Annotated in this window: 41 protein-coding genes and 2 tRNA genes (2 of these 43 only partly in view); 31 read left to right on the top strand and 12 right to left on the bottom strand. The window is 61.1% G+C overall.

Annotated elements, in window-relative coordinates; translation table 11 throughout:
- The 11 genes from CQR48_RS07810 to CQR48_RS07760 all read left to right on the top strand — a co-directional run.
- On the top strand, window positions 1–1,724 hold the 3' portion of the coding sequence (locus CQR48_RS07810; RefSeq protein WP_101452518.1) for a Spy0128 family protein. 1,219 nt of this gene lie to the left of the window's left edge; the window shows 1,724 of its 2,943 coding nt (coding positions 1,220–2,943); its start codon lies off the left edge, out of view; the stop codon is at window positions 1,722–1,724.
- A gap of 80 nt (window positions 1,725–1,804) precedes the next feature.
- Window positions 1,805–3,586 (top strand): SpaA isopeptide-forming pilin-related protein, encoded by a 1,782-nt coding sequence (locus CQR48_RS07805; protein WP_101452517.1) that lies wholly within the window; start codon window positions 1,805–1,807, stop codon window positions 3,584–3,586.
- A gap of 194 nt (window positions 3,587–3,780) precedes the next feature.
- The gene (gene gatC / locus CQR48_RS07800) at window positions 3,781–4,074 is read left to right on the top strand and encodes an Asp-tRNA(Asn)/Glu-tRNA(Gln) amidotransferase subunit GatC (protein ID WP_015451102.1); all 294 of its coding nucleotides are present in this window, start codon (window positions 3,781–3,783) and stop codon (window positions 4,072–4,074) included.
- A complete protein-coding gene (gene gatA, locus CQR48_RS07795; RefSeq protein WP_101452516.1) occupies window positions 4,074–5,606 on the top strand; it encodes an Asp-tRNA(Asn)/Glu-tRNA(Gln) amidotransferase subunit GatA in 1,533 nt (510 codons plus the stop codon). Before gatC ends, gatA begins: the two co-directional genes overlap by 1 nt.
- A gap of 19 nt (window positions 5,607–5,625) precedes the next feature.
- On the top strand, window positions 5,626–7,122 hold the full coding sequence (gene gatB, locus CQR48_RS07790) for an Asp-tRNA(Asn)/Glu-tRNA(Gln) amidotransferase subunit GatB (RefSeq protein ID WP_101452515.1): 1,497 nt from the start codon (window positions 5,626–5,628) through the stop codon (window positions 7,120–7,122).
- 501 nt (window positions 7,123–7,623) lie between these two features.
- The gene (locus CQR48_RS07785; RefSeq protein WP_240932233.1) at window positions 7,624–8,697 is read left to right on the top strand and encodes a GNAT family N-acetyltransferase; all 1,074 of its coding nucleotides are present in this window, start codon (window positions 7,624–7,626) and stop codon (window positions 8,695–8,697) included.
- Window positions 8,694–9,008 carry a DUF2469 domain-containing protein gene (locus CQR48_RS07780; RefSeq protein ID WP_015451098.1) on the top strand — a complete coding sequence of 105 codons (315 nt, stop codon included), beginning with the start codon at window positions 8,694–8,696 and terminating at the stop codon, window positions 9,006–9,008. The genes CQR48_RS07785 and CQR48_RS07780 overlap by 4 nt, the downstream gene beginning before the upstream one ends.
- Before the next feature lie 147 nt (window positions 9,009–9,155).
- Window positions 9,156–10,745, top strand: coding sequence for an NAD(P)/FAD-dependent oxidoreductase (locus tag CQR48_RS07775; protein ID WP_015451097.1), 1,590 nt, complete (start codon window positions 9,156–9,158; stop codon window positions 10,743–10,745).
- 321 nt (window positions 10,746–11,066) lie between these two features.
- Complete coding sequence (gene rho / locus CQR48_RS07770; protein ID WP_101452513.1) at window positions 11,067–13,091, top strand: transcription termination factor Rho; 2,025 nt, start codon at window positions 11,067–11,069, stop codon at window positions 13,089–13,091.
- A 223-nt stretch (window positions 13,092–13,314) separates the two neighbouring features.
- Window positions 13,315–13,707 (top strand): chorismate mutase, encoded by a 393-nt coding sequence (locus CQR48_RS07765; RefSeq protein ID WP_015451095.1) that lies wholly within the window; start codon window positions 13,315–13,317, stop codon window positions 13,705–13,707.
- Window positions 13,708–13,861: 154 nt separating this feature from the next.
- Entirely contained in the window at window positions 13,862–15,811 is a 1,950-nt protein-coding gene (locus tag CQR48_RS07760) for a hypothetical protein (protein WP_143252508.1), read from the top strand.
- Window positions 15,812–15,978: 167 nt separating this feature from the next.
- Here the strand turns inward: CQR48_RS07760 and valS are convergent, their stop codons facing one another.
- The 4 genes from valS to CQR48_RS07740 all read right to left on the bottom strand — a co-directional run bounded on the left by valS (window position 15,979) and on the right by CQR48_RS07740 (window position 22,487).
- Window positions 15,979–18,762, bottom strand: a complete 2,784-nt coding sequence (gene valS, locus CQR48_RS07755) for a valine--tRNA ligase (protein ID WP_101452511.1) — start codon at window positions 18,760–18,762, stop codon at window positions 15,979–15,981.
- 227 nt (window positions 18,763–18,989) lie between these two features.
- A complete protein-coding gene (locus CQR48_RS07750; RefSeq protein WP_101452510.1) occupies window positions 18,990–20,546 on the bottom strand; it encodes an ABC transporter substrate-binding protein in 1,557 nt (518 codons plus the stop codon).
- Window positions 20,547–20,672: 126 nt separating this feature from the next.
- Window positions 20,673–21,341, bottom strand: a complete 669-nt coding sequence (gene nth, locus CQR48_RS07745) for an endonuclease III (RefSeq protein WP_101452509.1) — start codon at window positions 21,339–21,341, stop codon at window positions 20,673–20,675.
- A gap of 405 nt (window positions 21,342–21,746) precedes the next feature.
- Window positions 21,747–22,487, bottom strand: coding sequence for a winged helix-turn-helix transcriptional regulator (locus CQR48_RS07740; protein ID WP_015451090.1), 741 nt, complete (start codon window positions 22,485–22,487; stop codon window positions 21,747–21,749).
- A 251-nt stretch (window positions 22,488–22,738) separates the two neighbouring features.
- Here CQR48_RS07740 and CQR48_RS07735 point away from each other — a divergent pair, with 251 nt between their 5' ends.
- The gene (locus CQR48_RS07735) at window positions 22,739–23,482 is read left to right on the top strand and encodes a hypothetical protein (protein ID WP_101452508.1); all 744 of its coding nucleotides are present in this window, start codon (window positions 22,739–22,741) and stop codon (window positions 23,480–23,482) included.
- Window positions 23,483–23,950: 468 nt separating this feature from the next.
- On the opposite strand, the gene CQR48_RS07730 is transcribed toward CQR48_RS07735, so the two are convergent.
- From CQR48_RS07730 to CQR48_RS07700, 7 genes are all read right to left on the bottom strand, one after another.
- Window positions 23,951–24,535 carry a manganese efflux pump MntP gene (locus CQR48_RS07730; protein ID WP_044091526.1) on the bottom strand — a complete coding sequence of 195 codons (585 nt, stop codon included), beginning with the start codon at window positions 24,533–24,535 and terminating at the stop codon, window positions 23,951–23,953.
- A 410-nt stretch (window positions 24,536–24,945) separates the two neighbouring features.
- Window positions 24,946–25,443 (bottom strand): inorganic diphosphatase, encoded by a 498-nt coding sequence (locus tag CQR48_RS07725; protein ID WP_015451087.1) that lies wholly within the window; start codon window positions 25,441–25,443, stop codon window positions 24,946–24,948.
- 115 nt (window positions 25,444–25,558) lie between these two features.
- Complete coding sequence (locus CQR48_RS07720) at window positions 25,559–27,775, bottom strand: maltotransferase domain-containing protein (protein WP_101452507.1); 2,217 nt, start codon at window positions 27,773–27,775, stop codon at window positions 25,559–25,561.
- A 228-nt stretch (window positions 27,776–28,003) separates the two neighbouring features.
- The gene (locus CQR48_RS07715; protein WP_101452506.1) at window positions 28,004–29,011 is read right to left on the bottom strand and encodes an asparaginase; all 1,008 of its coding nucleotides are present in this window, start codon (window positions 29,009–29,011) and stop codon (window positions 28,004–28,006) included.
- A gap of 87 nt (window positions 29,012–29,098) precedes the next feature.
- Window positions 29,099–30,640, bottom strand: coding sequence for an amino acid permease (locus tag CQR48_RS07710; protein ID WP_101452505.1), 1,542 nt, complete (start codon window positions 30,638–30,640; stop codon window positions 29,099–29,101).
- Between the two features lie 711 nt (window positions 30,641–31,351).
- Entirely contained in the window at window positions 31,352–31,654 is a 303-nt protein-coding gene (locus tag CQR48_RS07705; protein WP_101452504.1) for a hypothetical protein, read from the bottom strand.
- A 235-nt stretch (window positions 31,655–31,889) separates the two neighbouring features.
- Window positions 31,890–31,966: transfer RNA gene (locus CQR48_RS07700), tRNA-Met, on the bottom strand.
- Between the two features lie 1,271 nt (window positions 31,967–33,237).
- Here CQR48_RS07700 and CQR48_RS07695 point away from each other — a divergent pair.
- The 10 genes from CQR48_RS07695 (at window position 33,238) to nucS (ending at window position 42,766) form a co-directional block, all read left to right on the top strand.
- Window positions 33,238–34,350, top strand: coding sequence for a homoserine O-succinyltransferase (locus CQR48_RS07695; protein WP_101452503.1), 1,113 nt, complete (start codon window positions 33,238–33,240; stop codon window positions 34,348–34,350).
- A gap of 292 nt (window positions 34,351–34,642) precedes the next feature.
- Window positions 34,643–35,455 (top strand): F0F1 ATP synthase subunit A, encoded by an 813-nt coding sequence (gene atpB, locus CQR48_RS07690; protein ID WP_015451081.1) that lies wholly within the window; start codon window positions 34,643–34,645, stop codon window positions 35,453–35,455.
- A gap of 221 nt (window positions 35,456–35,676) precedes the next feature.
- Window positions 35,677–35,907: an ATP synthase F0 subunit C gene (gene atpE, locus CQR48_RS07685; protein ID WP_015451080.1), complete on the top strand. Its 231-nt coding sequence runs from the start codon at window positions 35,677–35,679 to the stop codon at window positions 35,905–35,907.
- Between the two features lie 64 nt (window positions 35,908–35,971).
- Entirely contained in the window at window positions 35,972–36,499 is a 528-nt protein-coding gene (locus CQR48_RS07680; protein WP_015451079.1) for a F0F1 ATP synthase subunit B, read from the top strand.
- 19 nt (window positions 36,500–36,518) lie between these two features.
- A complete protein-coding gene (locus tag CQR48_RS07675) occupies window positions 36,519–37,346 on the top strand; it encodes a F0F1 ATP synthase subunit delta (RefSeq protein ID WP_029575746.1) in 828 nt (275 codons plus the stop codon).
- Between the two features lie 78 nt (window positions 37,347–37,424).
- The gene (gene atpA, locus CQR48_RS07670) at window positions 37,425–39,053 is read left to right on the top strand and encodes a F0F1 ATP synthase subunit alpha (protein ID WP_015451077.1); all 1,629 of its coding nucleotides are present in this window, start codon (window positions 37,425–37,427) and stop codon (window positions 39,051–39,053) included.
- 3 nt (window positions 39,054–39,056) lie between these two features.
- The gene (locus CQR48_RS07665; RefSeq protein ID WP_015451076.1) at window positions 39,057–39,977 is read left to right on the top strand and encodes a F0F1 ATP synthase subunit gamma; all 921 of its coding nucleotides are present in this window, start codon (window positions 39,057–39,059) and stop codon (window positions 39,975–39,977) included.
- 8 nt (window positions 39,978–39,985) lie between these two features.
- Window positions 39,986–41,470 (top strand): F0F1 ATP synthase subunit beta, encoded by a 1,485-nt coding sequence (gene atpD, locus CQR48_RS07660; RefSeq protein ID WP_015451075.1) that lies wholly within the window; start codon window positions 39,986–39,988, stop codon window positions 41,468–41,470.
- Entirely contained in the window at window positions 41,470–41,781 is a 312-nt protein-coding gene (locus CQR48_RS07655) for a F0F1 ATP synthase subunit epsilon (RefSeq protein WP_029575750.1), read from the top strand. The genes atpD and CQR48_RS07655 overlap by 1 nt, the downstream gene beginning before the upstream one ends.
- A gap of 280 nt (window positions 41,782–42,061) precedes the next feature.
- Entirely contained in the window at window positions 42,062–42,766 is a 705-nt protein-coding gene (gene nucS / locus CQR48_RS07650) for an endonuclease NucS (RefSeq protein WP_015451073.1), read from the top strand.
- A gap of 138 nt (window positions 42,767–42,904) precedes the next feature.
- Here nucS and CQR48_RS07645 read toward each other — a convergent pair whose 3' ends face one another.
- The gene (locus CQR48_RS07645) at window positions 42,905–43,903 is read right to left on the bottom strand and encodes an FKBP-type peptidyl-prolyl cis-trans isomerase (RefSeq protein ID WP_101452502.1); all 999 of its coding nucleotides are present in this window, start codon (window positions 43,901–43,903) and stop codon (window positions 42,905–42,907) included.
- Between the two features lie 143 nt (window positions 43,904–44,046).
- Here CQR48_RS07645 and CQR48_RS07640 point away from each other — a divergent pair, with 143 nt between their 5' ends.
- The 9 genes from CQR48_RS07640 to CQR48_RS07600 form a co-directional block, all read left to right on the top strand.
- A complete protein-coding gene (locus tag CQR48_RS07640; protein WP_101452501.1) occupies window positions 44,047–45,516 on the top strand; it encodes a hypothetical protein in 1,470 nt (489 codons plus the stop codon).
- Between the two features lies 1 nt (window position 45,517).
- Window positions 45,518–46,519 carry a DUF8094 domain-containing protein gene (locus CQR48_RS07635; RefSeq protein WP_101452500.1) on the top strand — a complete coding sequence of 334 codons (1,002 nt, stop codon included), beginning with the start codon at window positions 45,518–45,520 and terminating at the stop codon, window positions 46,517–46,519.
- A gap of 253 nt (window positions 46,520–46,772) precedes the next feature.
- The gene (locus CQR48_RS07630) at window positions 46,773–47,738 is read left to right on the top strand and encodes a tetratricopeptide repeat protein (RefSeq protein ID WP_101452499.1); all 966 of its coding nucleotides are present in this window, start codon (window positions 46,773–46,775) and stop codon (window positions 47,736–47,738) included.
- A 182-nt stretch (window positions 47,739–47,920) separates the two neighbouring features.
- A tRNA-Arg gene (locus CQR48_RS07625) sits at window positions 47,921–47,993 on the top strand.
- Between the two features lie 1,230 nt (window positions 47,994–49,223).
- Entirely contained in the window at window positions 49,224–53,348 is a 4,125-nt protein-coding gene (locus CQR48_RS07620) for an LPXTG cell wall anchor domain-containing protein (protein WP_180334586.1), read from the top strand.
- A gap of 285 nt (window positions 53,349–53,633) precedes the next feature.
- Entirely contained in the window at window positions 53,634–54,020 is a 387-nt protein-coding gene (locus CQR48_RS07615) for a Rid family detoxifying hydrolase (RefSeq protein WP_015451064.1), read from the top strand.
- 221 nt (window positions 54,021–54,241) lie between these two features.
- Window positions 54,242–55,687: an amino acid permease gene (locus CQR48_RS07610; protein WP_101452497.1), complete on the top strand. Its 1,446-nt coding sequence runs from the start codon at window positions 54,242–54,244 to the stop codon at window positions 55,685–55,687.
- A gap of 98 nt (window positions 55,688–55,785) precedes the next feature.
- Complete coding sequence (argS, locus tag CQR48_RS07605; protein ID WP_101452496.1) at window positions 55,786–57,582, top strand: arginine--tRNA ligase; 1,797 nt, start codon at window positions 55,786–55,788, stop codon at window positions 57,580–57,582.
- 1 nt (window position 57,583) lies between these two features.
- Window positions 57,584–57,671: the 5' portion of a diaminopimelate decarboxylase family protein gene (locus CQR48_RS07600; protein ID WP_101452495.1), read on the top strand. 1,541 nt of this gene lie beyond the right edge of the window; the window shows 88 of its 1,629 coding nt (coding positions 1–88); its start codon is at window positions 57,584–57,586; its stop codon lies off the right edge, out of view.

The raw sequence follows: 57,671 nt of genomic DNA, 5'->3' as shown, positions 1-57,671 counted from the left end.
CGAATATCATGTCGTCCAGCCGACAGTTCGTGGCGCATAAAACCTTGAAACGCGGGTCTTCCGACGCTGTTCAGCCGCTGCACGCCGGCGAGTTCACCTTCCGCTTGACCGGTTGGTACGGCAATTGGGATGCCGACGAGGCGACGACATCCGATTCCTCCGAACCACTGATGCCGACGACTGGTTTCGAAAACGCAAGCACGGTGAACGTGTCATGCGACAGCTCCGCCGGTACCTGTACCGCCGACCAGACCAATATGCTCGACGGCCTGGTGTTGTTCGGCGATGCCGAATTCGATGCAGCCGACGTCCACAAGACCTACCGCTATGCGATCCAGGAACTGCCGATGTTCGATGGGAAAACCGTCGAGGATGACGATAGCAGCACGCCGGGCTTCCAATACCAAGGCATCACCTACGATCTGGACGCGCAGTACTTTACGGCGAGCGTGGAATACCGCGACTACAACACGCAGGACCTCATGCTGAAGATCACCATGTGCGACCGTACATGGAAGCCATTGAAGCAGCAGAGCGGCAGCATCAGCTTCGTCAACCATGTCACCTCGAACGTCGTTTCCTCGCCATTGCTGGGCAAACTCGTCGTCGAGAACCGCAAATGGAAGCAGACGGATCGCTTCCTGTTCTCCATCCACGGGTCCGGCACTACGACAAGCAACGGCACGACATACCAGATCGAAGCACCATTGCCATCGAATGTGGTCAAGGCCTCCGACGGCATCGGACGTTTCTCCATTGGCACCGGTGGCACCGGAGGCATCGAACCATGCACGGCGGCGATGAACGGCTCGCAGAATTATTGTGATTTCTCCTTCGGCACGGCGGCATTCAATACCGCTGGAACCTATACCTACACGATTAAACAGGCATGGGAAAACGGCACAAGCGTTCCGGAAAGTGGTGTTGTCAGCGCCAACGGCCTGACGTATTCGCAGGCGAAATACACGGTGACGGTAACCGTGGCGCAGAACAGTTCCGGCGCGCTTGAAGTCACGAATGTCGAGAAAAGCGTCGATCCGGACAACAGTTCGGATGCGGTGTCCTCGGATGGACGGCTGGTCTGGACGAACCAGTACGAGCCATCCCTGAGCGGGGACACGGCGATCGGCGTGAAATCGACGATCGTAGGGCGTGACTGGCAATCATCCGATTCCTTCACCTACACCCTGACTTCCGTCGATGGAGCGCCGTTGCCGAAAGGCAGTGCCGCCGGAGCGACCTCCGCCACGATCACCTTGGATGGCTCCGACAAGGACCATCAGATGACCTTCCCCGATATCGTCTTCGCCTCGGCCGGAACATACCGGTACACACTCACCCAGGATCATGAGCGGAAGAACGACAACCTGCATCGCTCCGAAGCCGTGTTCGACGTCACGGTGACGGTCGCCGACGATGGCAACGGCACTTTGACTGCGACCGCGAAACTGCTGCGTACCGCAGACGACGATGGCAATGCGTTGGAAGGCGATGCGCAGAACGTATCCGGGACGGTTGCGGAATTCACCAACCAGTTCCTGCGCGTGGCACTGCTGCCATCGGCAGGCGGAACGGGGCAATCGCAGGTTGTGAATGCGTCGGTTCTTACCGCTGGTGCGTTGGCGCTTGTGGCGATCGTCCTGTCTGTGGCAACGGGGATCAGCAGGCACAATCTTCGACGGAAAAATCCGCCGGGAACGGGAGGATCGCCGCCGATGCCCTGAATGAGGCATCGATATCCGAAAGCACAATCAAGAACGTAGTAATCAAGTAATCAAGAGAAATACGGGAGAAAGGAACTACGATGTTCAAGTTCAAGCGTCTGGTCGCGGCCACTGCCGCGGCTGCGATGGCGATCGCGGGATTGGCGCTCGGTACCGCGCCCGCGAACGCACAGGGTACCGTTGTCACCGATAAGGCGCAGTTCGCCTTCATCGGCAATGTCAAGAACCAGCTCAACGGGCACAAGCTGGAGTACTACAAGATCGGCGATTACGTCCTGTACGGGGAGAAAAGCGCTTCGGATGAAAACAAGACCTACGGCGTGCGTGTGGCCTCCGCATTGCAGACCAAGTCGCCGAATCTGATCACCTCGGCACTGAACGATGCACTGAAGGACGAATCCCCGGCCCAGCAGGTGCCGTCCGACGTCGACGATGCCTTGGCTTGGGCGATGTCCGAAGGGCTGCTCAGCCAGGACTCCGTGGCACCATGGGATGGCGTGACACGCAAGTTCGTCACCTATCTGAACGATCATCTCACCGATCTGCCGACGGCCGGTACGGCGACGCTTTCCGGCGCGACCTCGAGGAACGGCGATGATTCCGCTCCATACATGGCATCCATCTCCCTGCCGGCAGGCATCTACATGTTCCGCGACGTCACGGATCCGGTGGTGGAAAACTCCAGCAACGCAGTGCCGATGCTCGTGGCATCCGGCAAGATCGATGGCAACAACGATCTGTCCCAGCCGACATCCGAAGCGCTGATCACGATGAAGGACTATTCCACCGAACTGAGCATCGCGGCCACGGGCGAAGCGAAAACCGACAGCACCGGCCGAACCGCATCGCGTGGCGAAACCCTCACCTACACGATGAACGGCTATGTGCCGAAAACCGATTCCGTCACCTACCCCTTCGACTATGTGACCACACCGCTCAAGGGTCTGAAAGTCGATCTTTCCAGCGTTTCCGCGGTAATCGTCGATAAGGGCGGCAAGACGGTGACCGGCACGGATGGCAAATCCGTCGTATCCGCATCCGATTTCTTCGTCGTCACCTCCGATGACTCGACGGTAACCATCGAACAGGGCAAGAAGTGGTTCGTCGCCGATGGTGTCACCAACAGCGACGACACCGATATCGCCGGCCACACCATCTCCGTGAGGTTTACCAAGGATGCGCTCGCCAAGTGGCAGACCTACATCACCGATGACTATGCGCTGCGCGTGTCCTACAAGGCTCTGGTGACAACCGATGCCGTCAACTGCGTGGACAACGAGTTCTATGTCAGCGCATCGACCGACAAGCTGAAGTTCGTGCGCACGAAGCTTACGACGATTACCTTCAAGAAGGTGGATGCTTCCGGCAAGCCGCTTGCCGGCGCACGCTTCAAGATCGAATCCTCCGTACCGGACAGCTTCGTCCTGCCTTCCGGATACGTCAACGCGAATACCAACCGCGATGCGTCCTGCGACAACGACGAGGCGATTTCCCAGGCGGATGGCACGGTCACATTCGATGGCCTGGCACAATCCGCGGATGCCTCCTATAAGATCACCGAGGTCGCAGCGCCATCCGGCTATCTGAAGCTTCCGCTGTACTTCAACGCCACGGTAAGCTTCGCCGGTGCGAATGTGGTGTTCGACGATGGCAGCGACGGGGCCGATCCCTTCGGACTGGTCACGGTGACCGCCAAAGATGCCGACGGCAACAACCAGCTGACCGTCGAGAACGTGCATAGCGTCGCTCAGCTGCCGTTGACCGGTGGCGCGGGCATCGCATTCATGGTTGTGGTCGCGGCGCTGCTTGGCACTGCGGGCGTCATCGTGGTCGTGCGTTCGCGTCGAAACGCAACCGTGTGAACGCGACCATACGCCGCTCACGAATTGAGTAATCCGTGAGCTGACCTTCAAGGGCCTTGTGCCGGAACCATATCCGGGTTCCGCACAAGGCCCTTGGCATTGGCGAGTTGTGTGTCGCTGCTTGTGTGAGTGGGGAGTATTCTTGCACCGCCTGCGCATTCGGTACGTCACACTCGGCTCATATAGTGGAGGGCATGGCAACATTCACACGTGAAGAAATCGAGCATCTGGCCGATTTGGCCAGAATCGCCCTGACGGATGAGGAAATCACCCGTATGCAGAGCGAACTCAACGCCGTCGCCGACGCGATCGACGAAGTCCAGAAAGTGGCCACGGACGATGTCCAGCCGACCGCCAACCCGGTCCCGCTCGAGGCGTACCTGCGCCCCGATGTCGCAGTGACCCCGCTGACGCAGGAGGAGGCGCTCGCCGGCGCCCCTGCGACCGATCAGGGCATGTTCGTCGCCCCGCAGATCCTGGGAGAGTGATGATGAGCAACGCTGAACTCGTGAAACTGTCCGCCGCACAGATGGCGGAGAAGATCCGTTCCAAAGAAGTCTCCAGTCGCGAATTGACCCAGGCGCACCTCGACGTCATCGAGGCTGCAGAACCCACGGTCAACGCCTTCCTGCACGTCTCCGATAAGGAGGCGCTCGCCCAGGCTGACGCCTTCGACAAGAAGCTCGCCGCGGGAGATACGGAAGGCCTGCCGGAGCTTGCCGGCGTGCCGATTGCAATCAAGGACATGATCGTCACCAAGGGCATTCCCACGACCGCCGCCTCCAAGATTCTCGAAGGCTGGGTGCCGCCGTATGACGCCACGGTTATTGAGAAGATCAAGGCCGCCGGCATGCCGATTCTGGGCAAGACCAACCTTGATGAGTTCGCACAGGGCTCTTCGACCGAGCATTCCGCGTTCGGCAACACCCACAACCCGTGGGATGCGACCCGCGTTCCGGGCGGTTCCGGCGGCGGTTCCGCGTCCGCGGTCGGTTCGTATGAAGCTCCGCTCGCCCTCGGCACCGATACCGGCGGTTCCATCCGCCAGCCGGGCGCGTTCACCGGAACCGTGGGCGTCAAGCCCACGTACGGTGGTGTGAGCCGCTACGGCGCCATCGCCATGGCGTCCTCGCTCGACCAGATCGGCCCGTGCGGCCGTACCGTGCTGGACACCGCTTTGCTGCACGAGGTTATCGGCGGCAATGATCGCCGTGATTCCACGTCCATCCCCGCCCCGGTCCCGCCGGTCGCTGCTGCGGCCCGTGAAGGCTTGAAGCGTGACCTGAAGGGCGTACGCGTCGGCCTGATCAAGGAAATCGGTGGCGAAGGCTTCGAAGCCGGTGTTGCCGCCCGATTCAACGAAGCGGTCAAGCTGCTGGAATCCATGGGCGCAGAAGTCAAGGAGGTTAGCCTCCCGCATCTGCCGTACTCGCTGGGCGCGTACTACATCATCATGCCGTCCGAAGTCAGCTCCAACCTGGCGCGCTACGATGGCATGCGCTACGGCCTGCGCGTCATGCCGCCCGCCGGCGTGCCACAGACCTCCGCCAACATGATGGCCTACACGCGTGAAGCCGGGTTCGGCGACGAGGTCAAGCGCCGTATCATTCTCGGTACGTATGCACTGTCCGCCGGCTACTACGACGCCTGGTACGGTTCCGCGCAGAAGGTGCGCACCTTGGTGATCGACGACTTCAACAAGGCCTTCGAACAGGTTGACGTGCTCGTGTCCCCGACCGCTCCGAGCACCGCGTTCCATTTCGGCGAGAAGACCAGCGACCCGCTGTCCATGTATCTGGGCGACGTGGCGACCATCCCTGCGAACATGGCAGGTGTGCCCGCCATGTCCATCCCGTGCGGCCTGTCGGATAACGGCATGCCGGTCGGCTTCCAGTTCTTTGCGCCGCAGCGTCACGACGAGGCCATGTACAAGCCCGCCGCAGCGCTTGAAGCGGCTTTGGAAGAGCAGTGGGGCGGCAATATCCTCACGAAGATGGCCACGCCGTGGCTGAATGCCTGAAACCGGAGGACGAAGACAAATGGCTGAAAAACTGATGAAATTCTCTGAAGCCGTCAAGCGGTTCGACCCGGTGATCGGCTTGGAGACCCACGTCGAACTGTGCACGAACACCAAACTGTTCTGCCCGGCACACATCGAGTTCGGCGGCGAACCGAACACCCAGCTGACCCCGGTGAGCCTCGGCCTGCCGGGAAGCCTGCCGGTGATCAACGAGACCGCCGTCGATTTCGCCATCAAGCTGGGCCTCGCCCTGCACTGCGAAATCGCCGAATGGAGCCAGTTCGCCCGCAAGAACTACTTCTACCCGGATATGCCGCGTGACTATCAGATCTCGCAGTATGACAAGCCGACCAACGGCAACGGCTACCTGGATGTCGAACTGGATGACGGCTCGATTTTCCGCGTGCCGATCGAACGTGCGCATATTGAAGACGATGCCGGCAAGAACACCCACGTGGGCGGTGCCGATGGCCGCATTGAAGGCGCCGACCATTCGCTGGTCGACTACAATCGTGCCGGCGTCCCGCTCATCGAGATCGTCACCAAGCCGATCGAAGGCGCGGGCGAGCGCGCCGCCGAAATCGCGGGCGCGTATATGCGCACCTTGCGTGATATTGTGCGCGCCCTGGGTATTTCCCACGCTCGTATGGAGCAGGGCAATATGCGTGCCGACGTCAACGTGTCGCTGCGCAACAAGCCCACCGACCCGCTGGGTACGCGTTCGGAAACGAAGAACGTGAACTCCTTCCGTGGCATCGAGAAGACCATCGTCTACGAGATCCGCCGTCAGGCTGCGCTCTTGAGCGACGGCGGCGAGGTACTGCAGGAGACCCGCCACTGGGATGAGGCTTCGCAGACCACCGCCGGCGGCCGTCTCAAGACCGACGCCGACGATTACCGTTACTTCCCGGATCCTGACCTGGTGATGCTGCACATCACCAAGGAGCATATCGAGCGTATCGCCAAGGATATGCCGGAGATGCCGCGTGAGCGTCGCAACCGTTTGCAGGGCGAGTGGAAGTTCTCCGATCTCGAGATGCGTGACGTCATCAACGCCGACGCGCTCGACCTGATCGAGGACACCGTCAAGGCCGGCGCCACCGCTTCCGGCGCGAAGAAGTGGTGGCTCGGCGAGCTGTCGCGTGAGGCGAACGCCAAGGGCGTTTCACTTGAGGAACTGCCGATCACCCCTGCTGATGTCGCTGAAGTCGAGAAGCTCATCGCTTCCGGCAAGCTCAACGACAAACTCGCGAAGAAGACCGTTGCCGGCGTGCTCGCCGGTGAAGGCACTCCGGACGAGGTCGTCAAGAAGCATGGCTATGAGGTCGTCCAGGATACGGGTGCGCTCGAAGCCGCGGTCGACCAGGCGCTCGCCGACAATCCTGACATCGTTGAGAAGCTCAAGAGCGGCAATATGAAGCCGATGGGTGCGATTATCGGCGCCGTGATGCGCGCGACCAAGGGCCAGGCTGACGCCAAGGCGGTCAGCGGATTGGTCATGAAGAAGCTGCACTGAGCGAATCGGGTTGAGTGGCCGCGCTGATTGCGCTGCTGGTTGCGCTCAATGAGTGCGGCCGCTCGACATCACCAACGACAGCCCCACAGAGCCAAACGCCCTGTGGGGCTGTTTCGTACCGCCAAACCCGAACCCTTCTACCGACGCCGGCAGACACGTGAGCGTCGGCAGAAAGTGGAGGATGGCGTTCTCGCGGGGCGTACCGGGACATCCCTAGGTGCGTCGAGGGGATGCCGGGGGTATACCGGGGGCGCGCCGGGGGTACGTATTCGCAAGTTCCGTACAGGTTCGCCCAAAATCCTGCAACTTGTTACCCAACTCGGTAGAATGGGACCGTATTGGTAACGCTTATGAGGATGAAAGCGAATGTCTGAACAAACACAGTCAGTGGCGGACAGCACAGTAAACGGTACGGTCACCAGTGCTGTAAATAGTGCGGTCAGCGGCGAAGATCGCCGCGAACTGCCCGCCCGCATCACCATTCCCGAAATTCGCGGGGAGATGGTTCATCTGCGTCCGGCGAGCATCGAGGATTTGGGGCGTCTCGACCAGCTTGACGCGTTTTACAACGCATCCGGGATCACCGGCAAAGACCGCGAATCTGAACGTGCGGCAGTCAACGCGTGGGTGCGTCGTTCCGTCGCATGGGCAGAGGGCCGCGCGTCCGTGGACAGTGGGGTGGCAGACCCCGAATCGCGTCCCACCATCGCGTGGGCGATTCTGACCGACGCCGACCGTGACGGCGATGGCATCGTTGACGCGGAGGCGACGGACAACGTCATTGGCATGATTTTCCTCATCGATATCGACGGATGGTCGCGTTCTGCCAGAATCCAAGTCGTGCTCGGCAAGGATTACCGTGGCCGCGGCTATTCGCGCGACGCGATGCCTCGTGTCATGACCTTCGGCTTCGCTCCGAGGCCCGTCGGCCTTGGTATGCACCGCATTTGGGTCGCTGTGCCGGAGAAGAACACGCGTTCGCTGTCCGTGTACCAGTCCCTCGGCTTCATTCCCTCGGGCACGTCGCGCGACGCGCTGTGGGACGCCGAGAACAACAAGTATCAGGATTTGATCGTCATGGATATGCTGACCGACGAATACGATCCAATTCACTCGTTGGAGGTCTTCGGCATGCATGTGTTCGAAGACAATCCGGGCGTCAAAGAGGCGCTGTGTGCGCGCGAGCATTCGTTGGCGATCCGCAAGCGCGAACATCCTGCGGATGGCGGCGACCATGCGTCACATGCGAGCGGCGAGGGCGACCAGACCCGTCGCGATGGCGCCGATCAAGCCGGCAACGACACGAACGGCCAGGCAGACGGCACGATTGAAGGGACCAGCACGTCCGCAGACGATGCCGCGCCGGGCATCTCGGGAGACAGCCGGCCTGCTGACGACCATTCCGGGCAAGCCGACGCCGCCCAAAGCCAAGCATCTGCCGGCACCCCCGGCCACCACACGCTGGATGGCGAGGAGAATTGGCCGCACAGCTCGCATGACCGTCAGCCCTCGAAGCAGGCGTGGTGGCGCACCATCGGACGCAGGCGCGAGCGCAGGACGGAGGAGGACGCATGAGCGCGGAAGATCTTGACAATTACGAGACCGACGCCGAACTCGCCCTGTACCGGGAGTACCGGGACGTCATCAAGCTGTTCACCTACGTTGTGGAGACGGAACGTCGTTTCTATCTGGCGAACAAAGTCGATTTCAACGTGCGTTCCGCCGGCCAGGACGTGTATTTCGACGTGCAGCTGACGGATGCGTGGGTGTGGGATGTCTACCGTTCCTCCCGTTTTGTGAAAAGCGTGCGGATTGTCACGTTCAAGGACGTGAATGTCGAGGAGGTCCAGAAAACGGATATCGATATCCCTGATTCGTTGACTTGACACGGTTTGCGAGACTCCCCGCCTTTTGGTGGCGGGGAGTGCTAGCATGGCATACGGTTTATTCGTGTATTTTTTCGGCTTCGGCGTCCATGATGCGCCGAATCATGTAAAGTTTCACTGATTTGTTGTGTTGTTCAGGAGGTCATTGTGGCACAGAAGCAGTCTGTCGTGATTATCGGCGGTGGTCCCGCCGGTCTTACTGCCGCGTGGGAACTGGTGAAGAAGGGCGGCGCCGAGCAGTACGACGTGACAGTGCTCGAGGAGACCGGTGAATTCGGCGGTATTTCACGTACCGTGAAGCATAACGGCAATCGTATGGATATCGGCGGTCACCGCTTCTTCTCGAAGGATGACCGCATCATGGATTGGTGGAAGGAGGTGCTGCCGCTGCAGGGCGCACCTTCCTATGACGACAAGAAGCTCGGTCGCCATCACGATTTGGAGCCGGGCGGCCCGGATCCGGAGAAGGAAGACAAGGTGATGCTCAAGCGCCACCGCGTCTCCCGTATTTTCTGGAACCATCACTTCTTTGATTACCCGATTTCTCTGTCAGCCAATACGCTCAAGGCCATGGGCTTCAAGCTCACCATGGTTGCCGGCTTCAGCTATCTGAAGTCCGTGTTCCACAAGCTGCCGGAAACGAATCTGGAGAACTTCTACATCAACCGTTTCGGCCGCAAGCTCTATTCGATGTTCTTCGAAGGTTACACGGAGAAGCTGTGGGGCCGTCACCCCAGCCAGATTTCCGCGGATTGGGGCTCGCAGCGTGTCAAGGGCCTGAGCATCATGGGCGTGCTGAAGAACGCGTTCCAGAAGCTCTTGCCGAAGAAGCGCGATTCCAAAGAGGTCGAGACCTCGCTGATCGAAGAGTTCTGGTATCCGAAGTATGGTCCGGGCCAGCTGTGGGAGACGGTCGAGCACAATTGTGAGCAGGCCGGCGCCAAAGTCATCACCGGCGCCAAGGTTGTTGAAGTGCGGCAGGAAGGCGGCAAGATCGCCTCGGTCGTATACGTCGACCATGAGGGCAACCGCACCGAGCTCAAGGCTGACCAGTTCATCTCGTCCATGCCGGTCAAGGATCTCATCAACGCGGTGGACGAGTCGGACAAGCCGGCCCCGAAGGACATCACCGAGATCGCCAACGGCCTGCCGTACCGCGATTTCGTGACCGTCGGCCTCTTGGTCAAGCATCTTCGCCTGAAGAACACCACCGACATCCCCACGCTCGGCAACCCGCCTATTGTGCCGGATTGCTGGATTTACGTGCAGGATCCGGGCTACAAGGTCGGCCGCATCCAGGTGTTCAATAACTGGAGCCCGTACCTCGTCAAGGACGTCGATGACACCGTGTGGATCGGTCTTGAATACTTCTGCAAGGAAGGCGACGATTTCTGGAATATGACCGATGAGGAAGCCACCAAGTTCGCCATCGAGGAAATGACTCGCATGCGCGTAATCAACGGCCCTCAGGATGTTCTGGACTCGCATCGCGAGCGCGTCAAGAAGGCCTACCCTGCGTATTTCGACACCTACGCGCAGATGCCGGAACTCGTTGAGTACCTTGATTCCTTCGGCAATCTGTATTGCGTGGGCCGCAACGGCCAGCACCGCTACAACAACATGGACCATTCCATGGCCACGGCGATCGAGGCAGTCAACAACATCAAGACCGGCAAGACCTCGAAAAAGAACGTGTGGTCGGTGAATACCGATAAGTCCTATCACGAGCAGAAGTAGCGACGCGTCGCGAATTTCGCGGTCCGGCCCGTCGTCCCGTCATCGGGGCGGCGGGCTTTGTGTTCTTGGCGTCCCGGTGCCGTACTGCACCTGAAGGGTGAGACATCCGACGGCGGCAAGCTGTCAGGCGAGGCGTGCAAGCGCGACGCGTCACGAGGAAGAGGTGTGTTGCGCCGGTCGCGGCGACGTTGTACAGTAAATGAAGTTCGGTTGGGTCTGAAGACCGTGATAATCGAACGTTTCATCGCGGTTTTTCCGCATCTTGTCATACAGCTCGCCGGCGAAGCGTCGGTAGAAGCCACAGAAAGGCAACATTAGGCAATGAGCCAAAATCTTGAGGATATGAAGCTGCCTGAGCTCAGGGAGCTTGCCAAGCAGATGGGCCTGCGCGGTACGTCGACTATGCGTAAGCCCCAGCTGCTCGCAACGTTGCAGGCGGCTCGTAGTGGAGGGCAAGCCCCGGCCGGCGTCACGGTACGTGTACCGAAGCCGGTGAAGAAGGTCACTTCTGCCCCTGAACAACCGCAATCGCAAACGGAGCCGCAGTCTGTGGCATCTGCGTCTGATTCCGCATCGGCTTCCAAACCAGCATCCGAGCCGCAGTCCGAGCCCGCGGCCGAGTCCGCATCCGAACAGCCGGCCGCCCGCGCCAATCGCAGGCCGTTGCGCGTCCCCCCGATTGCGCATACCGAAGCGATTTCCTCGATGGAAGGCGAGTTGCAGATGCCGCGTGTGCATGAGCGCCGCGCCCATCGTCGTGTTGAAGAAGCAGCGGGATCGTCTCTGCTCGATCAGCTTGATCTAGACAGCAGTGAAGGCATGCGCACGCGTCACCGTGGCAATGAACGCGGCAATGAACGCGGTGAAATCCATCGCCGCGGCGGCCGTGCGGATTCGAGCGTGCAGGAACGCGAAGAAGAGGCCGTTCGCGATCTTGACGATATCCTTGCGAGCCTGCCTGCGCAGAAGAACGAGGAACATGCCGGTGACGACCGTGCATTCGGACATCGTCGCGGATCGGGTCGTAATGATCGCATCGAGCGCAACGACAGAAATGATCGCAATGACCGCTCCGATCGCGGGGACCGTTCTGACCGTAATGATCGTAACGACCGTAATGACCGTAACGACCGCAGGAACGGCAATCGTCGTCTGCGCGGCCGTGATCTTGACGACCGCCGCGGCGAGGAGCAGAATGAGGAGCTCGTCCCGGTCGCCGGTATTGTCGACGTGCTGGATTCGTACGCATTCATCCGCACCTCCGGCTATCTGCCCGGCCCGAACGATGTGTATGTTTCGATGGGCCAGGTCAAGAAGTATGGTCTGCGCAAGGGCGATGCCGTGCAAGGCACCATCCGCACCCCGCGTGAAGGCGACCGTCGCAACCAGCGGCAGAAATTCGTGCCGCTCCAGGCAATCAGCAGTATCAACGGCATGAGCGTCGACGAGGCTGCGAACCGCCCGCAGTTCGCCAAGCTCACCCCGCTGTACCCGCAGGAGAGGCTTCGTCAGGAAACCACGCCGAATAAGCTCATCGGGCGGATCATCGACCTTGTCGCCCCCATTGGCAAGGGCCAGCGTGGTCTGATTGTCTCCCCGCCGAAGGCCGGCAAGACCATCACCTTGCAGGCCATCGCGAACGCGATTACCGTGAACAACCCGGAAGTCCATCTCATGGTCGTGCTCGTGGACGAACGTCCTGAAGAGGTCACGGATATGGAACGTACCGTGCAGGGCGAAGTCATCTCCTCGACCTTCGACCGCCCGGCGACCGACCATACGATGGTTGCCGAACTGGCGATTGAGCGTGCGAAGCGTCTGGTCGAACTCGGCCAGGACGTCGTCGTGCTGCTGGATTCCATGACCCGTCTCGCCCGTGCATACAACATCGCCGCTCCGGCGTCGGGCCGCATTCTGTCCGGCGGCGTGGACGCACAGGCGCTGTACCCGCCGAAGAAGTTCTTCGGCGCCGCACGCAACATCGAAAACGGTGGCTCGCTGACCATCATTTCGACCGCGCTGGTGGAAACCGGCTCGAAGATGGACGAGGTGATTTTCGAGGAGTTCAAGGGCACCGGCAATATGGAGTTGCGTCTGAGCCGCGATCTGGCGGACAAGCGCATGTTCCCGGCCGTGGACATCAACGCGTCCGGCACCCGCCGCGAGGAGCTCATCACTTCGCCGCAGGAACTGCCGATTATCTACCGTCTGCGCCGGCTGTTCGGCGGGCTCGAACCCGAGCAGGCGTATCAGGCGCTGGTGCCGCGTCTCAAGAAGACGCCCAGCAACCATGACTTCCTCAAAGCGCTGGTCCAGCAGTCGGGCGCGGGTTCGTCCTCGAACTGATGCCTTGCCCGTCGCCTTAATCGGCGATAGGGGTGCCAGCACGAAAGGCTGATGTTGTTGGCCGGCGTTATGGCTGACTTTGTTGATGGCGGATCGTCCCATGACGGTCCGCCATCAGCGTAGGGGTAATCGGCGGCTTGTCGCGCCCACCACGCTCGGTTTCGCGTCGGCTTGGCGGCGCCTGCCGGTCCTTGGTATGACAAGGCTGATAATCTTAGACATTATGAACGATTCCGAACATGGTGATTGGCAGGATACGACCATCGATTCCCAGCAGGCGCAGGAGCATCCGGAAGTCGCACAGGCGGTGCGCAAAATCAAGGCGTTGCGCCAGTCGATTGACAATGTAGACACGGCCATCGTCTCGCTGCTCGCGGAACGGTTCAAATTCACGTCCGAAGTGGGCGTGCTCAAGGCGCAGGCGGGATTCGCGCCAGCCGATTGGAAGCGCGAGGATGCCCAAATCAAGCGGCTCCACAGGGTGGCGCAGGAAGCCGGGCTTGATCCTCAAATCGCGGAAATGTATCGGGAATTCGTGGTCACAGAAGCCAAGAAACGTCATCAGCGTATCGCCGACGCTGGAGGGGATCCAGGCGTGCTGGATGTATTCGCATGAGCGTGAGGCCCGGCACGGCCGACGAATCCGGACATAACGGAGGCGTGAATCTGAGTCGATACCACGGAACAAGGAGCAGACGACACTGATGATGGTGACCCGCGGCACAAGGCGTGGCAAGCATCCAGGAAGGATTGCAGGCAGGGTGTGCGGCATGACGGTATCATGCGCGATGACCCTCGCCATAGCAGCCGGGGGAGCGGCACCCGCGCGCGAGGCGGAATATCCCTCCGGCACCGCTGTGGCCACGAAAACGCAAGATGTGTTCGGCATTCTGCACGCGGGAACGATTTCCGGTGAGCTGTATATCGCCAACGATTTCCAGATCGACCAGTCCGGCACGGTCATCGATTACGGGGTCAGCGAGGACGGCGAGCCTGTCGCGCAAACGGTGGGCGGCGAGGAACAGGCTACGGGCGCGGCGGCCAATACTCTGACCCGAGTCAGCAGTGGCCTCAAAGCGATGCCTTGGAGTGTGCATGTGCGCTACAGTCTCAACGGGCCGAATGTCGATTCGTCGGCGGTCAGCGGGGCAAACGGCTTGGTCGGCCTGCACGTGACCGTAGCCCCGAATCCGCTTGCCGACACGGATTACGCCAACACCACGATTCCTGTAATCGCGTTCACGGTACCGACTAAAGTCACGAGCGAGATCACCGGCAGCAGCGGCACGCTCGTGACTCAAAATGGCACGGATATGCTGGTCGTCGCGGTCGGCAGGCCCGCCCGTACCACATCCTTCGACTTTTTCTTCACCGCGAAGCACTGCTCGATGAGCCCGTTGGCGGTCGCTGCGGTCGAAGCTTCCGATACCGCGGAATTCAGCCGATCCATGACCGCGCTCGCCACACGGGCCAGCAATCTGTCGGATATCGCCATCGGCGGCGGCAAACATGATACCAAGCTGCTCAACCGGCTCAAAGCGATGCGTGACGCAGAACGCGACAAGGCGAAGAGCGCTATCGCCGCTGCGGACCCAGCATACCAGCAGGCCTTCCATGATTACATGGCCGCGTATGTGACCTCGTACACCGGGCATTTGAGCGGCTCGATCGGTGACAGTACGCAGATGAGCGCGCTGCTTGGCACGGCGGGCGAGCTGAACAGCGACACCCCGGTTGCGCGGGCTGTCGCTGATATCTCCAATGCGACCAATGATCGTAGCGCCGCGCGGGCACATCAGGGCGCGGCCGACGCGATTGATGCCACCATCCGGCAAATCGAATTGCGTGGAACGACTGGCTTGGCGGCTGATCTCAAACGCCAGGCGGCTTCTCAGACCTCACGCGCGGCCAAGGATTTCAAGACCGGCCAGAAGATGATGCACGATGCGATGATTCCGTTTTCGATGGCCTATACCGACGCGTATACGCGGCATCTGAGCAAGATGACCGGAGGCACGGCGTCGGGTGCATCCACGTATGCGCAGCAGGCGATTAAGCAGACGAACGACGAATTCGCTTCGAACAAGAACCTCAAGGCCGACAATCAGAAAGTTCAGGCCGCACTGGATACGATGGCTGCGGCGAAAGCCCGTGAGGGGCAGGGCAAGATGCTGCTCACGCTGGCTGCGCTGGTCGCCAAATCCGGTACTGGTGATGTGTCCGGTGCGTCCAAAAGCGCGGCGGCGGATTGGAAGACGGTGTCGGCGAACGGTTTGACGGCTTATGCCTTGCAGTCGGGTGCCGGGGTACGTGCTGACGATAAGGCTGCTGATGGTGCCGGCAATGCTGCGCCTGCTGCCCCGCTTGCATCCACGCGTTCGTTGTATGGCCTCGCAGGTCGGCAATCGCATGGTATTGAGGCGGATATGTCGGGGACGGTCAATGATGTGGTGGCCGTGGAAACGGCAGCCGAAATCATCAAGAATGCCGTGGATACGTTGGCGCCGGACGGGGCGTCTGCATCGTCTGCGTTGAAGCGGGCGATTGACGAGGCGCGTGCCGCCAAAGCCAAGGTTGTGGCTCCTGTCGACGCGCAATCTTCAGTCGGGGCTCTTGAGGCCTCACGCATCGGACGTGAAGGGACCTCGCGGGACGTCGTCACCCCGGTCAACACGCACACCGCCGGTGCCCGCTTCCTGATGGTCACCGACGAACTCTGATCCGCCAAACCCCACCGGTAACCGTCACCACCCCGTGATGCTACCCAAACTGGTTACGCTGGGAGGCTTGATTGCGTAGCTGGTTTGGGTAGAAATACAAACTGGTTACGCCGGGCGGGGGCTCAGCGTAACCAGTTTGTGGGCAAGGACGTGGGAAGCGTCAGCGCTTACTTGCGCGGCTTCTTGGCGGGCGGCTCACCGAGCTCGCTGTCCTTGACGATGACGGCGACCGCAGCATCGGCTTCGTTCTTCGCGTCCTCGGCAGCGCTCTTGGCAGCCGCCGCAGCCTGCTTCACGGCCTTGATGGCGGCACCGGCACGTACCAGCGTGATATTGCCGACCACGCGTCCGGCCTCGGCGATGTCGCCCAGCGTGGACTTGATGGAATCGGCTGCATCGTCCACCGCGTCAAGCGTGACAGACAGGATTGGCGTCTTCATCGAGACCTTCGCCTCGGACTTGATTTTGCGCAACGCGGCAAGCGCCTCGCCGGCATAGGTGAGCACGTCCGGGGAGACCTTGAACGCGGCCTGCTCGTACGGCTCCGGCTTCGGCCATGCGGCGCGGTGCACCGAGCCCTCGCCCGCGTGCATCCAGGACCACACCTCTTCGGTCGCGTACGGCAGGTACGGGGCCAGCAGACGGGCGAAGGTGTCCAGGCCCAGGCCCAGCGTGGTGCGCGCGGACTTGACCGCCGTCTCGCTCGGGGTCTTGCCCGTCGAATCAGCAGTGCCGTATGCACGGTTCTTCACCAGCTCGATGTAATCGTCGCAGAACTGCCAGAAGAAGCTTTCGATGACTTCGAGCGCCTTCGAATGCTCGTAGGAGTTCAGCGCGTTCGTTGCCTGGCGGATCACAAGCGCCATCTTGGCCATGACCGCGCGATCCAGCGGCTCGGTCACGTCGGCCGGGTCCCAATGCGCGACGGCAGGGGAGCCGACATGATGGTTCTCGTCCTCGCGGCCGATGGCCAGCGCGAACTTGGTGGCGTTGAGCAGCTTGATGGCCAGACGGCGACCGATCTTCATCTGTCCTTCGTCATACGTGGCGTCCAGGCCGAGGCGCGCGGAAGCGGCCCAGTAGCGCACGGCGTCCGCGCCGAGCTGCTTGATCGGCTTGTTCGGCACGACCACGTTGCCCTTGGACTTCGACATCTTCTTGTGATCCGGGTCGAGAATCCAGCCGGAGAGTGTAGCGTTCGCCCACGGCAGGCAATGGTTCTCAAGATGCGCGCGGTCGATGGAGCTGAACAGCCAGGTGCGGATGATGTCCTGGCCCTGCGGACGCAAATCCATCGGGAACGTGGCCTTGAACAGTGCCTCATTCTCCTCGCCCGGCTCGGCCCAGTGGGTCACAATCTGCGGGGTCAGGGACGAGGTTGCCCACGTGTCCATGATGTCCTTCTCGGCGGTGAAGCCATTCGGCTGGTCACGCTGGGACTCGTCGTATCCTTCCGGCACGTCGTTGGTCGGGTCGATCGGCAGCTGGTCCTCGCGCGGGGTGAGCGGATGCTCGTAATCCGGCTCGCCGTTGGCATCAAGCGGATACCACAGCGGGAACGGCACGCCGAAGAAGCGCTGGCGGGAAATCAGCCAGTCGCCGTTGAGGCCGTTGACCCAGTTGTCGTAGCGCACGTGCATGAAGTCCGGGTGAAAGTTGAGCTCGTTGCCGCGTTCAATGAGTTCGGCGTTGAGCTTCTTGTCGGTGCCGCCGTTCTTCAGGTACCACTGGCGGGAGGTGACGATTTCGAGCGGCTTATCGCCCTTCTCGTAGAAGTTCGTCATACGGGTGGTGGGCTTCGGCTCGCCGTCCATATCGCCGGATTCGCGCAGATGGTCGACGATGATCTTGCGGGCGGAGAACGTGGTCTTGCCCTCGGTCTCCTCGAAGATCGCACGGCCCTGCGGGTCCTCGATCCAATCCGGCACGCTCATAATGATGCGGCCGTTGCGCTGGATAATCGGGCGGGTCGGCAGCTTCAGATCACGCCACCATTCGACGTCGGTCACGTCACCGAAGGTGCAGCACATCGCGATGCCCGCGCCCTTGTCCATCTCCGCCGCCGGATGCGCGAGAATCGGCACCTTGACCTTGAACAGCGGGGAGTAGACGTACTGCCCGAAATACTGCTTGTAGCGGTCGTCTTCCGGGTTGGCGATGAGCGCGCCACAGGCGGCGAGCAGTTCCGGACGGGTGGTCTCGATGTAAATCGGGGTGCCGTCTTCGAAACGGAACGCGATCTTGTGATAGAAGCCGGGGTATTCGCGGCTTTCCAGCTCGGCTTGGGCGACCGCGGTCTGGAAAGTCACATCCCACAGGCCCGGCGCGTCCTTCTGGTAGGCTTCGCCGCGAGCGAGATTGCGCAGGAACGCCTTCTGCGCCACGCGCTGCGGATGCTCGCCGATCGTGTGGTAGGTCTGCGACCAGTCGATTGACAGGCCGAGCGACCGCCACAGCTCCTCGAACTGCTTCTCGTCCTCCTTGGTGAGGCGCTCGCACAGTTCGATGAAGTTCTTGCGGCTGACCGGCACCTGGTCCTTCGCGTTGATCTTCTTGCCGTCGGTGCCTTCGAATGGCGGCTTGAAATCAGGATCGTACTTCAGGGACGTGTCCACGCGCACACCGTAATAGTTCTGCACGCGGCGCTCGGTAGGCAGGCCGTTGTCGTCCCAACCCATCGGATAAAAGACGTCGAAGCCCTGCATGCGCTTGAAGCGGGCGATGATATCGGTGTGCGTGTAGGAAAACACGTGGCCGACATGCAGATGGCCGGACACGGTGGGCGGCGGGGTATCAATCGAATAGACGGCCTTGCGGTCGCGTGTATTGCGGAATTTATAGACGCCGGATTCGTCCCACGTCTTGCGCCACTTGTCTTCGAGCCCGTCGACGCCGACCTTGTCAGGCAGCGGGGTCAGGTTCGCGGTGATGGTATTGTCCTGATCAGTCATAACCGCTAGTTTAGGGAGCGATTATGACAACAGGGGAGCGGGCTTTCGGGCGGGAAGACGGGTTTCGCACCGGTTCCGTTCAGCTCGCGTCGGTTGCGGGCAAACGGCGGCTGATGACGGGTTTCGGTTGATGGCAGATCGCGGTTGATGATGGCGGGCTACGGCTTGTGACAAGCTACGGCTAGCGACGGGTACCGACGCCGACGCTGACAACTGCCGGACGCCGGTCAGTGCTTCTTCAACGCGAGGTCCTCGAGAGGGAGGATTTCGTCGGTCAGATTCACCGGGTATCCGCTCAGCTTCGGGTTGACCGCGATGTTGATACCCCGCTCGTACAGCCACGCCGCGGCAGCGTCCTGGCTGACCGTGCGTGCGAACGTTGCCATATGCGTGGCGTAGTCGGTGGCGTTCGTCGATGCGACCGCCTGCTGGTATTCCTGCTGTGCCTCGCCGTTCTGGTATTGCAGGGTGTTGTCCACGCCGTTGAACAGGTCCACGTTGTCGGTGCCGCCGACCGAAACCAGCGCGATCTTGAAATCGCCGCTCTTTAACCGCTGGCTCAGCGTCGCGTCATCGACCACCTGCATATCAGGATTGATAGCCGTCAGATTCGACGTGCCCTGCTTGAGATAGTCGTTGATTTGCGCGCCGAGCGCCTGATATTCCTGAGGTACGAGGAAGGTCAGATCGCCGAAATACCGGGTTGAATAATAGGTGAGCATCTGCGCGGCCTTCGCTTGGTCATGCGGGTAGACCCCCGTCAGATCCTCATAGCCAGGTTCCAGCGGGCCGATCGGGCCACCGAGCGCCTGTTTCGCGTCTGTCGCCGAGGACGCCACAGCGGCGGTGTCAATCAGATAGCGGAACGATTGGCGGGTGCGCAAATCCGACATCGGTGAGTCCGTGCCGCAATTGAAGACGAGCATCACTTTGGATGTACTGGAACCTTGGACTGCTTTCATTCCGGTGCGTTTGCCGATATCTGCGATGCTGGTATGCTCCAGCGGCAGCGCGAGCTCCACTTTGCCTTCGGCAGCGGCTTCGAGCAGCGAGGATTCGTCGCCATAGTAGTGCAAGGTGACTTGGGCGCTCGCCGCTTTCTTACTGTCCCAATACCGATCGTTGCGTTGCAGGGTGATGATGGAACCCTGCTTGTATGTCCGCCCGACGATGAACGGGCCGGAACCGAGTGCTTGCGTGGTGTAATCGAGATCCGCTGTGCTGTCGTAGACGATGCCGGAGCGTCCCGACAGCGCGCGTAGCAATGTCGCGTCAGGCTCGCGCAGCGTCAACACCACTGTGCTGGAGTCGTCTGCGGACACGGAGGTGACGGACCCAAGGCGCTCGTAGCCTACATATTTCTTGCTGATGATCTGGTTGAACGACCAGACGACATCGTCGGCGTCGAGCGCGTCACCGTTGGAAAATGTCGTGTTGCCGCGCAGATGGAGGGTCACGGTCCGCCCGTCCTTGGATGTGGACCAGCTGTTGGCGAGCGAGGGGATGAGTTTGTTGTTCTCATCGCGTCCGATAAGCGTTTCGTAGACGTTGCCGAGCAAGGCCTGTTCGACGGCGGTGCCTTGTTCGGTGCGGATATCCAATGATTTCGGGGCGTCGATGAGGCCGACGTCGATGGTTGAATCAGAGCCGATCAGCCTGGTGTCGTCAAGAACCCCGCTACGTTCCGCGATGGATTTGCCGAGCATGATCAGCGCGAACAGGGCGATGACGATGGCGCTGAACGCAATCCACCGTCTGAGCTCTCCCTGCTGCTTCTTCGTCATGATTTGAGTCTACCGCGAACTCCGCCGATGCGCGGCCCGTGCATACCCCCTTCGATCAGACGGCGTCGGTTTTCTGGCGGTCTTTCGGTCGTCCCTGTTATGGCCGATCGCCGCTGGTGTTGTGCTTCACCCGAAGATGCCGGCGCTGGGACAGGTGTCGTTGAGGGGACAGGCGGCGCAGTCGGGTTTGCGCGCATGGCATGTCGCCCGTCCGTGCAGGATCAGCCGGTGCGACAGATCGGTCCACTCCTCGGGCGGGAAACACGCGGTGATTTCGCGTTCGATATGCACCGGGTCGGGGTGTGCGCTGCGCCAATCGGTACGCCAGCGCAGGCGGCCGGTCACGCGAATCACATGCGTGTCAACGGGGAAGCCCGGCACGCCGAACGCGTTGCCGAGCACCACATTCGCGGTTTTCCGCCCGACACCGGGCAGTGATGTCAGCTCGTCCATGGTGTGCGGGACGGTGTCACCGAACCGTTCGTGCACGTCATGCGCCATCGCGACGATATTGCGAGATTTGGCGTGGTAGAAGCCCAATGGCCGGATGATATCCTCGACATCCTCCACCCGTGCGGCGGCAAGTTCGGCCGGTCCGGGGTAGCGCGAGAACAGCGCGGGTGTGACTGTATTCACCCGTTTGTCGGTGGTCTGGGCGCTCAGAATCGTCGCGGTCAGCAGCTCGAAAGGGTTTGTGAAATGCAGCGCGCACGCCGGGGCGGGGAACTCCTCGCATAGGATTCGGTACTCGTCATGCATGCGCTCGATGCGGTGTCGTTTGCTTTCGCTGGCCATACCCGCATGATAAGGCACAGTGGGCATTCGCCCAACCGCGGGTTGTATGCCAATGGCGAATTGCTGATGCGGCGGACGTTGATGAGGTGGCGGTGACGGCATTGTGTGAGGATTGGCTCGCACAAGGGCGGTTCGGGTGGCTGGAACGAACTAGTTGGGCGGCCCACACGGTCGTGATGTGAGGATTGGCTCGCACGATGGCGGTTTGGGTGGTTGGGTTTGGCTGGCTGACCTGTTTCGGGTGGCATTGTGTGAGGATTGGCTCACAGGATGGCGGTTTGGAGTGACTGGAATCGGTTGATTGGGGTGCGTCGGGGGTTCTGTGTGAGGATTGGCTCGCACGATGGGCACTTGAATCAACCCGAAGAGTCAGAATCAGCCTGAATCGCCCGAACCAACCCGAAATCAGCCCTGGGCAGCGTTCGCGCGGGCGGCGCTGTCGTCCTTGTCGTCTTCCGGCGGGTCGAAACGGTAGCCGACGTTGCGCACCGTACCGATGACATGCTCGTATTCGCCGCCGAGCTTGGCACGCAGACGTCGCACGTGAACATCCACGGTTCGCGTGCCGCCGTAGTAGTCGTACCCCCACACTTCCTGCAACAGCTGCGCGCGGGTGAACACGCGTCCGGGGTGCTGGACCAGATATTTGAGCAGTTCGAATTCCTTGTAGGCCAAATCAATCGGGTGTCCGTGCAGACTTGCCGTATATCCATTGGTGTCGACGACCAAGTCGCCGCAACGGATCAGCCCGTCGGTGTCCTGTGCCCCGACCGTATTTGACTGGACGCCAGACGGCATGTTGCCACGTTCCGTGACCAGCCGCAAACGACCTTCGACCTCGGCGGGGGAGGCGTTGGCAACGACGACGTCGGCGATGCCCCACTGCGAGTTAACAACCGTGAATCCGCCCTCGGTGAGAATCAGCACGATCGGCGTGGACAGGCCGGAGGCATGAATCAGCCGGCACAGGGTCTTTGCGGTGGCGAGATCGTCCCTCGCGTCGAGGAACAAGACGGTGCTTTCCGGCATCTTCACCAGACTCGCTGCATCCATCGGCAGCACGCGCACCCTGTGAGAAAGCAGCGCGAGCGACGGCAACACGGATGCGGGGTCACTGGCAGAGGTCATCAACGTCAAATCAGTCATGTTGCAGCCCTCCGGTCGAATTACGGTTTTCACACAGTTTACAGCTGTAATGTTATGGCAATCAGGACATTCAAGGGCGGTGCTTCCATATGGCGGAGAATGGGCAAGCGCGCGGCTACAATGAGTAAGGAACTCCGTCATGACGTCACATGCCGGTAACATGCCCATAACATTGTGGACCACCCGGTTGCATGACGATGACACATGACGCCGTGCCACGGCAGGAACATCCGTCGGCGGAAGGAATAGATATGGTAGAGCAGACACAACCCGACAGCACCCTCCCGCACCGTCCGTACCGTGGCGTACTCGCCGTGCAGGTTATCGCACTTGTGCTGCTTGTCGGTGCCAGCCTGCTCGGCCAGTTTGCCCTGTTCCTCGAAGTGCCGCTGTGCGTTGCGGCGATGGCGGCGTTCACGATTTTCTGGCCGTTCCGCGGCACTTGGACTGATCGTGTGCTTGGCGTGCTCGCAGGTCTGATTTCGCTGGTGTTTGCGCTCAACGCGCTTGGCAGCGGGACACTGTACCCGTCGTTGAACGCGAATGACGCGCTGACGATTGCCGCGACTCCGCTGATTCACTGGGCGTGCGTGTATGTCATGCTGCTTGCACTGTTCACGGTTATCGGTTTCGCCCGCCAGATGGCACGCAAAGAGCGTACCAATCTGCTGCGCTCGCTCTCGCAGAGTCTGACCGGCGTGGTGGCGATGGCGAGTATGCCCGGCTGGCTGTTCGTGGTGGTCTCGGCGTCCTGCGTGGCGTTCACAGGGCCGGGAACCTGGACTGCCATTGTGGTGAGTGTGATTGCGTTGGCGCTCATGGTGCTGATGGTGATCGCCTCGCGGTTCTGGCTCAAGGATTTCGATCCGGATCCGGACGTACCGGCCCCGTGGGTCGGGATTGCCCTGCTGCCGGTGATGCTGCTTGGGCTGGTGGCGTTCGCCGCGACGCTGGCATTGCTGCTGTGCCAGTATGGTCCGATATTTGTGGACTGACTTTCGCGCTGAATTGCTGCGGGAACCCAATGATACGAGGGGATTTGGGGGTTCCTGTGTGCGGCGGTTGTGGCTAGCCTGAGATGGGTTCGCAATTCGCCGTCGCCGGGATATCCTCGGGGCGGATTCCCGTAGTTGCAGTGCTATTTCGGGCGGGATTACGTAGATTCGGCCCTATATGCCGGAGGCTGCGCGGTCGCTGCCCCGGCGTACGGGCGATGTGATGGTTTCTTGGATATCCCGGGTGGAGTGTGCCGCAGCGTCGTGCGATTGGGGGTGTAGTTGCGGCAACCTGTGGCAGGAAGCGTGCGATCTCGGATATGCTGTGCGCGGTGTCGGTCGGGAACTCTGAGATGGTGCGCTATCGGTCGATGCCCGTTGGGAATGCCGCCGGTCGCGCCGTCCGCCCGGCCCATGCCGCCGGTCGCTGCCCGCCCTACCAGGCGATGACGCCGGTCGCTGCCCGCCCTACCAGGCGATGACGCCGAGATGCTCGAGCAACACCTTGATGCCAATAAGGATGAGGATTACGCCGCCCGCAATCTGCGCGGGTTTCTGCCATCGGGCGCCGAACGCGTGTCCGATATGCAGGCCGGCGGCGGAGAACGCGCCGGTCACCACACCGATGATCAGCACCGACCACAGGATGTTCACCTTCATGAATGCGAAACTCACCCCGATCGCGAACGCGTCGATACTGCACGCCACGGCGAGCGGTAGCATGTGCCGCCAGTCGAACTGCGGTGTTTCGCGCGCGTTCTCGTCATCTTCCTCGAACGCCTCGCGGACCATGTTGCCGCCAATCAGCGCGAGCAAGCCGAAAATAATCCAGTGATCCACGGCCGTCACATACCCGCTGAAGGTGTCGGCAACCAGGTAGCCGAGCAGCGGGAACAGTGCCTGGAACCCGCCGAACCACAGGGCGGTTTTGAAGGCGTCCAACGGGCGTACCCGGCGCACGGTCAGGCCCTTGCCGATGGACACGGCAAACGCATCCATCGAAACGGAAAGCGCGATGAGAAGAATACCAACCAAAGAGGTGCTTGATGTCATAGTCAGTGCATGGTTCATCCGCAGTGCGGATGGGCCTCGACGGCTAACCGCCTACGCCTTACGGTCCGACACGGCGACTGCCGGCGTAGGGCGGCTTTGAATTCCCATGAATCTGTTCGCATGTCGAAATTACCCGCCCAAGTATAGTCGCTCGCTGCTGAAAGACAAGCCGCGGATTATGCGGACTAGGCCTGACACGTGAACTACGATGACCACTCCGACCGTGCGATTACGTCGATTACGTGACCACGCGACTACGCAGCCCGTGCAACCCGCCCAAACGAAAGGAGCCGCCCCAATCGGGACGGCCCCTTTCGTATCCGATATGTGCACAGCTCGGTTCGGCGGATGCCTAGGCGATCGCTATCAATCCCATAGCTTCAAGCCGAAAGCCGAACCATACATATGCCTCACTTGGCTTCGGAAGCGGCGAGACGTTCGCGCGCGGCCTTGATCTCGGCCTCGGCCTTGTCCACGCCGGCCCAGAAATCGCCCGGCTTGACTTCCTTGCCCGGCTCCAGAGCCTTGTACTGCTCGAAGAAGTGCTTGATTTCCGCCTTGTGATACTCATTGACATCGTCGATGTCCTTGATGTCGTCGAAACGCACGTCGGCAGGCACGCACAGCACCTTGTCGTCGCCGCCTGCCTCGTCGACCATGTGGTACAGGCCGACAGCGCGGCACTCGACCACGCAGCCCGGGAACACGGAATTCGGGATCATCACGAGCGCGTCGAGCGGATCGCCGTCCTCGCCCAGCGTGCCGTCGATGTAGCCGTAGTCATCCGGGTAGCCCATGGCGGTGAACAGCGTACGGTCCAGGAAGACGCGACCGGTCTCATGGTCCACTTCATACTTGTTCTTGGAACCGCGCGGAATCTCCACGACGACATTGAAGGTTTCTGCCATTTCGAATCTCCTTGATAGACAACAGGATTTCCGTTATTCAGGATACTCGGTACCCGGCACGTATGCCACGTGATGTGGATTGTGCAGGGTACCGAGTATCGGGATTCGGGAAAAACTACCGCTTGACGCTCAGCACGTGCGCGACATCGGCCCACGGGGCGAGCGAGACATAGTTGTCGTTCGTCCAGGTGAAGGTACGGCCGGTCAGCTCGTCGGCCACGGTGAACGGCTCGCCGGCGGGCAGGCCGAACGCGGCTGGGTTGAGGCGAATCATGGACTGGTGAGCCTCATGGCCGTCGAGGTTCACGACCACAATCAGCGTGTCCGGCTTGCCGTCTGCGGTCAGCTCGGCGGGCGTGTGGCGGGCGAACGCGAGGATGTTCGCGTCCGAGCTGTCCAGGATCGTCAGATTGTGGTAGCTGCGGGCCGCCGGGTGGCGCCTGCGAATCGCGTTGAGTGAGGTGAGCAGCTTGGCGGTGCCGTACTTGTCGGCCTCGCTCCAGTCGCGCACGCGGATTTCGTATTCCTCGGGATTCTCAGGGGCCTGTGTGCCTGGCTGCTGCTTGTTTTCCACCAGTTCGTAGCCGCTGGCGATACCCCAGCTCGGCACGCCCATTGCTGCGAGCACTGCGCGGATCGCGTAGCCGGCGATGCCGTTGTCGCGCAGATAATCGGTAAGAATGCGGTGCGTGGACGGCCAGAACGTGTCATGCTGCGTGTATGCGGCGTCGCTGTTCGCCTCGAACAGGTACTCTTCAAGCTCGCGCTTGGTGTTGCGCCATGGGAAGTAGCAGTCCGACTGGGTGAAGCCGGCGCGGCTCAGCGCGCCCATCATCGCGGGCGCGGTGAAGGATTCAGCGAGGAACAGCACTTCCGGGTGCGCGTGCCGGGTCTGTTCGATGATCCGCTGCCACGCCTGCGCCGGCCAACGGTACGGTTCGACCGCGCGGAACACCGTCACTCCGGCTTTCACCCACACGTCCAAGGTGTGGACGATCGCCTTGACGATACCGTCCGGATCGGCATCGAAGTCCAGCGGGATCATATCCTCGCGCTCCGATTGCGGGTCGAAGGAATCGAGCGGATCGGCCGGTGTGCCGTCAGCCTTGCGGCGCACCCACTGCGGGTGTTCGGCGATCCAGGGATTATCCGGCGACACGAACAACGACACGTCAAGCGCTACTTCAAGACCCAGGTCATGGGCTTTCGCGGTGAACGCGCGGACATCATCCATCGTGCCGAGCGACGGATCCACACTGTCTGCGGCGCCGTCAGCCGAGCCGACAGCGTATGGGGAGCCTGGGTCATGGGCACCGGCATGGGCGACGCCGTTGCGGCCGCGACGTCCGGTCACGCCGATCGGGCTGATCGGCGGCAGACACACCGTATCAAAACCTTCGGCAGCGGCGCGTTCAAGGCCGGATACGGCAGTGGCGAGCGTGCCGGGGCGTGTGAAACCGGCCGCGTCATCATCCGCGGCACCTTCGGAACGGGGGAAGAAATCATACCAAGCGGTGAAACTGGACCCCGGACGTTCCACGTGAAACATCTGCGGGGCGCTTTCCGATACGCCATCGCGCAGCGGCTTGGCCTCATGCAGGGCGGTGACGTCGTCATTTGTGGCGGCGGCGAAGCGCTCGGCAACCGACAGTTTGCGGTCACCCAGCGTATCGGCAGCTTTCTTCAGCGTGCTGCGCTCGCCGGCGGTCAGGTGCGCGTCACGGGTCGAAGCCCAGCGGCGCAACAGGGCGGCGCCTGCGTCGAGTGCGTTCTCTACGTCTTCTCGGGCGTCGACGGCCTTGCGTGCCTGCTCGAGCCATGCGGCATACGGGTCGAGCCACGCCTCGATGCTGACCGTCCAATCGCCCAGCTGGCGTTTGACCGCCGACCAGCCGGACTGCCACGGGCGGGCGTCGCTCGGCTCGCCGGCCTGCACATCGACTTCCCAACGGCTCAAGCCGGGGTTGGTGCGGATCATGGTGCGGCGCTGGGTTTCCTTGCCGCGCGGATTGCGCACGATTGCAGCGGCGGAGAGCACGAGCCCTTGTTCGGCGGCGAGTTGTGCGCTGACATGGAATTGTTCGCCGAGTTCGACGCGTGGGGTCGTTTCGCCGTGCGGGGTGGTGTCATAGATTGCGACGCGGCCGAATCCGGCGGCGGCGGTGCGTGCCGAGGTCACCGCGGAGGTCTTGGCGGTGGCGGCTGCGGTTTTGCGTCGTGTCGTGCGCTTGCGTGTCGCGGCGGTTCGGGTGCTTGATGCTGTTTTGGTTGTTGTTGCTGTTGTCGCTGTCGTCGTTGCAGCGGTCTTTCTTGTCTTTGTATCTTCGCTCATACCGCCATTGTATGAGCGAAATCGTTACCAGTGCATGATTGACAAGCGGGGAATATTGGAATTTCCCTGAAGTTCAGCCGTCGTTCCGTCCGCCTTGCTGATTTCCGTCGTGCTTGCTGTGCGCCCCTGCTCCTGCCGACGCTGAGCGTGTGGTGAGCGTCGGCAGAAGGGTCTGACGACACTGAGTGACACGTCAGTGTCGTCAGAAACAGGAGTGAGGGAGGGTGCTCAGTTGCTTTCCAGGGTGATTTCGCCGGCGATGGAGCGGCCCATCCATGCGGACAGCTCGGCACCGCCCAATCCTTGGGACAGCAGGAAGATGATCTTCGCGTATGCGGCTTCGAGCGTCATATCGCCGGTGCCGACCGCGCCGGCTTTCGCGATGGCGTCCCCGGTCTCATACCGTCCGAGTAGCACATTCGCCTGTTCGCATTGCGAGGCGACAATCACCGGGACTCCAGCGTCGAGCGTGCCCGCGATGACGTCCGCGAATCCCGGCTCGAGGCTGGGGATGTTCCCGACGCCGTATGCGCGCAGCAATACAGCTTCAGGCAGGGGGTCGAGCATGGTGGCAAGCCGCTTGGCGCTCATGCCGGGGACCGTGTCGATAACCGCCACATCATGCCGTGCATACGGTTTCGGGTTCGTCCAACCCTCGCCCGGATTGTCGAAAGGCTCCCATTGCCAGGGCGTGCCTGTGCAGGCGAGCGTGCCGGTGGACGGCGAGCAGAAGCCTTCGAACGCCCAGCTCGAGGCTTTCGTCACGCGGTTGCCGGCGAACAGGTGATGCCCGAAGAACAGTGAGACGCCTTTCGCGTGGCCGCTCAACGCCGCGTTGAGCGCGCCAGTCACGTTCGCAGTCGCGTCGGATTCGATCTTGCCGAGCGGATGCTGGGAACCCGTGAAAATCACCGGCTTGCCGAAAGCGGTGAGCGCGTAGGACAGTGCTGCGGCGGAGTAGCTCATCGTGTCGGTACCGTGCAGCACGACGAACGCGTCGGCCTCGTCGCGGTGGGCCCACAGGTCGTCGATCATCGTCTGCCAGTTGTCGGGGGTCGCGTTCGACGAGTCAATCAGCGGGTCAAGTTCGGTGAAGGTGACATCCCCGTCGTGCAACTCGTCGCTTTCCCCAAGCAGGCGGCGCAGCCATCCGCGCATGTCGGCGCCGGGAACGAGCCCGTGGTCGGATTCGATCATGCCGATGGTGCCGCCAGTGTACGTGATATGAATGCGCATCCTGTCTCCTTGTGCTTGTTGCTTGGCCGTTGCCGATTCCAGTATCGCGAGTGCTGTGAATATCGTGAATATCGCGGATTCGCTGTGTCAGGCGGCGGCGAAATCGTCGCTGAGCTCCTCGATGGAATCCTCATCCTCGTCATTGTCGAGAATCTCGTCCATCAGGCTGCCGTCAATCCGCCCGCGCACCGCGTACCAGCCGATAATCATCGCAACCACGACGACGGCGAACAGCGCAAGTGTCCACCTGCCGGACGCGCTCGTGAGATTCGAGATGACCACGATGGCGAAGAACGCCAGTGCCAGATAATCCGTGAACGGTGCTCCCGGCATCCGGTAGGCGGGGCGTTGCTCCTTGCCCGCCTTGACGCGTTTGAGGAACGCGAGATGAGTGACGAGGATTGACGACCACGTGCCGGCGATGCCGATGCCGGCGAGATTCATAATGATATCGAAGGCGTTGGCGGGCAGCACTGCGTTGAGGACCACGCCAATCAGGCCGAGTGCCGACGTGATGATGATGCCGCCGTACGGGATATGGTTCTTGTTCATGCGGGCTGCGAATTTCGGGCCGGAACCCGCGATTGCCAGCGAACGCAGCGTGCGGCCGGTCGCGTACAGACCGGCGTTGAGCGACGACAGCGCGGCGGTCAACACCACGACTTGGATCACGTCGCCGGCGTGGGGAATGCCGATGCCGGAGAAGAAAGTGACGAACGGTGATTCGTTCGACGAATACGCGGTATACGGCAGCACGAGGGCCATGAGAATGACCGAGCCTACGTAGAAGCCGAAAATGCGCACAATCATCGAATTGATGGCCTTCGGAAGCACCTGCTGGGCTTCTTTCGCTTCGCCTGCCGCGACGCCCACCATCTCGGTGCCGCCGAATGCGAAGACCACGCCGAGAGTCAGCGCGAACACCGGGGCGATGCCTTCGGGGAAGAATCCGCCGTGGTCGGTGATGTTGTGCATGCCGGCGTGGTATTGCCCGACCGGGGCTCCGGTGATGATCGCCCAAATCGCGATAGCCATGAACGCGAGGATTGTGAACACCTTGATGGCGGCGAACCAGAATTCGGCCTCGCCGAAGGCCTTGACGCTCAGCATGTTCAGCGCGAACACCGCGGCGAGCGCGCACAGGGCAAGCACCCATTGCGGCACGGCCTTGAACGCCTGCCAGTAGTGGAAGTAGAGCGCGACCGCGGTGATATCGGCCATGACGGTAGTGGACCAGTCGAGGAAGAACAACCAGCCGGTGATATATGCGCCTTTTTCGCCGAGGAATTCGCGTGCGTAGGACACGAACGCACCGGAGGACGGGCGGCGGATTGCCAGTTCGCCGAGCGCACGGACCATGAGGAACGCGAAGATGCCGCACACCGCATATGCGATGGTCAGGCCGGCGCCGCCTTGAGCGAGACGTCCGCCCGCGCCGAGGAACAGGCCGGTGCCAATCGAGCCGCCGATGGCGATCATCTGGATGTGGCGCGGTTTGAGGTCTTTCGCGTAACCGGCGTCGCTTTTGTCGACCGCTTGGGTGACCGGAGCTGCTGATGCGGATTCGGTCGCGGATGCAGGCGGCCTGCTGCCGGACGCGCTCTGCTCTTGGTGTTGTTGTGATGCCATCTGGGTCGGATTCCTGGTTTCTGGTGTGATTGCTGGTTTGCCGCAGGCTTGGGCGTTTGCGGTTTTCGCGCCGGTATGGGCGGAAAGTGTGTGAAGGGATGCCTCAGGGCCGATGCCGCGGTACTCCTTCGCGCATGGCGTGAACGGGTGCCTTGAAATGTGCCCGACCCCCGATTACGTCAAACGTTTGACGTCAATGATAACGCAGGCTGTGACGCTGGCGTCGCGGCGTCTTGAATCGGCCAGTTCAATCGTCGGCGCTCGCGCAGCGGGTTGGCACCGCCGCATCGGCAGCCCTATGGGCGGGCGCGTCGGGTCGTCGGTAGGTCCAAGTCCAGTGCCCCCGACTCGTTTACGGATACGACCGTCACCCGCGCAGTCCGCTCGTCCAGAACAGAACACCCCGGCACACCTACGGGTGCAGCCATCATCTGCGCAGTCCACTTCGGCTTGAGCGGAACGCCCGGACACGCCTGTGGGCGCAATCGGCAATCCGACTGGCGTGGCGATTTCGCAATGGACGCCCCGTCGCGTTGACGGATGCAACCGACAATCCAACTGCGTGGCGATTCCGCCATGAACGCCCCGTCACGCCTGCTGGTGCAACGTCTGCCGGGATTGGCGGCGATGTCTTCGGCTTAATCCGCTTTCGATGCAGTGGCAATGCCCTTGGATTTGAAAGGCCTTTGAAGTAATCGATAGTCGCGATGATTATTCGACGACTCGTGAATCGGCACCGCTGCTCTGAAGGTTTCTGCCGTTGATCTCCTCGGATTCGTCGTCCTTATAATCCTCGTCGTCTTCTTCGTCTTGAGCACGCGTCGCCCGCATCGCGGCGATGATCCACACGCTCAGCGCGATGCCGATCAGACCGGCGATGACTTCCGTGATGCTTGGGATGTTCGCGCCTGAAGTCAAGGAAACGATGCCTTGCGCGAGCGATACGATCGACAGCGACCCGAGTGCGAGCACAATCAGCGGTGCCATGGGCTGCAACGGTTGCGAGATGCGCATTGATATCCCCTCTTCGTATTGCTTCTCTTTGCTGTGTTGTCTCTTTGTCTGTTTGTCGGTTTGTCTGAGGTGTCTTCCCATGACGAGCCGGTAACATCCGTACTCGGCGGTTCGCGTTGCCGGTGTGTCGGTCTGGCGTCGCGGATGAGCGCTGACTGAATGCCTCGGACGGTGAGAATGGCCGGGTACACAAAAACCGTGACCGACGAATGTCGAATCACGGTTTTCATTGATGTGGTAGCGGGGCATGGATTTGAACCATGGACCTCTGGGTTATGAGCCCAGCGAGCTACCGAGCTGCTCCACCCCGCGTCGGCTGCTTCAAGCAGCAGTCATCTACTTTATAGGACGACAGGGAATTGTCAAATCGGCGTGCCGTTCAGCCCACAGCGGATTGCGGGGGAGCTGCTTGGCGGCGACGGTCGGGTATTTGCATGGTTGCGCGCTGGGTGGTTACTGGTTGCATGGTCGTGTGTTCTCGCGTTGGCGGCGTTGGTTGGCGTATGTTGCGGCATGCTTGCTCAGCCGTACGCGTGTGGAAGCATCGTTTTATCAAGGGTATTGCGCAAGAATCGTATGTCGCGGTATGCGTGGCCGGTTGGATGTTGGTGGTCTTGCGTTACTGCCGGTTGTATCTGGCGGGTTGTGTATGTCGTGACATACGCTGCCGGCTGTATCCGGAGAGTTCCGGATGGTGACCGTGGGTCTGCCGCACGTTGCGTATGTATCGGTATACGTGAGTCGCCGCTTGTCGGATGGTTGGGGTTGTGCCCGATGGTGTTCCGCCAGTTGTGTATGTACCGGTATGCGTATCGCAGCAGATGCTGGTGGATTTGGGAGAGGACGTGGGGGATTTGCAGGTTGGGTATGCGCGGGCATGCGTGTTCGGCTGGATGTCGGTGGTCTTGCGTTACTGCCGGTTTGTATCTGGCGAGTTGCGTATGTCGTGGCGTACACAACTCGCCAGATGCCGGCGGGCTTGGGCTTTTTGCGGTGATGTTCCGCAGGTTGTGTGTGTCGTAGGATACGTGCCACGCGACTCATATGACTTGACGTGGGCGGGTCGGCCATCCGCCACCGTGCAATGGTGCCAGTGTGAGGAGTGGCGCCGGCGTTGTGTGAGGATTGGCTCGCACGGTGGCGGGTTGGGTGGTTGGATTTGGTTGGTGTGCTTGCGTTGGGGCCCGTTGTGTGAGGATTCGCTCGCACAATGACCGATGCGGTGGTCAGGGCCGGTTATCTGGGTGGCCCTAGGGGTCGTTGTGTGAGGATGGGCTCGCACGGTGGGCCTGCGATGGCGGGAATCGGTGCGTGGGGAGGGTGCGGGGTGCGTTGTGTGAGGATCGGCTCGCACTCTGACTGGGTACATGATCTGCCGCTTGCAGTCAGCGGTCGTGCCGCCTGCCCCGTCCGCCGACAATCGCGTGCCTTGCCAGTCTCGTCCGCCAGTAACCCCACCCCGCCCTGCCGCACTCCGCCCTACCGCACACCGCCCTACCGCGCCTCGCTCTACCAAACCCCGCCATCCGGTCACATTTCAGCCGACGTCAAACACATATCAGCCCAGCGGCGATAATGGAATCATGCCTATCAAGATTCCAAGCGGCCTGCCCGCACGTGCCATCCTCGACTCCGAGCGCATTTTCGCGCTGGAGAAACCTGAAGCTGAGCGCCAGCGTGTGCGCCCGCTGCGCCTGGTGATCTTGAATCTCATGCCGAAGAAAATCGAGACCGAAACCCAGTTGCTACGGCTGATTTCGAAGTCCCCGCTGCAGGTCGAGGTCGATTTCATGAAGACCTCGACCCACGAGTCCAAGCACGTCAGCGCCGACCATCTGGTCAAGTTCTACGAGAACCTTGATGCGTTCCGCGACAACTATTACGACGGCTTCGTCGTCACGGGCGCGCCGGTGGAGCACCTGGAATTCGACCAGGTCGATTACTGGGACGAGTTCAAGGAGATTCTTGACTGGGCAGGTTCGCACGTGTTCTCGACGATGTATCTGTGCTGGGGTGCGATGGGCGCCCTGCACTACCGGTACGGCGTACGCAAGCATCTGTTGCCGCAGAAGCTGTTCGGCGTCTATCCGCAGTATTTGCAGGACGAATATTGCTTCTTGACCAACGGTTTCGATGAAATCGCGCTGCAACCGCATTCCCGGCTCGCCGGTGTGGACGAGGGCGATATCGCGGCGAATCCCGACCTCCAGGTGCTCACGTGGGGTCCGGAGTCCGGCCCCGGACTGATTGCGACACGCGACTTCTCGGAGGTGTTCGCGCTCGGCCACTGGGAGTACGGCAAGATGACACTCGCCGAGGAATACGAGCGCGATATGGCCAAGGGCCTGACCAACGTGCCGTTCCCGGAGAACTATTTCCCGCACGACGACCCCAAGATTGAGCCCTTGTTCAGCTGGCGCGCCCACGCGAACTTGTTGTGGCGCAACTGGCTGAACTGGGTCTACCAGACCACGCCGTACGACCTGCGTGAGGTCCCGCAATTGCGTGCGGAGAAGCGTTTGGGTACGGACCGTTCGATCCGTCATGCGCCGGGTGCGCCGCGAGGTGACGGGTACGCCCCGCTGATCAAGGACGGTTATGGCCTGATTGGGGACGATTATGCTCAGGACGAACGCGTGCGTTCTGCGACACCGCCCGCTCCCGCCGGCCCGGTGGCCGATGGCGCCGATGCCTGACTGCTGACCTGTGCGCGCTGTCCGGATATCGGACAGCAACGTCCTGCGTAGCGTTCGGCAATTCGGGTCGTTTTATCTAAAAACGGTTTGAGATTGTGAAAGAATTGTTACCAAGCCGCAGGAAAACGTCGTACAATCTCCACGTAGCCGTTCGGAGTTGAAGGCAGGTGCCGGCCCCGTCGGCGCCCGACCTACTCGCCACGCCATGTGAGTTTGCGCCGAAATCTTCCGGTCACATTCGCTCAGGGCGTTGGGCTAAACTGACAGCTGTTACGAGAAGTAGGAGGCGTAGATGGTGTCACAAGTCAGCGCGCAGCTCGTGCTCGCGGCCAAGACGGGTCCTGAACTGCCCTCGATCGACGATTTTCTTCCCGATCCGATTCTGTTCCAGGGCACGCCGTTCGCCATTAATCGCATCATTCTTATTCGAATCGTTGCCACTATCGTGCTGCTGCTGGTGATGTGCATCACGGCGAAACGTGCCAAGCTCGTTCCGGGTCGTTGGCAGGGACTGATCGAGACGCTGCTCGAATTCGTCCGCGACAATATCGTCTATCAGGTGATGGGCGAGGAACGTGGACGCCGATATGTGCCGATGATTACCACACTGTTCTTCACGATTTTCGCGTTCAACCTGTGCGGCGTCATCCCCGGCATGAATATGGCGGCCACCGCAACGGTGACGATGCCACTCGTGTTCGCACTGTGGACTTTCGTGCAGTATTGGATTGCCGCTTGCAGAGAGAAGGGATTCTTCAAGTACCTGCGCGGCGAGCTTATGCCTCCCGGGGTTCCGCTGCCGATTGATATCATCCTCGGCCCGATCAACCTGCTCGAGGTACTGATCATTCGCCCGTTCTCGCTGACCGTCCGACTCTTCGCCAACATGATCGCAGGCCATCTTCTGGTCGCGACCTGTCTGGCGTTCACCCAGTTCTATCTCATTGAGTCGCCGAATTGGGGCATCAAGCCTGTCGGCGCACTGTGGCTGCTGGGCGGTTTCGCGTTCGTATGCTTCGAGATGTTCGTCGCGGCGCTTCAGGCGTACGTGTTCGCGATCCTCTCGACGGTGTACATCAACCAGAGCTATCCGGAGGTCGAGTAATTCGACCGTGCTTGGCGCGCCATACGCGCTGTGCAAAGGATCGCAACGGTGCCAGGCGCGGTCGCCCATAGCGGCCGTGTCCTGCCCGGCATCGTGACAACGATGCGCAATAATTGAATCAAGCGAATGCACCGGTGTCTTGGGGCGCCGTGCAGAACACACTTCGGTCCCGTGCCGCGGGGCCGTGTACCATGTCAGATTTCGGTAAGAAAGGACAACACATGGATATCATCACTCTCGCCGAGGTTGCAGGCAACATCAGCGTTCTGGGCTACGGCGTCGCCGCCATCGGCCCTGGCATCGGCATGGGCATCCTGGTCGGCAAGGCCCTGGAGAGCACCGCTCGCCAGCCTGAGGTCTCCGGCCGCATCCAGACCCTCATGTTCATCGGTCTGGCAATGATCGAGCTGCTCGGCCTGCTCGGCTTCGTCGCCTTCGTCATGGCCAAGTGAGCATCTGCGAACGCAAGCTTCACCAATAGTCAAGTAGAAACCCGAGCAAGAAAGGAGAACACCCATGCCACTGGCAGAGAAAAGCGGTATTTCGCTGTTTTTGCCTGAAACGTATGACATCGTGTGGTCATTGGTCATTCTCGTTGTCATCGCGGTCTGCTTCTACAAGTACGTCATGCCGAAGTTCCAGGCTGTCTTCGACGCCCGTGCGGCCAAGATCGAAGGCCGTATGGCTCAGGCCGAGAAAGCGCAGAAAGACGCTGACGAGGCCAAGAAGAAGTATGAGGACCAGCTCAGCCAGGCTCGTGTCGAGGCATCGAAGATCCGCGACGACGCCCGTGCCGAAGCGTCCCATATCATCGCCGATGCGCGTTCGCGCGCTGAATCCGATGCGGCCCAGATCACTGAGAACGCCCAGCGTTCGATCGAATCCCAGCAGAAGCAGGCTCTGGTGAGCTTGAAGGGTGAGGTCGGCACGTTGGCCACGGCTCTGGCAGGCAAGATTCTCGGATCCGAGTTGAGCTCGAGCGCCACCCAGACGCAGATGCTCGACAAGATGATCGACGAGATGGATGCAGACAGCAACAAGTAAGCGAAGGAAGTGAGATTACATGCGAGGAGAGGCATCACGCATCGCAGACCGCGTCTCGCGTGACTCACTGGCGCCGAAACTCAAGGCGACTGGTGAGGATGCCTGGCGCGTAGGCAACGAGCTGTTCGCCGTCACCGATCTGCTCGACCACAATGTCCAGGTCGAACGGGCGCTGACCGACCCCGCACGTCCCGCTGCCGACAAGACCACCATGGTGCACACGCTGCTTGAAGGCAAAGCGCATCCGATGACCGTTGAGATCCTTGACGATCTAGTGCAGCGCCGCTGGAGCAAGCCGCATGATATCGCGAACGCGGTCGAGGATTTCGGCGTGGACGCGATGATGTACTACGCGGATGCGACCGGAACCACCATGAAGGTGTCCGTCGAGCTGGCCGAGCTCCATTCGGCCTTGCTCAACATGCCGGTGGTCCGCACCCGCCTGTACGACGAGCATTCCTCGGCTGAGGCGCGCGTCGCGTTGCTGCACAACGTGTTGTCCGGCAATGAGATCAGCAAAGTCACCATGCGCCTTGCCGAGCACGCCACGGCTAATCCGCGCCACCGTCGTTACCTTGCCACCATCCAGTGGCTGATCAACAAGCTGTCACGGCATATGGGCGAATCGATGGTCACCGTGACCACCGCAGCTCCGCTGTCTGGCGAGCAGATTGACCGGCTGACCAAGATTTACACCAAGCGCACCGGCCATGCCGTGCACATCAACTCGGTTGTAGATCCGACGGTGTTGGGCGGCATGCGCGTGCAGATCGGCCACGAGGTCAACGACAATACGGTGATTGCCCAGCTGAACAAGCTCAAGCGCAGCGTGCAGGTCACCGCCTGAACAGGCGTGTGACACAGACGAGTCAGTACGCGTGCAAACGCGAAAGACTTACATGAACAAGAACAATAAGGAGTGATCATGGCAGAACTTACCATTGATCCCGCCGCGGTACGCAAGGCTCTCGACGATTTCGTCGAGTCCTACAAGCCGTCTGACAACCCGACCCAGGAGGTCGGCTATGTCGCGACTTGCGGTGACGGCATTGCGCATGTGACGGGACTGCCTGGTTGCATGGCCAATGAGCTGCTGACCTTCGAGGACGGCACGCTTGGTCTGGCGTTCAACCTTGACGCCCGCGAGATCGGTGTGGTCATCCTCGGTGACTTCGCCGGCATCGAGGAGGGCCAGGAAGTCCGCCGAACCGGCGAAGTGCTGTCCGTGCCGGTCGGCGACGGATACCTCGGCCGTGTAGTCAACCCGCTGGGCCAGCCAATCGACGGCCTCGGCGAGATCAAGAGCGAAGGCCGTCGTATTCTCGAGGCGCAGGCCCCCGACGTGATGCATCGTCATCCGGTCGATGAGCCGTTGTCCACCGGCCTCAAGGCCATCGATGCGATGACCCCGATCGGTCGTGGCCAGCGTCAGCTGATCATTGGCGACCGCCAGACCGGCAAGACCGCCATCGCGATCGATACCATCATCAACCAGAAGGACAACTGGAAGTCCGGAGATCCGAAGAAGCAGGTGCGCTGCATCTACGTGGCTGTCGGCCAGAAGGGTTCCACCATCGCCTCCGTGCGTCAGAGCCTCGAAGAGGCCGGCGCTATGGAGTACACGACGATTGTGGCTTCCCCGGCATCGGATTCCGCAGGCTTCAAGTACATCGCCCCGTACACCGGTTCGGCGATCGGCCAGCACTGGATGTATCACGGCAAGCACGTGCTCATCGTGTTTGATGATCTGTCCAAGCAGGCTGAAGCCTACCGAGCGATTTCGCTGCTGCTTCGCCGCCCGCCGGGGCGCGAGGCGTACCCGGGCGATGTGTTCTACCTGCACTCCCGTCTGCTGGAACGTTGCGCAAAGCTGTCCGACGATTTGGGTGGCGGCTCGATGACCGGTCTGCCGATCGTCGAAACCAAGGCGAACGACGTGTCTGCGTATATTCCGACCAATGTGATTTCCATTACGGATGGTCAGATCTTCCTGCAGTCCGACCTGTTCAACGCAGGCCAGCGTCCGGCCGTCGACGTCGGCATTTCGGTGTCCCGCGTCGGTGGTGCGGCCCAGACCAAGGCGTTGAAGAAGGTTTCCGGCACGCTGAAGATTTCGCTCGCGCAGTACAAGTCGCTTGAATCCTTCGCGATGTTCGCCTCCGATCTGGATGCCGCATCCAAGGCGCAGCTGACTCGTGGCGCTCGTCTGACCGAGCTGCTCAAGCAGCCGCAGATGTCCCCGTACTCGATGGAGCAGGAAGTCGTCTCGATTTGGGCCGGCACGCATGGCAAGCTCGACGATCTCGAGCTCGCGGACGTGCTGCCGTTCGAGAAGGGCATGCTGGACTACGTGGCGCATAACACGGATATTCTCACGACGATTCGTGACACCGGCGATTTCACCGCCGACACGGAGAAGGCCCTTGAACAGGCCGTCGAAGATTTCCGTGCCACGTATGTGACCAAGGCCGGCAAGCCGCTTATCGAGAAGAAGCCCGTCGCCAAGACCGACACCCCGGTCGAGCAGGAAAAGATCGTCGCAGGGGAGAAGTGACCCATGGGCTCGCAACTCGCATTGAAATCAAGAATCGCCTCAACCCAGTCGTTGGAGAAGATCTTCAACGCCCAGGAGATGATCGCGTCCTCGCACATCGCGAGGGCGCGTGAGGTGGCGCTCAACGCCAAGCCTTACAGCGATGCGATTTTCGATGCCGTGCAAGCGTTGGCGGAGCACACCCATATCGACCATCCGATCGTGAAGTCCGACGAGAAGAACCCGCGCGTCGCCGTGCTGGCTCTGACGTCGGACCGCGGTATGGCCGGTGCGTACACCTCGTCGATTATCAAGGAAACGGAATCCCTGCTCGCCCGCCTTATGGACAAGGGCAAGGAGCCGCAGCTGTATGTGTACGGCCGTCGCGGCGTCACCTACTACAAGTACCGCAACCGCAAGGTGGCGGCCTCGTGGGAGGGTGACAGCGATAAGCCGGGTGTGGAAGTCGCCGAGTCGATTTCCAAGACCCTGCTGGACGCGTACATGTTGCCTGCGGACAAGGGCGGCGTCTCCGAACTGTATATCGTGTTCACCGAATTCGTGAACATGGTCGTGCAGAAGGTTCGCGTCCTGCGCATGCTGCCGGTCGAAGTCGTGCCGGAAGCAAGGCAGGACTCCGGTCCGATTCCCGAGTCCACCGCGGCTCAGGCGACCCCGCTGTACACCTTCGAACCGAGTCTGGAAAAGGTGCTCAACGCGATCATGCCGAAGTACATCCAGTCACGCATCCATGAGTGCCTGCTGACTTCGGCCGCATCGGAGACGGCATCCCGCCAGAACGCCATGCACACGGCAACGGATAACGCACGCAACCTTGTCGACGAGCTGACGCGCAAGCTCAACGCCTCGCGCCAGGCATCGATCACCCAAGAACTTACCGAAATCATCGGCAGCGCCGACGCGCTGAACAAAGAGGAAGAGTAGGAACGCATATGGCTGAGAACCAGACCACAGCGGCTTCCGAAACCGACGTCGAAGCGACGAACGTCGGACGCGTGACGCGCGTCCAGGGCTCCGTCATCGACGTCGAGTTCCCGGTAGGCCACCTGCCCGACATCTACAACGCCTTGACCGTGAAGCTCAACAGTGTGGGCAACACCGAGGGCGAGACGCTTCACCAGATCACCATGGAGGTCGAACAGCACCTCGGTGATTCCACCGTGCGCGCGGTCGCGCTCAAGCCTACCGACGGCTTGGTGCGTGGCGCCGAAGTGACCGATACCGGCGGCCCGATTGAGGTTCCTGTCGGCGATGTCACCAAAGGGCACGTGTTCGATGTCTCGGGCAACATCCTCAACAAGAAGCCTGACGAGCATATCGAGGTCAAGGAACGCTGGCCCATCCACCGCAATCCGCCGGCATTCGACCAGCTGGAGTCCAAGACCCAGATGTTCGAAACCGGCATCAAGGTCATCGATTTGCTGACCCCGTACGTGCAGGGCGGCAAAATCGGCCTGTTCGGCGGCGCAGGTGTCGGCAAGACGGTCCTGATCCAGGAAATGATTCAGCGCGTGGCACAGAACCACGGCGGTGTGTCCGTGTTCGCCGGCGTCGGTGAGCGTACCCGTGAGGGCAACGATCTGATCGGCGAAATGGCGGAGGCAGGCGTGCTCAGCAAGACCGCGCTGGTCTTCGGCCAGATGGATGAGCCCCCGGGGACTCGTCTGCGTGTCCCGCTGACCGCACTGACCATGGCTGAGTACTTCCGCGACGTGCAGAACCAGGACGTGTTGCTGTTCATCGACAACATCTTCCGCTTCACGCAGGCCGGTTCCGAGGTTTCCACGCTGCTGGGCCGTATGCCTTCCGCAGTGGGTTACCAGCCGAACCTCGCCGATGAGATGGGCGCGCTCCAGGAGCGCATCACCTCGACCCGCGGCCACTCGATCACTTCGCTGCAGGCCATTTACGTGCCTGCGGATGATTACACCGACCCGGCCCCGGCGACGACCTTCGCCCATTTGGACGCAACGACCGAGCTTTCGCGTGATATCGCGGCCAAGGGCATCTACCCGGCTGTCGATCCGCTGGCTTCCACGTCGCGAATCCTCGACCCGCGCTATGTCGGCCAGGCACACTACGAGTGCGCCAACCGCGTCAAGGCGATTCTGCAGCGTAACAAGGAGCTGCAGGACATCATCGCCCTGATCGGTATCGACGAGCTCGGCGAAGAGGATAAGACTATCGTCAACCGCGCCCGCAAGATAGAGCAGTTCCTCGGCCAGAACTTCTACGTGGCCGAGAAGTTCACCGGTCGCCCGGGCTCCTACGTGCCGGCCGACGAGACCATCGAGGCCTTCACCCGCATCTGCGACGGCGTGTATGACGACGTCCCGGAGCAGGCGTTCTCCGGCATCGGCGGCATCGACGACCTCGAGAAGAAGTGGCACGACATGCAGAAGGAATACGGCGACTGATGGCGGGCGCGACCATGCAGGTGAACATCGTCGCGGCGGACCGCCCATTGTGGTCCGGCACGGCGAAGTCCGTCACCATCCCCGCTTCCGAGGGCGGGATGGGCATCCTGCCTAACCACGAGCCGGTGCTGACCGTCATCAAGGACGGCACGATCGCGGTGGTGGACCCTGATGGTGTACGGCATTCCTTCGATGTCACCGACGGATTCATTTCCTTCGATTCGAACAAACTCACCGTTGCGGTTGAGCGCGGACATGACGTGGTCCAGACTTCCGGTTCCGCAGTCGTAGGCGACGGACAGGAAGCCTGATTAGGCCTCGTTTCGGCTTCGGGCCGGCCTTGTCACATTGGTGACGGGCCGGCCTTTTGCATGCTGTGGACTGGGGCATGTGGACTGGGGCGTGTGGACTGGGGTTGTTGAAGATGTTGGGGTTGCGTGGATTTGGGGGGGGGCCGAGTGCCGGATTTTCTGGGGTTCGGGGATTGCCGGGTGCCACTGTCGGGTTGGATTGCGTGTCACCGGGACGCGTATCACCTGGACTGACAGCGTTTGCGGCTGTGACGGCGGTGGTGCTGTTAGGCTGTCGGATGTGAGAATCATTGTTGCGGATTGCAGTGCACAGTATTCGGGACGGCTCAACGCGTCACTCCCGTTGGCCAAGCGCGTGCTGCTGGTGAAAGCGGATAACAGCGTCCTGATATTTTCAGAACTCGGATCGTACAAACCATTGAATTGGATGGCAGCCCCGTGCACGATTCGGCAGATTGACCCGCCGGACGCCGACGATGACCCTGATACGCCAGTTCCTGAGCGGGTGTTGCGCGTATGCGCCGAGAAAAGCGATGACGTGCTGGAAATCACCTTGCAGCATGTCTACGCTGACGATACTTACGATTTGGGTGAGGATCCGGGACTGGTCAAGGATGGTGTCGAGGACCATCTACAGCGGTATCTCGCCGAGCAGATTGAGCGGATTGGCGAAGGCGCCAAGCTGGTCAGACGAGAGTATCCGACGGCGATTGGCCCAGTCGATATCATGGCGGTCGACGGCGATGGTATGCATGTGGCTATAGAAATCAAGCGGCATGGCGGAATCGACGGAGTGGAGCAGTTGACCCGGTATTGCAAGCTGCTCAACCGCGATCCGCTCATCGCGCCCGTCCGCGGTATCTTCGCCGCGCAGACCATCACCCCGCAGGCCAGAACACTCGCCCATGAGCGTGGATTCGAGTGCATGATTCTGGATTATGACGATATGAAGGGCCAGGAAGACGGGACGTTGCGCCTCTTCTAAGCCCCAAATACACAAACTGGTTACGCTAAGCGCGCGCTTAGCGTAACCAGTTTGTGTAAGCGTGTGGCGGTGGCGCAAAATGGTGTCACCGCCACCGACCCCGCGGATTGCGGACAATCGCCGGGAATCCACCGACAATCAGTAGGCGTAGAGGATATCGACCACGAAATACAGCGTGGAATTGGCCGGGATGGTCACCTTTCCGGTGGTGCTGTCCGTCTGGTCTGTCGATCCGTAGCCCTGATCCGGTGGAATGACCAGCAGCACCTGCGAACCGATGGTCTGCCCGGTCAAGCCGTTCTTCCATCCGGTGATGACCTGGGAGAGCGAGAACTGCGCGGATGACCCGCGGCTCCAAGAGGAATCGAACTGGTGAAGCGTGCCGTTGCTGTCCGCGTACCAGCCAGAATACTGGGCATCCACGGTCTGAGTGGCTTTCACCGCGGCTCCATCGCCCTTGATCAGGGTCTGGGCGACCAGTTTGCCATCGGGCTTATACCCGTTGAGATCGAGCGACGGCTTGCCGTTGCTGGCGAGCGTAACCTTCGGCAAGTTAGCTGGAATGTCCGTGACGGCTTTGCCTTCCGCACGGGTCAGGGCCTTCGCGCGGGAGATGATGGTCAGCACCATGAGATACGACGTGCCGGACGAGTTCTGGTCATTGACGCCGAATGCGATGGTCGTGTTGACTTTCTGACCTTTGAGAATATCGTAATAGGCGGTGTTCGTGGAGGATTTGTTCACGACGATCGAGCAGTCGGGTGTGTTCTTCTCCCACGTGCTCATGATCTGCGAGCCGTCCTTGGCGTTGAGCGCGATGCCCTGGGCGCACAGACGGTCGCCTTCTTTGATCGTCGCGCCGTTGCCCTGCTGAAGCACGGCGTAGGTGTTGTCCTGGACGGTCATGGGGGTGTGGAATTTCACGGTCGGCTTCTTGCCGGGATCGCCGGTCGCCGTGACTCCAGCGATTTTGTTGAGCTTCGTGCTTGACGCACTGGAACTTGCGGACGCCGATGAAGACGCTGAAGACGAGGAGTTGCCTGAACCGCATGCCGCGATGCCAAGGCACATGCCGGCGGCGCACAGCGCGGTAACAAGGCTGGCGGCGGCGTGATGGAGTCTGGGGGAAATACGCATAATCACCACACTAGCGGCCGACCATGATATCGCCGGGACGTCTTTGCCGCCTGCCACCGCCTGCGGGGGACTGTGCGACGGTAGGGTGGAGGTATCGCGCGCAACCCGGTGAAGTGAGGTGGTGCCTGTAGAATAGTGGCGTTATGACGAAGACACATGAATCACACGAAGAGCATGCCGTATTCGAGCGGCCGTCTCATCATGCCAGAATCATGCGTGGCATCGTCGCACCGGTGTTCGGTCTACTCGCCGTCGCATGTGTGGTGTTCGGCGCGCTGAACGCAACGATTTGGCGTCCGTCAAGTGAGATCGCGGCATCGGCAAAAGTTTCCGGCAGATACGCGATGACGGATCCGGGCGTCCTGTCCATGGTTGCAGAACGCTCCACATTGGTTGTCCATACCAATTCGTCGAAAACGCGTGTGTGCATCGCATTGTCCACACGAAAAGATGCCGCCGGATGGCTGGCTGGGAGCAAATACACGCGTATCACCGGCATGTCGGACTGGCAGACCCTGACCACGTCCACGCAGAAAGCCTCGGGGAGTTCCGCCGCGCAGGACTCGGCGGTCGAATTCGAATCATCGGATATGTGGCGGTCGGTCAAATGCGGCACAGGCAACGTTTCCCTGACATCGCGCACAACGTCTTCAGACGTCATCGCGCTGATCGACACCGGCTCGAATTCTGCCCGCACCTCGGTGACTGTCCATTGGGTGCGTGTGAAGCTTCCCGATTTCGCGACGCCGTTCTACTTCATCGCGGCCCTCCTCGCGTTGATGACCGTCCTGTCCGCATCCGTATTCGCGATGCCGGACACCAAGCGCCGCAAGGTTCCCGGTGAACCCAAGCCGAAAGACCCCGATGAAATCAGCTTCTCGGAGGCGCTCGCAGGAAGCTTGAGCATAATCAAACGTACGTTTGCACCTCGTAAGAGCAATAAGCCCAGGAAGCGCCATGCCCCGGGGGCGTCGGTGCAATCCGTCGTCGAATCCTCAGACCAAGAGGAGCATCAGGCAACGGATGCCTCGCCGGCTGAGGGGAGCGGGCAGGCTGCTGCCGAACCGGTAGTGGTCGATCCGATGTCGCGCAATCTTGTGGCGGACATGCAACAGCGGGTCCAACCGACTCAGACGGATTCCGCGCCCGTCGCCTTCCAGCCGCATCAGCATTCACGCCACGCCAGGCATGGCGGACAGCAGCAGCCTGTGCAGGAGCAACCGCAACAAGCCGCGCATTCGTATGCTTCATTGCATAATGACACCGTCTGGTATCCGGATGGGGACATCGATTTCGGCAGCGCCGGGCAATTTGACCACAACGCATCTCCCTCACAACCGGGGGCGGAGGAATCGCAAGCATCAGCTGCTTCGCAACAGGACGAGGCAGAGAATCATGCCGCCGACGGCACTGCTCCGGAAGCGGACGAATCCCACCCGGCAGTACTCCGGCATGCACGTACCCATGCCCCGGCACCGGTGAACGCCGAAGCCACATCGGTCATCGATCCGAAGGAATTGCAGGCATATTTCGCACGGTGGGCGTCGCAGCAGGAGGAAACGGATGGGGGTTCCGCTGACGGCGACGATAATGACGAAGAATCCAAGGAGTAGCATGACCTCACGTATCACCAAAGCAGTGACGGCAGTGCTCGCCGCGGCATGCCTGATGACGTTCGCCGGCTGCGAGGGGCAGGTTCCCCACCCGGCGGCCAGCGCCGAGCATACGGACAAGCCGGATGTGACCGAAGCCCAGGAGAAGCAGATCCGCGCGAACATCCTGAAAGTCGTGAACGCGGCGAATGAGGCGAAAAGCGTGGACGGGCTCGACGCTCGCATGTCTGGGCCCGAACTCGCCATCCGCACCAGCGAAATCACCATCGCCCAATCCACGGGGTCGCTAGACGCGAAAACCAACATCCCCTCCAAGATGACGCAGGCGGTCATTCCTACGGATTCCGGATGGCCCCGTTCGATTTTCACCATTACTACCACCACGTCCGACCAGCAGTCCCAGCGTCTGCTCGTGATGGTCCAGGACAGTGCGCGTAGCAATTACAAGCTGTGGGGCGTCGCCCGACTTTTCCAGGGGGCGAAGTTGCCGAAGTTCGCCATTCCTTCAATTGGGGCCCAGATGGGCACGGCGAAAGACACCGGTCTGGTGACAACGCCTGAAAAGGCGGTCGCCGAGTATGCTGATGTGCTCCAGAACGGTTCGGCGAGCAAATACGCTTCGAAGTTCGCCGACGATTACTTCCGTCAAGAGCTTGCCAAGCTGTCCCAGACAGTTCAGGAGGGCATGGAACGCAACGCTGGCACGCAGCAGCAGACCTTCCAGGCGGCTGCCGGGCAGATCAAGGTCATGCGCTCGAGCGACGGCGGCGATCTCGTGGTCGCGCAGATTAATTCGGAATGGACCCGTCAGGCGGGCGAGGGACGCGAATCCCAGCCGGCGTCGGACTCCGAAAAGGCGCTGTTTGGGAACGGCACCGCCACCAGCACGATGAAAGTCACGTATGTGAATGTTGTCGCCATGTATGTGCCGTCGGCCGGGTCCCATCAGAAGATTACCGCGGTGGGCGCGGAGCGTCAGCCGGTCAAGGTGGAGGCGCTGTAACCGTATCGTCTGCCGGTGGACTGTCTGGCGGGTTGTTGGGCTGCGGCGCGGACTGCATGGCAGGCGCACCAGGATGCGGGGAAGTCACGCGTATCCCGGTGTCAGGGATAGCATGCTTCGGTAGAATGCGGGCTTTAGCTTCGCGAAGAAGGCGACGCGTACGACGTGGCGTCACGGTATCTTGAATGGTATCGAAGGATTGCCAGTCGACGCTGCCGGTCGGCGTCGCTAGGCAAAGAATCATGGAGGCGACATGGCAGACCAGAAGTTCAACCCGGGTATTTCGCTCGCCGGGGCGGTTAATCTTGAATCGATGCAGCATCAGGTGGCCGCGGAACCGGGGCAGGCAGGCGGGGCTCCCTCCGCCGGGGGGTATGTGATTGACGTCACCGAGAACACCTTCGAGGCGATGGTACAGACGTCGGCGACATTCCCGATTCTCATGCTGCTGTGGACTCCCAGCGACGATCGGCTCTTCCCGATGGCCAAGGCGCTCGGCGACGCCGTCAACAAACTCAATGGCCAGATTCAGCTCGCGCGTATCGATGTGTCGAAGGCGCAGAGCATTGCGCAGGCGTTGCAAGTGCGCGGTGTGCCTGCGCTGTTCGGGCTGATCGGAGGGCGGCCGATGCCTCTGCTGCAGGGTCTGCCCAGCGCTGAAGAACAGCAGCAGCTCGTCGACCAGGTCATACCGAAAATCATAGATGTCGCGCATCAGGCGGGTGTCGCCGGCTCGGCACCGTATTCCGGTGATCCGGATGCCGATGGCGATCAGGCGGCTGATGGACAGACCGAGACTGAGAGTGTGCCACCGCAGCATGCCGAGGCGCACCGGCTGGCACAGGAAGGTGATTATGCCGGTGCCGCAGCGGCGTACGAGCGGGTGTTGGAATCTGACCCGCAGGATACGGTCGCTGCGCGTGAGCGGTCGAAGGCCCTGCTGCTGGCCCGTTCCGGAGCGGCTGATGTGCGCGCGGTCCGGGCCGCCGCGGCGGAGCATCCTGATGATGTTGACGCCCAGTTGGCGGTCGCTGATATCGACATGATCGGCGGGCAAATTGAGGACGCGTTCGGGCGGCTGCTGGATTATCTGGCTGCCGGTCACCGCGACCAGATTGAGCCGGTACGCAAGCGTCTGCTCGAGTATTTCGCTATCCCCGAGCCGGGCGATGAGCGGCTGAAGCGCGCGCGTCGTCGGCTGGCAACGCTGATGTACTGAGTGTCCGCGTGCTGCGGCGCGGGGTGCTGCGGTGCGGAGGCTGACACGTCGGTGCGCTAACGAGGCGGCGAATTGATGTGTCGTAATGCCTTCGCATGAGGCGCGGGTCCATGAGGCGCGTGCGTCTGCGTATGCTGTTTGCGCATGTCGTCTGCACATGTCGGTATAGTGGAGGGCCGCACGGGTTTGTAGCTCAGTGGATAGAGCGTCTGTCTCCGGAACAGAAGGTCGTGGGTTCGAATCCCATCAAGCCCACAGAACAAGCCGTCGCGCCAGTGTTGCGCGGCGGCTTTACTCGTTTCTGGGTTCTGGGTTCTGGGTTCTGGGTTATCGGCCAGAATGTGTGTCCGGTGGCGGGCAAGTCGGGGGTGCCGTGGCATTGGGGGCATCGTAGAGTGTTCATTCCGCCAACCTGGCACATTCGAGCCGCCCGTATGCCTTGGGCTGCAACGGGTCCGCGCTGATTTCGGACACATATTTTGGCCAATAACCCTCATTCATGCTTGATATATCGAGCATCGCCTAATCCAGGCAGATAGGAACTCAAGCGGGCGTATAGGAACGGGCGTTCTTGCTCGAGATGCGTCCCGTCTGGTTGTGTATGCGGTGACATACGCAACAAGACGCAACGCGCGGAAAATCGGCGGCGTCTTTTGGTATCTGCCGGCTTACGCATGCCGGGTCATGCGCGGTGCCACGATACCGGTATGTGGAGGCTTCCGGGTGCATACTTCCGGCGTGCGGCGCATGTCTGGGCATACATGCGATCGGCAACGTCCTGGTCACGCGGTGGGCTCAGTTGCGTTTCCGGCAGCCAGCGAAGACATGAGGGCAAGCTCACCATGCCCTACCACGCCCACGCATGGCAGGTCTGTCGATTGGACTTGCGGGAGAATTCGGCGGATGCCGGGACCTGTGTCTGAACTCCCACGCGAGGTGCGGGAATCCAGTGCGATTCGGTTTCTTACGAGATGATCTCCCATGGGAATGGTTGGAATTCCGCGATTTTTGATAACCGGCGTTGGAGCCGATATCGGGAGAATTCGCCGGATTCGAAAATCTCTGCGATCCCGTGGAATTGCAGAGATATTGAGATTTGACGGGGTGCGGCGGGGCGTGCCGGAGCGTGCGATGGGGGGTGAGCACCGGGTTGTGTCTGGCGGGCGGCTGTATTCCGGCGGGTGTCGTGTCCGGCGTGTGGATATGCTAGGCTGGCGATTGAAGGGTTTTGGCGGCAATGGGGATTGCCGTCCGATTCGCGAATCCGAGCGCCTGCCGGCATATGAGGCTTGAGGGGAGCCAAGTGCGGTTGACGCAGTTCGCGGCGGGCCATGACCGTTCATCTGGTATACGGCGGGGAGCGTGCCGGCACCGGAGAATGCAAGCCCATTGGGGGAATAGTGAAAGCGGCGGCGTTCCGGCGTTGTGCTTTCTGTTGTTTTGGGGGGAATGATGAACCGATTTCGATTCGTCACGATAACAGCGGTGACGTTGGTCATCGCATTGATGACACTTGCCATCTCGCCTGGCATCGCCATGGCGGGCATAGGCTCGCAGGGCGCGGGAATATCCGGATCAGGAGGTCCGCTGCCTGACAATGACGCGTTGTTCCTATTCGATAACAAACAGTATGGTTCCACGCCGGCGCAGGGGTGGGGTGAAGCGTCAATCGACCATGCGTACCAGTCCTTGGTACGCAGTGGGGTGCTGTCCACGTGGGCAGGCAACAAGCCGAAATTCTACGGGTCATGCCGTGATGCGGTGTCGCATGCCATCGCGGATCGCAGCGATGGCGAAGCGACGCAAGCGCGTGTAGTGGGAGTCGCGCTGTCATTGAAGAACAAGAGCCTGTATGGCACCAATCCACGCGATTTCCGCGTGCGTTTCGATAGGAATTGGGGCAGGCTCGCAGCCGACGGTTTGGACAACGACCTCATCGGCTGGGACGGTGGCTGGATCAACCGGCTGCGATACCAGTTCAACGAGCAGATTGAAACGACTGGTCGCGCGTATCCGGCTGGAGTCCAGGTGGTGTGTGTTGCGGCCAACGAATTGCAGCCGACAACACAGTACCCGCTTTCGGTCACTACGCAGCAGCAGGCTCCGGAGGGCATGAGCGTCGGTGACACTGCGCCGGTTCACGACGCCATCGTCACCAATGCAGGCGGTTCGCCAGTCAACGAACAGCTGGATGCACAGATTTTCCTGAATTATGACGGGCATCCCGCTGGCATCCATGCCGCCCGTGCCATCGGCAAAACCATGCGAGTACCGAATGCGGGAACCGGGAAGTCACCGCAGTTCGTGCCTGCTGATTTCGGATGGGACGGCTGGCAGGAAGGCAATTACTGGTTCGACGTCGTCGTGCCGAAGCAAGGATGGATGGCCGCGGGGGTGAATACTGAAGACCGGCAGGCATCCGAAAGCTTCCGCGTCGGGTCGCGAGCCCCGGGTGTCCCAACCAAGAGCATCGACGACGGAGTAAGCGCCGACGGCATGACCAACCGCACGAATATCGTGACGGGAACCGGACGGGGAGGCTATCGCCTTGGCATCGTCGATACGATCACGCCCAGTGACACGTCGTATCAGGTAGGTGGCTATCAGGTTTCCGATATGACGGACGGAACCGATCGCACCGCCGAATTCACCTTCGACTGGAACAGGGACGCCCACACCGTCAGCGCGCAATGGTCCGCAGAGGCGGGCATGCTGCCGCAGGACCATGCCTTCCGTTTCTCATTCGATGTCACGGTCAGCACACCGGGGCACGGATTGGTCAAAGACACCGCCACCGTGCATTGGAATGATGAGCCGGGGCAGAATACTGAGGATCGGCAGTTCCCCACGTGGAAGCCGCAACCGGATACGGTATGGGCGTTGCGCGGTGATGACGGCGAATGGGATGCGGTCATCGACCCCGACCATGGCAATGCGGTCGGAGCCGCCGGACGCTCGCTGCTGGACGGTGACGCCGTGGCAGCCGCCACCAATGCCGTAATCCCGGCTCATCTGGTTGAATCCCCGCAACGTCTGGAGCTGACAACCGGCTGGTCGCAGGCAGATTACCTGTTCGACGCGGACGGTGAATCAGCGGTCCGCGTGTATCAGGCGGATACGGCACACGAGCGGGCGTCTGGCGTGTTCGATATCGCGCGCACGGGCAAGGACGTGACAGGCGAATTCACCATCAGTATCAAAGACGGCACTGCGAGTGCGGTTGCCTCGCAGTCCTACCTCAAATCAGTCCAAGGGCTGGGCTCTCATCGCCAACTCACCTTATTAGTGCCGGGACGAATCAATCTGGCGCACGGCAAGGGCGCGGTCCAGGTGCGTAAGGATTACCAAGCGAAAGACGGGCAGCCCGTGCAATTGTGCTCGCAGACGCAGGGAGCAGCGTTCAGTGCCGATGGATCGCACACGGTTAACGCACATCGTGTCGAGGCGAATAAACCGCCGTTGTGTGCGTACGTGCCTCCCGCGAACAAGCAAGTGCTCGCCCACGCGGTGCACGGCGGAGATCGCGCATCCATCGATCAGACCAAGACGATGCCGGGGCAGCGCGTCACCTATGCGCTCAGTGCAGACATTACTCCGGAAACGGGGCTCGGATATCGGCTCGAGCATGTCGAAGTCGTGGACGAATATGACCAGTACCTCGAACCGGACGAATACAGCGTCATTGTTCGTGACAAGGCGACCGGCACTGTGTTCGGACGGCAGCATTACACCGTGGATTGGGATCGGGGCAATCACAGGTTCCGCATCGTGTTCAACCGTGCCACCATCGATAAAACCTGGAACAACACTCAGACGGCACCCAGATTGCTGGTCGAGTTCGATGGTGTCGTGTCTGAGCATGCCCCGGCGAATCGGCTTATCGGCAACCAGTGGACGCTTGGGCTCAACAACAGTGTGACCCCGTCGAATCGAGTTGTGATCGAGCCGCCGCGCATCACTCCGGAGAAAACCGTGACCCAGGCTGACGCGAGCATCGTCATTGACGGGCGGACCGCCTTGCTGGGGGACACCATCTACTACCGGGTCATGCTTGACGCGTCCGATCTGCAATCCGGCGCCTATGCTGTCCAGCGTCTGGGTGTCATCGACGATTACGACGAACGCTATCTCACCCTTGACACAGACCGTATCAGCATCACAGACGAACAAGGCAACGATTGCACGAAAGCCTTCAACATCCAAGACGTGGGAGGCGTACTCTACGCGTTCTTCGCGACCGTGGACACGGTGGACCGTACGACGGGGCGGGTCATTGCCGCCCGGCAGCCGGATGATCTGAAGGCCTACGCAGCCGCTTCGCTCGACCCGCATGCCGACCCGTTAATCGACCAGCAGGTGCTCGGGCAACGGTACGAGCTCGTGCTGCCGATGACCGTCACCGCGGTTGGCGACGGCGTCACAGTGCGCAACACCGCCACCCAAGTCACCGGAAGCATCCGCACGGATACGCGGACGGTCGTCACGCCATTGCAACCGGTGAATCCGTCGAAAGACGTGGTCATCGCCATGCGTGGGGAGAGCGTCAATGGCGCTGATGTGCCGTTGCACACCACATTCCTGTACCGGCTGGATTCTTCGGACCTACCTGCCAATCGGGCATATGACATCACTTCGTGGAGCATCGATGACGATTATGATGAGCTGCACGACGTGTATCTCGGCCAGTGGGCGGTCGTCGCGCGGCATGACATGGTCATTGACGGCGAGATGATTCCGGCAGGCGATATCATCGAACGGCATCTGGATGGCGAGCTGTCTGGCGGTTCACCGATCGATGCGGTATCTGGCGGGGACGCTACCGACGGCAAGAGCGAACCGCTATTTGACGTCCGTGAGCAATCCGGTACCATGCGCATCGCATTGACGGGGCGGGGCGCACGCGTGCTAGGCGGCCGGGACCATGCAGCGGGATGGACGATGTTCATCCAGATGCAGCGCGTCCTGCCGGGAGAGCGCATCACCAACGGATTCACGGAAACCGTTAATGGGGTCGAACGGACATCCAACGAGGTGTGGACGCGCACCATCCATGAACGTGGGGCGATCGAGCTGGTGAAATTCGATGAGGCCTCAGGCGAGCAGAATGGTGACCGCGACACCGCCGAGCAGGCGCTTGCGATCACCGGGGAGGAAACGACGCTGGTGTTCCGCATTCGCAATGTGGGAGACATTCCGGTGACCGGATTACAGCTGAACGATACCGTCACGACCGGCAAAGCGTCAGTCGGAACATGGCGATATCCGACGGAATGGGACGAATTGGTACTCGAACCCGGGCAATCCGTCGATGTGACCGGCGTGCTCACGGGCGTGGATGGTGACCATGCGGACCATGCCACAGTCACCGCGTCAACGGTGGTGACCTGCCCGTTGGTGGACGACAACCCCTTTGACAATCAACCGGCGGTCAAGCAGGAAGGCATATGCCGGGGCGATACGGTACGCGCCGAGGATTTCTGGTACGGCAGACGAACCGTGCTGGCCAATACCGGCGCGGGATTTGTTCCCGTGGCGGTATTGGGTTCGCTCGCGGCGGCGTCCGCAGCGGGAATGTTTGCCTTGACGGTGATTCGCCGCAGACGCCGGTGACGCCGGTGATGTAGGTGGCGCCGGTGGCACCCGAAACGCCGGGCATTGGCGATTTGCAGTCCGTGCCGGTCCGTCATACGGCGGATCGGCGGGGCGGGCGGAATCGGGATATCAGGGGGTGAAACGGTGACGCTCCCGGCGATCGCGCCGGGAGTACACTGAGCGCCAACGGTCCGGTTCTGCCATGGAACACCCGTGGTCAGGCTGTGTGACAACGCAACCAGACCGTGCCGCCCGGCAATCGCCCGGCGCGCTTCACGACATGTCACAGGGAAGGCAATCCACATGAGCGAACTGATTAAGGTCACATCCGAACATGCTCCGGCCGCGCTTGGTGCATACAGCCAAGCCGTCAAGGCGAACGGCTTCGTCTTCGCCTCCGGGCAGCTTGGGCTCGATCCGGCCACTGGGAAACTTGCGGGTGAAACGGCGGGCGAACAGGCCGCACAGGCGTTGAAGAACATTGTCAATGTGCTTGAAGCCGCGGGAACCGATACTGCGCATGTGGTGCGTGCCACCATCTATATGAAGCATGTCGAGGATTTCCATGAGATCGATGCCGCCTACGCCGCGGTGTTCAACGGCGACATCAAGCCGGCGCGTGTGGCGTTCGGCGGCAATGATCTGCCTGCCGGTGCGCTGGTGGAAATCGACGCCATCGCCGCGCTGTAACACGTCGCGGTCATCACACGCCGTTGAGGTGTTCGGGCGTTCTCCCGCCCGGACGCTACGGTGGTGACGTAGAGCACCCGGACATGATAGGGGATGGCGGACGAGTATGGATATCGCCCGCTGTATTCGCCAGAACACCGTAAACAGGAGCATCAGGCAGAACCGTGACAACCAAACGTGAACCCGCATTGCGACACACCGTAGACGAATCTGTCCATACGATGGATGCGCCGGAGCATGCCGGTCGGAGCGGTTCTCCCGCCCAAGACACCCAGCTTGAACGCAATATGGAATCACGCCATCTGACGATGATTTCGCTCGGTGGGGTTATCGGCACCGGCCTGTTCCTCAGCTCCGGGTACACAATCCACCAGGCGGGGCCGCTTGGTGCCATCCTCGCGTACCTCATCGGTTCGGTGTTGGTCTACTGCGTGATGCTTTCACTGGGTGAACTTTCGGTCGCCATGCCATACGCCGGCAGCTTCCACTTGTACGCACGCCGGTTCATCGGGCCGGGCACCGCGTTCACCATCGCTATCCTGTACTGGCTCAACTGGGCGGTGGCGCTCGCCTCGGAATTCACGGCGGCCGGACTGCTCATGCAGCGGTGGTTCCCGCACTCGCCCGCATGGGTGTGGAGCGCCCTGTTCATCCTTGTGGTGTTCACACTGAATATTCTGTCCGTGAGACTCTACGGCGAATCGGAATTCTGGTTTGCCAGCATCAAGGTGTTCGCCATCGTTGCGTTCATCGTCATCGGATTGCTGGCGATATTCGGCATCATCCCGATCACGGGGTACAGCCATGCCCCATTGTTCTCGAACTATTACCGTTCCGGTTGGTTCCCCAACGGGGTCCTGCCGGTGTTCTCCACGCTGCTGACCGTCGTGTTCGCTTTCTCTGGCACTGAAGTCGTCGGCGTCGCCGCGGGGGAGACCAAAGACCCTGATACGGCGATTCCGAAAGCCGTGCACACCACGGTGTTGCGCCTGACGATTTTCTTTATCGGTTCAATCGCCGTGATGGCGGCGCTCATCCCGTGGAAACAGTCGGGCGTGGATACCAGCCCGTTCGTGTTGGTGTTCCAGAGCATCGGCATGCCATTCGCCGGCGACGTCATGAACTTCGTCGTGTTGACCGCGGTGCTGTCCGCCGCGAACTCCGGACTGTACGTCTGCTCGCGCATGGTGTGGTCGCTGGCCAAGGAACGGATGATTCCGCAGGTCCTCGCGAAAACGAATTTCCATGGGGTCCCGGTTTTCGCCGTCTTGGTCAGTCTCGCAGGTGGTCTGCTTGCCCTGCTGTCTAGCGTGGTCGCCGCCTCGACGGTCTATCTTGCCCTCGTGGCGATTTCCGGTTTGGCGACTTTAGCCGTCTGGATGTCGGTGGCGGTGTGCCATATCCTCTTTCGCCGCGAACTCAAGCGTTCCGGCAAAACCGTGGATTCGCTCGCCTACCATGCCCCCGGCTACCCGGCAGTGCCGATCATCGCGATAGTCATGTGCCTGTTCGCGTTGGTCCTGGTGGTCGCCGACCCGTCGCAACGCTCCACGCTGCTGTACATGATTCCCTTCGTCGCCCTGTGCTATGGCGTGTACTATCTGCGGGCGCGCCTGACGCGCGGTAGCGACCGGCATGACGAGGAAAACATCCCGGACGTCGTCTGAGGGCCCGGCCTGTCGATTGTCCGCGATGGCCACGCTCACATGCGCGATGACGACGGTTGCGGCGGCACTTGGCCAACGCCCTCGCTAGACTTTGAAGAATGAATCCAGAAGCGCTCAGTGAACTCATTTCCCATATTGCCCATGATCTGGTCGCCGCCGGTGAAGCTGGCAGCTTGACCGAAGATCTCATCCCGCCGGTCGAGAAATTCGCGGTCATGCGCCCCAAGGACCGCAGCCACGGCGACTGGGCGTCGAACGCCGCCATGCAACTGGCCAAGAAGGCGGGTATGAAGCCGCGCGATCTGGCCCAGCTGTTCGCCGCGCGCCTGCAATCGGCAGACGGCATTGCCGCCGTCGAGGTCGCCGGCCCCGGCTTCATCAACATCACGCTTGACTCCGCATCAGCCGCGGCGATCGTGGACGCCGTCCTCGCGCAGGGCGCGCAGTTCGGACGCAACAATCACCTGTCTGGCCAGACGCTCAACCTTGAATTCGTCTCTGCGAACCCCACCGGCCCGATCCATATCGGCGGCACCCGTTGGGCGGCAGTCGGCGACTCTATGGCCCGCGTGCTCGAAGCTAACGGAGCCAAAGTCATTCGTGAATACTATTTCAACGACCACGGTGAGCAGATCAACCGCTTCGCCAAGTCCCTGGTCGCCGCGGCCCACGGCGAACAAACCCCGGCAGACGGCTACAAGGGCGCCTATATCGACGAAATCGCCCAGCGTGTGATCGAAGAGGCGAAAGCCGATGGCGTGGATATCCTGGCCCTGCCGCGTGTCGACGGCGGCAAGAACGAAGACGGCGAGCCGCTCGGCGAAGGCGATTCCGAACAGCGCGAGGAGTTCCGCAAGCGTGCGGTCCCGATGATGTTCGCTGAAATCCAGGAATCCATGAAGAACTTCCGCGTGCATTTCGACGTGTGGTTCCACGAAAACAGCTTGTATCAGGACGGCGAGGTCGAGCGTGCGATCGCCAAGCTGCGCGAACAGGGCGACATCTTCGAAAAAGATGGCGCAACCTGGTTCGCCTCCACCAAGCACGGCGATGACAAGGATCGCGTCATCATCAAATCCGACGGCAACTACGCGTATTTCGCAGCCGACATCGCCTACTACTACAACAAGCGTCACCGCAAGACCGACCCGGCTGACGTGGCCATCTACATGCTGGGCGCCGACCATCACGGCTATATTGGCCGTATGATGGCCATGTGCGCGGCTTTCGGTGACAAGCCGGGCGTCAACATGCAGATCCTCATCGGTCAGCTGGTCAACGTGATGAAGGATGGCAAGGCCGTGCGCATGTCCAAGCGCGCCGGCAACGTCGTCACCATCGACGATCTGGTCGATGCAATCGGCGTGGACGCCTCCCGTTATTCGCTCGCCCGCACCGATTACAACACGAGCGTGGACATCGACCTCAACCTCCTGGCCTCCCACAGCAACGACAACCCGGTGTACTACGTGCAGTACGCGCATGCCCGCAGCTGCAATGTGGACCGTAATGCGGCCGAGGCACGGATCGACCCGACCACCGCCGACCTCGCTCTGCTGGACACCGAAACCGACGGCGAAGTGCTCGCCGCGCTCGCCCAGTGGCCTGCCGCGCTCGCCCAGGCCGGCGATTTGCGTGCCCCGCACCGCATCGCCCACTATCTCGAGGAACTCGCCGCCGCATACCACAAGTGGTACAACATCGAACGCGTCGTACCGATGCCGCTGACCGACCTCGAAGAGCGCAAACCCGAAGCTGAACGCGAAGCGCTGCGTATTGCCAAGAACCCCGAACCGGCACGCGCCGCCGCGCGTCTGAAGCTCAATGACGCTGTCCGTACCGTCATCGCCGCAGGCCTTGATCTGCTGGGTGTCAGCGCACCGGAGAAGATGTGATATGACTGAATCCAACACGCCAACCACGCCAACTGCAGGACTGGGCCAGGTATGGCCGGCAGGCTGCTCAATCGACGGTGACGGCGCCC

The organism is Bifidobacterium thermophilum (assembly GCF_002846655.1).
GTDB classification, from domain to species: Bacteria; Actinomycetota; Actinomycetes; order Actinomycetales; family Bifidobacteriaceae; genus Bifidobacterium; species Bifidobacterium thermophilum.
Note: the sequence above shows the minus strand (reverse complement) of the source record. Positions and strands in the feature narration are given on the sequence as shown.

Coding starts and splice junctions, on each gene's coding strand:
- atpB (WP_015451081.1), top strand. CDS start 34,643: ATGGTGTCACAAGTCAGCGCGCAGCTCGTGCTCGCGGCCAAGACGGGT.
- CQR48_RS07715 (WP_101452506.1), bottom strand. CDS start 29,011: ATGCGCATTCATATCACGTACACTGGCGGCACCATCGGCATGATCGAA.
- gatB (WP_101452515.1), top strand. CDS start 5,626: ATGGCTGAAAAACTGATGAAATTCTCTGAAGCCGTCAAGCGGTTCGAC.
- CQR48_RS07785 (WP_240932233.1), top strand. CDS start 7,624: ATGGTTCATCTGCGTCCGGCGAGCATCGAGGATTTGGGGCGTCTCGAC.
- CQR48_RS07615 (WP_015451064.1), top strand. CDS start 53,634: ATGAGCGAACTGATTAAGGTCACATCCGAACATGCTCCGGCCGCGCTT.
- CQR48_RS07695 (WP_101452503.1), top strand. CDS start 33,238: ATGCCTATCAAGATTCCAAGCGGCCTGCCCGCACGTGCCATCCTCGAC.
- CQR48_RS07805 (WP_101452517.1), top strand. CDS start 1,805: ATGTTCAAGTTCAAGCGTCTGGTCGCGGCCACTGCCGCGGCTGCGATG.
- CQR48_RS07635 (WP_101452500.1), top strand. CDS start 45,518: ATGACCTCACGTATCACCAAAGCAGTGACGGCAGTGCTCGCCGCGGCA.
- CQR48_RS07725 (WP_015451087.1), bottom strand. CDS start 25,443: ATGGCAGAAACCTTCAATGTCGTCGTGGAGATTCCGCGCGGTTCCAAG.
- CQR48_RS07760 (WP_143252508.1), top strand. CDS start 13,862: ATGACGGTATCATGCGCGATGACCCTCGCCATAGCAGCCGGGGGAGCG.
- CQR48_RS07780 (WP_015451098.1), top strand. CDS start 8,694: ATGAGCGCGGAAGATCTTGACAATTACGAGACCGACGCCGAACTCGCC.
- argS (WP_101452496.1), top strand. CDS start 55,786: ATGAATCCAGAAGCGCTCAGTGAACTCATTTCCCATATTGCCCATGAT.
- CQR48_RS07665 (WP_015451076.1), top strand. CDS start 39,057: ATGGGCTCGCAACTCGCATTGAAATCAAGAATCGCCTCAACCCAGTCG.
- CQR48_RS07710 (WP_101452505.1), bottom strand. CDS start 30,640: ATGGCATCACAACAACACCAAGAGCAGAGCGCGTCCGGCAGCAGGCCG.
- valS (WP_101452511.1), bottom strand. CDS start 18,762: ATGACTGATCAGGACAATACCATCACCGCGAACCTGACCCCGCTGCCT.
- CQR48_RS07645 (WP_101452502.1), bottom strand. CDS start 43,903: ATGCGTATTTCCCCCAGACTCCATCACGCCGCCGCCAGCCTTGTTACC.
- CQR48_RS07720 (WP_101452507.1), bottom strand. CDS start 27,775: ATGAGCGAAGATACAAAGACAAGAAAGACCGCTGCAACGACGACAGCG.
- gatA (WP_101452516.1), top strand. CDS start 4,074: ATGATGAGCAACGCTGAACTCGTGAAACTGTCCGCCGCACAGATGGCG.
- CQR48_RS07630 (WP_101452499.1), top strand. CDS start 46,773: ATGGCAGACCAGAAGTTCAACCCGGGTATTTCGCTCGCCGGGGCGGTT.
- CQR48_RS07610 (WP_101452497.1), top strand. CDS start 54,242: ATGGATGCGCCGGAGCATGCCGGTCGGAGCGGTTCTCCCGCCCAAGAC.
- CQR48_RS07655 (WP_029575750.1), top strand. CDS start 41,470: ATGGCGGGCGCGACCATGCAGGTGAACATCGTCGCGGCGGACCGCCCA.
- nth (WP_101452509.1), bottom strand. CDS start 21,341: ATGGCCAGCGAAAGCAAACGACACCGCATCGAGCGCATGCATGACGAG.
- gatC (WP_015451102.1), top strand. CDS start 3,781: ATGGCAACATTCACACGTGAAGAAATCGAGCATCTGGCCGATTTGGCC.
- atpD (WP_015451075.1), top strand. CDS start 39,986: ATGGCTGAGAACCAGACCACAGCGGCTTCCGAAACCGACGTCGAAGCG.
- CQR48_RS07640 (WP_101452501.1), top strand. CDS start 44,047: ATGACGAAGACACATGAATCACACGAAGAGCATGCCGTATTCGAGCGG.
- CQR48_RS07750 (WP_101452510.1), bottom strand. CDS start 20,546: ATGACGAAGAAGCAGCAGGGAGAGCTCAGACGGTGGATTGCGTTCAGC.
- CQR48_RS07675 (WP_029575746.1), top strand. CDS start 36,519: ATGCGAGGAGAGGCATCACGCATCGCAGACCGCGTCTCGCGTGACTCA.
- CQR48_RS07730 (WP_044091526.1), bottom strand. CDS start 24,535: ATGACATCAAGCACCTCTTTGGTTGGTATTCTTCTCATCGCGCTTTCC.
- CQR48_RS07680 (WP_015451079.1), top strand. CDS start 35,972: ATGCCACTGGCAGAGAAAAGCGGTATTTCGCTGTTTTTGCCTGAAACG.
- atpE (WP_015451080.1), top strand. CDS start 35,677: ATGGATATCATCACTCTCGCCGAGGTTGCAGGCAACATCAGCGTTCTG.
- CQR48_RS07740 (WP_015451090.1), bottom strand. CDS start 22,487: ATGACTGATTTGACGTTGATGACCTCTGCCAGTGACCCCGCATCCGTG.
- CQR48_RS07735 (WP_101452508.1), top strand. CDS start 22,739: ATGGTAGAGCAGACACAACCCGACAGCACCCTCCCGCACCGTCCGTAC.
- CQR48_RS07705 (WP_101452504.1), bottom strand. CDS start 31,654: ATGCGCATCTCGCAACCGTTGCAGCCCATGGCACCGCTGATTGTGCTC.
- rho (WP_101452513.1), top strand. CDS start 11,067: ATGAGCCAAAATCTTGAGGATATGAAGCTGCCTGAGCTCAGGGAGCTT.
- CQR48_RS07765 (WP_015451095.1), top strand. CDS start 13,315: ATGAACGATTCCGAACATGGTGATTGGCAGGATACGACCATCGATTCC.
- atpA (WP_015451077.1), top strand. CDS start 37,425: ATGGCAGAACTTACCATTGATCCCGCCGCGGTACGCAAGGCTCTCGAC.